Below are 57,671 nucleotides of genomic sequence, written 5' to 3' on the forward strand. Positions count from 1 at the left end.
CACGGACAAGGCGGGTAACACCTCGGCGGCGCAGTCGGTGTCGTTCACCGTGGTGCAGCCGCCGGCGCCGGACACCACCCCGCCCACCACGTCGGCCGCCGTGTCGGGCCAGCGCGACGACACCGGGGCTTACGTGGGGTCGGCGACGGTCACGCTCACCGCCACCGACACCGGCACCGGGGTGGACCGGATCGAGTACTCCCTGGACGGGCAGCCGTACGCGGGCTACTCGGCGCCGGTCACGGTGAACCAGTCGGGCCAGCACACGCTGGCGTACCGGGCCACGGACAAGGCGGGTAACACCTCGGCGGCGCAGTCGGTGTCGTTCACCGTGGTGCAGCCGCCGGCGCCGGACACCACCCCGCCCACCACGTCGGCGGGAGTCACCGGGCAGCGCGACAACAACGGCGCGTATGTGGGTTCGGCGACGGTGACCGTGTCGGCCACCGACACCGGTAGCGGGGTGGACCGGATCGAGTACTCCCTCGACGGTGGTGCCTACGCCCGCTACTCCGCGCCGGTCACCGTGAGCCAGCCGGGCCAGCACACGGTCAGCTACCGGGCCACGGACAAGGCGGGCAACACCTCGGCCGTGCAGTCGGTGTCGTTCACCGTGGTCGAGCCGCCCGCGCCGGACACCACCCCGCCGACCGCGAACGCGGCGGTGACCGGCCAGCGGGACAGCAACGGCGCGTATGTGGGGTCGGCGACGGTGACGCTGTCGGCCACCGACAGCGGTTCGGGCGTCGACCGGATCGAGTACTCGCTGGACGGGCAGCCGTACGCCGGCTACTCGGCGCCGGTCACCGTCAACCAGCCGGGCCAGCACACGCTGGCGTACCGGGCCACCGACAAGGCCGGGAACACCTCGGCGGCACAGTCGGTGTCGTTCACCGTGGTCGACCCGCCGGCGCCGGACACCACCCCACCCACCGCGACGGCGGCCGTCTCCGGTCAGCAGGACGAGAGCGGCGCCTACCTCGGCAGCGCCACCGTGATCCTCTCCGCGGCGGACGCGGGCTCCGGCGTCGACCGCATCGAGTACTCCCTCGACGCACAGCCGTACGCCCGGTACTCCATGCCGGTCACCGTCAACCAGCCGGGCCAGCACACGCTGGCGTACCGGGCCACCGACAAGGCCGGCAACACCTCGGGCACCGCGTCCGTCACCTTCACCGTGGTCGCCAGCGGCCCCACCGCCTGCCCCGTGCCGGACACCCGGCCGACGGTGTGGCTCGGCACCGTGGACAGCGGCGTGCCCAACCGGGTCGTCCAGGACGGCTGCACGATCAACAACGCCATCCAGGACGAGAAGGCGTGGCCCAATCACGGCCAGTTCGTCACGCACGTCACGGAGGTCGCGGAGCACCTGCACCACCTGGGTGTGATCGACCACAAGGAGCACGGTCGGCTGGTCAGCGCGGCCGGCCGTTCGGGCGTCGGCAAGCCGGACGAGAAGAACGGCTACCAGCCCCTGCTCGACGCCTCGCCCGCGTCGTTCAACCGGTGGGAGCACGTCGGGGCGGGTGGCTTCGCCCGCAACACCGACGGGTCCGTCACCAGCCGTCCCGTCGCCGGCCTCGGCATGCTCTGGTTCCCCGCGGCGACGTACGGCGACTTCTCGCTCAAGCTCCAGTGGCGCGACGACGCCCCCGGCACCGGCCGCGCCAACAGCGGGGTCTTCGTCCGCTTCCCCGATGTGCACCACCACGCGACGGAGTCCCGTCCGGAGTGGGTGGCCATCAAGTACGGCCACGAGCTGCAGATCTACGACCGGCCGGACGGCGACCAGTACAAGAGCGGATCGGTGTACGGGTTCGACCGGGTGGACCTGGCCGGCGCGCACGTCGCCCCGAAGGGCAGCTGGAACGACTACGAGATCCGGGTGGTGGGGCAGCACTACTCGGTGTTCCGCAACGGCGAGCTGATCAACGAGTACGTGAACACCCCGGACGCCGTGTTCAGCCCACCCCGCGCGGACGACCCGGGCGGCGCGGGCCGGCAGAGCGCCCGTGGATACATCGGCCTGCAGAACCACGGCACCGCCGACGTCATCAGCTTCCGCAACGTGCGGATCGCGCCGCTGAGCCCGTGCTGCCCGAACGGGACGCCGTCCGCCTCGACCACCTGCTGCTGACCGAACGAAAGGACGACAACCATGGCGAAGAACAGGATCGACCGTCGGGCGCTGTTACGCGGGCTCGCCGGATCCACGGTCGCGGTCGGTGCGGCCAGCCTCGCCGGCGGGCTGCCGGCCTCGGCGGCGGGCGACTCCAGGGGCCGTCTGATCCCGCCCGGGCACATGGGCATCCAGCTCTACAGCGTCCGCGACAAGATCACCCAGATCGGTTTCGCGGCGGTCTTCGAGGAGCTGTCCCGGATCGGCTACCGGGAGGTGGAGTTCGCCGGCTACACGCAGGGCAGCGTCGGCGCGATCACCCCGGCCCAGATCCGGCAGCTGCTCGACGACAACGGGCTGAAGGCCGCGGGCAGCCACCGCGGACTGGGTGACTTCCGCACCAACCTGGAATGGGAGTTGGACGTCGCCGAGACCCTCGGCATGCCGGCCGTCGGCACCGCTTCGGCGCCGACCGGCAACCGCACCATCGACGGGTACCAGGCGGCTGCGGCGGAGTTCAACGCCTGGGGCGCCGCCGCGGCCGCCCGGGGGATCAAGCTCTACCAGCACAACCACACCATCGAGTTCAGCTTCGCGCTCGACCGGCCGGACGTGCGGCTCTACGACCTGTTCCTGGAGCTCACCGACCCCCGGTACGTGTACCTGGAGATGGACATCCTCTGGGCGTACGGCGGGGCGCGGAAGTACCCGGGCTTCCGGCCGGTCGACTACGTCAAGGCCCAACCGCACCGCTTCCCGCTGTTCCACGTCAAGGACGGCGTTCCGCTGCCCGACCCTCAGCAGGGCAACTCCTACCTGGACGTCGAATTCGGCGCCGGCGTCATCCCGTTCGCCGACTTCTTCACCGAATTGAACGGCGGCGGACGGTTCACCTACCTGTGGGAGCAGGACACCGGGCCCAACGCCCAACCCAACCCGCCGGGGTCCCTCGGCGCCGCCGAGCGCAGCTACCAGCGCATGGTCGACCTGCGGGGTGCCCGGTGAGCGCGTCGGCCTGGCGGCTGTCGCAGGACGACACGGCGGCGGAGCCGCCTCGCCACGGATCGAGCACCCGCCGGATGCTGGTGGTGGCGGCGACCGTGGTGCTGACCCTGCTCGGCGCCGGTGGCCTGGCGGTCGCGGGCAGCGGCGTGTTCTCGGCCGAACGGCCGGAGGGCTGCACCAAACCGGACCGCAGCATCCAGCTCTACGCCGTGGAGCTGCCGAAGGACGGGACGCAGATCCGGCTCGGCTACGGTCTCACGCCGCAGACCGCCTCCTATCCGGGCCCGACCATGGAGATGATGGAGGGGGAGTGCCTCGCCATCACCCTGCACAACCAGGTGCCGGTGGCGACCCTCGAACAGCTGCGTACCGACCCCGCCCACCCGCTCGGCGTCTCGCTGCACGTGCACGGGGTCAAGTACACCCAGCTCTCCGACGGCACCGTGCAGAGCGGGTCCTTCGTCCCACCCGGCCAGTCGCGCACGTACACCTGGTTCGCCCAGCAGCGGAACAACAGAACCGGATCGCCGGGTACGGCCGGCTACTGGTGGTACCACGACCACGTGGTCGGCGGGCCGCACGGGACGCAGGGCCTCGGCGCGGGCCTCTTCGGGGGGCTCGTGGTGCGGCGGCCCGGTGACCCGAAGCCCGACCGCACCTACACCGTGGTCTTCGGCGACCGGCAGAGCATCAACCTGCGCCGCGGTGCTGCCACGGACACCTGCGACGCGCAGAACCCGCAGCCGGGCCCGACCTGCCTGGTCGCCCGCAAGGGGGAGAAGGTCGAGTTCATCGTCGTCGGCATCGGCAACGACATGCACACCTTCCACCTGCACGGGCACTCCTGGGCGGACACCCGCACCGGGGTGGTCGGCAACGGACAACCCTTCGCCGACTCCGTCCCGATCATCGACAACAAGCCACTCGGTCCCGGCGACTCGTTCGGTTTCCAGGTCGCGGCCGGCGACTCGGTCGGGCCGGGGCACTGGATGCTCCACTGCCACATGCAGTTCCACTCCGACGGCGGCATGTCGACGATGCTGCACGTCCTCGACGAGTCCGGGGCGATGCCCCCGGGCCACGACCAGCACTCCCACCCGGCTACCGCCGCGGCCGGCACCGGAGCCGGCGGCGCGGGGGAACACCAGCACAACTGACCGCCCGGCGGCCACCGTGCCGAGGGCTGGTGGCTGCCGGTCCGACCGGAGCTGAACGGACCGGCAGCCACCGCCGGGGACGCGCGGTCTCGCGGCCCCTGCCATCCACCACCCACCGACACCGCGTACCGACCAACCGATCGGACAACGCTCACCGCCACACCCCACCTGTGAAGGAGTCGAGATGGCTCAGCAACGCCGTTCCCGGTTATCCCGATGGGTCGGACGTCTCCGCGCCGACCTCACGGCCTCCCCACCATCCCCCGTCCGCCGCCGGACCGTGCGACGCACCGGCGCTCTCGCGTCGAGCGCCGCGCTGGTGCTCGGCCTGCTGGCCCTGCCCGCCCAGGCCGCGAGCCCGGCGCCCCTGCAGGCGACCGCCGCCGAGGCCGCGGCGGCGGTGAAGGTGCTGGTGTTCCACGGCCCGGTGGACCAGCAGGACGACCCCGTCGCCCGGGCGGTCGCCGGAATCAAGAACCTGGGTGCGGAGCACGGCTTCTCCGTCGACGACTCCGCCGATCCGGGCGTCTTCACCTTCGGGAACCTGGTCCGCTACCGCGGCGTGGTGTTCCTCTCCGCCAACGGGGTGACGCTCAACGACGCCCAGGAGGCCGCTTTCCAGGCGTACATCAAGGGCGGCGGCGGGTTCGTCGGCGTGCACGACGCGGCCCGCGCCCAGTCCAGCTCCGCCTGGTTCACCGGTCTGATCGGTACCCGCCCGGCCGCCAGCCTGCCCAACGCCGAGAAGCCGGCCCAGGCCACCGCGAGCGCCGAGAACCCGCCGAACGAGACCGCCGCGAAGGCGATCGACGGGTCGACGGGCACCAAGTGGCTCGCGTTCTCCCCGACCGGCTGGCTCACCGCGAAGCTGCAGAAGCCGGTGGTGGTCTCCCGCTACGCGCTGACCTCCGCCAACGACTTCCCCGGCCGGGACCCGAAGGACTGGACCCTGCAGGGTTCCGCGGACGGCACCAGCTGGACCACCCTGGACACCCGCTCCGGGGAGAGCTTCCCTCAGCGGTTCCAGACCAAGCAGTACAGCTTTACCAACACCCAGGCCTACCAGTACTACCGGCTGAACGTCACCGCGAACAGCGGGGAGCCGCTGATCCAGCTCGCCGAGCTGTGGCTGATCGGCCCCGACGCCGGACCCGCCCCGGACACCACGGTGCAGCAGGCCGTCGTCGACCTCACCGACCGCCAGCACCCGGCCAACAAGGGGCTGCCGCTGACCTGGACCCGGTCCGATCAGTGGATCAACTGGGACCCGAGCCCGACCGGCCGGGTGCACACCATCGCCCAGGTCGAGGAGCGCAGCTACAACGCGGGCCTGAGCGGCAACGGGGCGTTCCACCCGATCTCCTGGTGCCAGGACTACGACGGCGGCCGGTCGTTCTACACCGGCATGGGCCGCACCGAGGCCAGCTGGACCACGGACACCCGGTTCCAGGGCCACCTCCTGGGGGCCATCAAGTGGACCACCGGCATGGTGCGCGGTGACTGCCAGGCCACGATCGCGTCGAACTACCGGATCGAGCGGCTCACCGCCACCAACCAGACGGGCCAGCTCGACCAGATCGGCGAGCCGCACGGCCTGACCATCGGGCCGGACGGCAAGGTCTTCTACATCGGCAAGGCAGCCTGCCCGTCCGGGCCGATCGTCAGTTGGGACGACCCCAAGGTCGGCCTCGGCTGCGGCACCATCCACCAGTGGGACCCGAAGACCAAGCAGGTCAAGCTGCTCACCACGCTGCCCGTGATGGGCAACCGGGGCAGCGGCAGCGAGCTGGTCAAGAACGAGGAGGGCCTGGTCGGCATCACCCTCGACCCGAAGTTCGCGCAGAACGGCTGGGTCTACGCCTACTGGATGCCGCACGAGTCGATCGACCGGGACCGGCGCATCGGCCAGCGGACCGTCTCGCGGTTCACCTACGACGCCGCGAAGCAGTCGATCGACCAGGGCACCCGCAAGGACCTGCTGCACTGGGACACCCAGATCCACAGCTGCTGCCACGCGGGCGGCGGCATGACCTTCGACGAGTCCGGCAACCTCTACATCGGCTCCGGTGACAGCAACTCCTCCGGCGGCTCGAACGGCTACTCCGGGAACAACTGGACCCAGGACTACAAGGGCGTCTCGTTCCAGGACGCCCGCCGGACCTCCGGCAACACCAACGACCTCAACGGCAAGATCCTCCGCATCCACCCTGAGGCGGACGGCACCTACACGATCCCCCAGGGCAACCTGTTCACCGGCAAGGAGGAGGGCGGCGGCAAGACCCGTCCGGAGATCTACGTGATGGGCGTACGCAACATCGCCCGGATCGCCTGGGACCCGGTCAACCACTGGCTGACCGCCGCGTGGGTCGGCCCGGACGCCGGCGGCCCGAGCCCGGACCTCGGCCCCGCCAAGTACGAGACGGCCACCATCATCACCTCCGCCGGCAACCAGGGCTGGCCCTACTGCATGGGCAACCGGCAGCCCTACCGCGACCGCAGCACCACCGACGCGAACGTGCTCACCGGCTGGTACGACTGCGACAACCTGAAGAACGAGTCGCCGCGCAACACCGGCCTGGTGAACATCCCACCCGCACGGGACAACATGATCTGGTACTCGCCGCAGGGTGGCGGTCCGGTCTTCCCGAAGCGCACCGACGGCAGCGGCCTGCCGACGTACCAGGTCGGCGACGAGACGTTCACCCAGCCGTACCTCAAGGGCGGCGGCCAGGCCATCATGAACGGGCCGACCTACCAGCGGGAGAACGTCGACACCAACAGCGGTGTGGCGTGGCCGGCGTACTGGGACGACAAGTGGTTCATCGGTGACGAGTCCAACGCCAACAACCGGATCGCGGTGACCGTCGACCCGGCCAAGGTCGACAGCCACGGGCCGCCGGCCTTTGCCGAGGACCTGCGCAGCATCATCCGCTCCGGCAGCGGCGCCACCCAGCTGCAGTCCTGGATGGACGCCAAGTTCGGCCCGGACGGCGCGCTGTACATGCTCGACTACGCCGGCGGCTTCTTCAGCCTGCACTCCAACCAGAAGCTGATCCGGGTCGCCTACCAGGGTGGTCCGGCGACGCCGAACCCGAACGACGCCGCGGCGCGTGCGGTGGCGCAGAGCAACCCGAAGACGATCGCCTTCTCCAGCGCCCGGACCGGCGGCGTGGCATGGGAGTGGAACTTCGGTGACGGCAGCGCGCCGTCGCGCGAGGCGAACCCCACCCACACCTACCGGGACTACGGTACGTACCAGGCGACCGTGAAGGTCACCTACGCCGATGGTGAGGTGGCCACCGGAAAGATCGAGGTCGTGGTCGGGTGCGCCGCACCGGACACCCGGAAGACCGTGCGGATGCTCGACACCGACACCGGCGTGGCCAACCGTCAGGCCGGCGGCAACTGCACGATCAACGACCTGATCGACGACGAGCGCAACTGGTCCAACCACGGCCAGTTCGTCAGCCATGTCAACGACGTGGTCAACGAACTCCGCGCGGACGGTGTGATCGACAACCGGGAGGCGTCGACGCTGAGCCGGGCGGCGGCTCAGTCGGAGATCGGCAAGATCGCCGGCTACCAGCCCATCTTCGACGGCACGGCGGAGTCCCTGGCGGATTGGCGCCAGGCGCCCGGCGGGTCGTTCGTCCTGCGGCCGGACGGATCCATCCGCAGCTCCGGTGGGCTGGGCATGCTGTGGTACGCCAAGGAGGAGTTCGCGGACTTCTCCATGCGGATGCAGTTCCGGGACGCCTCCGCCGACGGTGTCTACGCCAACAGCGGCGCCTTCGTCCGGTTCCCGGACCCGAGGACGCCGCTGGCCGACCGGCCGGCCGGCAGTTGCGGGACGGTCGGGTCGGCCCGGAGTTCGGCGGCCTGGGTGGCCATCTACTGCGGCCAGGAGATCCAGATCTACGACGGGCCGACCGGTGAACCGCAGAAGACCGGTTCGATCTACAACTTCGACCCGGTCGGCCTGGACCAGGCCGGAGTGACCCCGAAGGGCCAGTGGAACGACTACGAGGTCCGGGTGGTCGGGCAGCACTACACGATCACCCGTAACGGCGTGGTGATCAACGAGTTCGACAACACGCCGGGCAAGGCGTCGTCCCGTCAGGGCGACCCGCCCACGGACCTGCGGCAGTTCCTCAGCGGGTTCGTTGGTTTGCAGAACCACGGCACCAACGACCTGATGGAGTTCCGTAACGTCAGGGTCCGCGCGCTGTAGTGACGCAGGTGCCGGGTGCGGAGGCGATGCCTCCCACCCGGCACTTCCGTGTCGTCCGGGAACGGACCCCGCGTCGCCCTGCCGCTGAAGGGGGAGCGCGGTCAGGTGTGCGTCGGTGGGCCCGCTTCCCATACCTGGACGAACGCAGTCGGGGTCCAAAAAGGATGCCTGGATGGGCCCGCGCTGGAGTAGCGATCCGCAAGCTCGGCTGTTCGGGGCCGAGTGAGCGAGCTACGCCGGTCGGCGCTGGTGCTCGATGTACTGCCTCACGATGCTCAACGGCGCACCCCACAGGATGCGGCGAAGTACGACGGAGGCCGCCGGCGGCATGAACCACGAAGTGTTCTCGCCCACCATCGGCCGTCGAGGATCCCGACCTGGAGTGTCGGGTAACTGAGCGGAAAGGCGAGTGCGGTCGGTAGCCCGACCGGGTGAACGGCACTCAGGCGTGGACCGACAAGGGTTGGGGCACGGCATGCTGCGATCGGTGACGCCGGCACGGTGCCGAGGAGGCCGGGGACGACCGTGGACCACCGGGCTGCGGGCGACCCAGCCGTCGGGACCCCCGCCAGGGCCCTCCCGACCTCAACGGTGGGCGCCGAGCCGCGAGGCCGCGCACGGGCGACCATCGCGCGGCGGGCCGGTATTCGGGACACACCAGCGCGGAGAGGACTACACATGGTCGACGGGGATGTGCCCGAGCGGATGCAGGCCGCGGTCCTCGACGAGTTCGGCGGTCCAGAGGTGATCACGCTGCGTACCCTGCCGGTGCCGCAGATCGCCGACGACGAGGTCCTGCTCAAGGTGTGGAGCGCTGGCGTGGGGGTGTGGGACGCCTTCGAACGGGAGGGCACGCTGGTGCCCGAGGGCTCCGCGTTCCCGATCGTGCCCGGCGCCGAAGCTGCCGGAACAGTCGCCGTGATCGGCCGGCAGGTGACCAACGTCGCGGTGGGCGACCTGGTCTACGTGTACGGCTACACCCGGCCGAAAGGCGGCTTCTACGCCGAGTACGCAGCGACGAAGGCGCAGTACGTCGCGAAGCTGCCGGCGGGTGTGCCGGTGGGGCACGCGGGCGCCATGCCGACCGACGCGCTGACCGCGTTGTCGGGACTGGACGTCCTCGGCCTGCCGGCCGGGGCGTGGTTGCTGATCTTCGGCGCGAGCGGCGGGCAGGGGCATCTGGCCGTGCAGTTGGCCAAGCGGCAGGGACTCAACGTGATCGCCGTGGCCTCCGGGGCGGAGGGCGTGGCGCTGGTGACCCGGCTCGGCGCCGATGTGGCCCTCGACGGTCACGGCAACGTCGCGGAGGTGCTCGCGCGGGTCCGGGAGGTGGCTCCGGGCGGGGCCGACGGCGTCCTGGCGATGGCGGGTGGCGAGACGCTGGACAGGCTCACCGAGGCGCTGCGCGACGGTGGCGTGCTCGCGTACCCCCACGGTGTGCAGCCGGTACCGCGCGAGCGGCCCGGCGTGACGGTCCGGGCGTACAACGGTGAGACGGGCCCCGGGCAGTTGCGGCGCCTCAACGAGTTCATCGAGGCGGGACCGTTCGAGGTGCACGTCGCCGAGACGTTTCCGCTCGGACGGGCGGCGGAGGCGCATCGTCGCCTGCAGACCTCCTACCCGGGCAGGTTGCTGCTGACGGTGACGTGAGGATGTCCAAGCAACTCAGCGTCATGAGCCGGGACGTCAGGGCCCACGTCCACCCCGACATCTCCATCGAGGTCGACGACGTCGACACCGTTCACGAGCGGGCTGTCGCGGCCGGGGCTGAGATCGTCTACCCGCTCACCGACGAGGACTGGGGGCTCCGACGGTTCTTCGTGCGAGATCCGAACGGTGCCGTCATCAACGTGACGCAGCACGGGTGAGGCGTCTCTCCGCGTGGCACGAACGCGCCCTCATGCCGCGAGTCGACGTTCGGCAGGCGGCAAGGCCGTCGGTGTGGTCCGGATCAGATCTGGTCTTCGACGCGATGCCGTCGGTACTCGTCCCGATGGCTGCGATGCGAATCGCACGCCGAGCAGGTCGATCAAATCGGTCAGGCATCGCTCGTACATCCGTGGAGCTTGGCTTCCGTCCGGCTGTGGAACCGTTGTCGGCACGTCCTCGGCGTCCATGGACGTCACCCTGTCCGGGCGGCCGACGGACGCATCGCGCTGCAGTTGGCAGCTCAGCGAGCGCGGCACGTCCCACACTGCCGAGTGGAGTAGGTTCTGCTGAAGATCAAGGCGCCCAAGGCGGTATGTTCACTCGGTGTATTCGACGCAGGTTTCTCAGCATGTGAGTGCTTCTCGTCCAGCCGTCTATCGGGCGCTTCTGGATGCGGACGCGATCGCGGCATGGCGGGTGCCGGTCGGCATGAGCAGCTACGTGCATGAATTCGATGCCCGCGAAGGTGGCTCGTTTCGCGTCTCGCTCACCTACGACGTGCCGGATGGCACCGGCAAGTCGGCGCCACACACCGATACGTACCACGGCCACTTCCTGAAGCTCGTGCCGAACGAACAGGTGGTCGAAGTGTTCGAATTTGAGACCGCAGATCCGGCGTTCAACGGCACGATGACGATGACGACCACGCTCACCGACGCAGACGGTGGCACCGATGTCCTCGTCGTGCACGAAGGTGTTCCCGACGGTGTTTCCGCCGCCGACAACGAGACGGGTACGCGCATGGCACTGGCAAACCTTGCCCGGCTGGTTGAGGCGGATGAGCGCTCCGCCGAGAGGCGGGCCGGCCGCGGTCGCTACCCAGCTCGTGCCCTCGAATCTCCCGCTTGCGACGAGGAGATGGTCGGTGTGGACGAGGTATTTCAGGTACGCGCCGGATGCGGCGGTGAAGGCGATGCTCGCCGTACCGGAGATGACCGAGACGACCAGCAGTTGGCCGTAGGACAGCAGGCCGAGGAGGTACGCGATCGGAACGCTCGCCATGGCGAGGAAGCGAAGTAGGTCCATCGCGATCATCACGGGGCGCTCGGTCCCGTGCTCGACCCACGGCCCGAGTGGGACCGCGACGATCGCGGCAACGGCGAGGCTGGCTGCTCCCAGGAGCGAGACGGCGAATGCCGGCGAGTGCAGCACCCGGACCGCGATGAGCGGGAAAGCCCCGAAAGCGATCCACGTGCCGTATGTGCTGACGGCGTAGGCCGACCACAGCCACACGCACATGGCTCCCCGCAACAACCGACGGTTTGGATGCCTGAATCACATCAGCCGTGTTGGAGCGCGATCAAACAACCGACTCCTCGGCGAGCCACAACGATCAGTTGTGCCCGTCTAAGATGAACCAGTGGACACCGAGGCATTGCGATCGTTCGTCCGGGCGGCCGAGCTCGGCCAGTTGCAACATGCGGCCGACGAGCTGGGCGTGACGCAGCAGGCAGTCTCCAAGCGGATCGCCACCCTGGAGCGCGAGCTGGAAGTCCGTTTGTTCACCCGTACCGCCCGAGGGGTCGAGCTGACGCTCGACGGCCAGGCGTTTCTCCCGCACGCGCGGGGCATCGTCACGGGTGTCGAGCGCGCCATCACCGCGGTCAGGCCGGGCTCCCGGGCCCTTCGGATCGACGTTCTCGGCCTGCGAAGCGCGCAGGCCGTTGTTCTGCACGACTATTGGCGGTCGCATCCCGAAACCAACCTCGACGTGGTGACCCTCAGGGTCAACGACCCACGCGTGGCGGTCGCCGCCGTCGAAGCAGGCGATATCGACGCCTCGTTCCGTACCGTCACTGACCCGGCCGCGCTGCCACGCGACGTGCAAATGATCCACGCGTTCGACTCCCCGCTGGAATTTCTCGTCGGCCCGAGACATCCGCTCGCCTCCGCACGAACACTGACACCACCCCAGCTGCGCCAGCATCGGATCTGGGTGCCGGGCATCGCACCCCGAAGCGAATGGGCAGAGTTCTATGATCAGCTCGCCACCGACTTCGACCTACGCATCGACGCGGCAGGCCCGCACTTCGGCGACGAAGTACTCCTGGACACCCTCGCGGACTCCGCCGACGTGGCCACCCTCGTCGGCGCGCGCGACCGGTACATCTGGCCGACGCACTACGACCTACGCCGCATCCCGATCGTGAACCCGACACTCGCATACCCACTCTCGCTCATCCTCCCCAGGACGAATCCACACCCAGGACTCCGCGCAATCATCACCCACCTCGGAAGCCTGCCAAGGCTCCCTGAGACGGTCTGGCTCCCGTCCTGGGCAACGACGCCACGGCGCGGCGACGGCGACATCGCGAATGCTCGCAGGTCCCACCAGCCCCGACAAAGGTGACTCGACCGACTGCTGATAAGCAGCCTCCAGCAGCGCCTGGTTGTGATGTCTCATCCAGTTACCGGTTCGCCAGAAAGGGGTCGTGGCATGTCCAGTGACCGTCTCATGCGCATCCACAGCGCCGAGTTCCAGGCCATGGCCGAGAGGGTCCTGCGGGTCACCGAACTCACCTCCCGTCTGAACGTCCTGCCCTTCGAGGACGAAGCGGGCAAGGCGGAACTGTTCGAACAGATCCTCGGCCAGCCACTGCCGGTGAGGGTCACGATCTATCCGCCCTTCTACACGGACCACGGCCTTCGCCTGGACCTCGCGGAGCGCGTGTTCATCAACCAGAACTGCACCTTCCTGGACTACGCCGGCATCCGGCTTGGCGAGCGCGTGATGGTCGGCCCAAAGGCCACGTTCATCACCGTCGGTCACCCGGTCGATCCTGAGGAGCGACGGGGGTGGCTCAGCGGCGCACCCATCGACGTGGCGGAGAACGTATGGATCGGTGCCGGTGCCACGATCCTGCCCGGCGTCAGCATCGGCCGTGATGCCGTGGTCGCCGCCGGTGCGGTCGTGGCCGATGACGTTCCGCCGGCAAGCCTGGTGACCGGCCGTAAGGCAACCGTGCACCGGCTGTGGTGACTACCTCTGTGGGGCCACCCCGACTTCGCCCTACCGCGCCACGGTGCTCCCTCAACGGTGGTGTCGCCGCGACCGAACGCTTGCCCGGCACGTCCGGAGTGCGGCAACCGCCTGTAGCGGGAGCACGCCGTTGCCGAGTGCTGTGGTCTGTTGGTTCGCGGTGAGGCCGTGCACCGGGTCCGTGACCCAGCCGGTCGGGAGTCCCTTCCGTCGGGCTCGATCCCTGCGGCTCCAACCAGGTCAGCTGCTCGGCGACGTGGTCCACGTCGAAGAGCCGGCAGACCAGGTCGGGAGGTCAGCCCTCAGCGGCGATTCGCCTCGAGCGCCAGCAGGCCCTGCGCCTGAACGACGGTGACCGACAGAGTCTTGTAGCCGACATCGTCGAAGAGCACGGTCATCCGGTCCTTCTCGTACCCGAGGACCATGCCTGATCCCCATTTGGCGTGCCGCACGGTGCTGTGCAGTGGGTACGGCCCGTCGTCCGGAAGCACCTCCGAGGTGCCACCGTGGCAGTTGTCGCAGTGCCCACAAGGACGACTCAACTGCTCTCCGAAGTAGCCCAGCAGCGACTGCATACGGCAGCCCCGGCTCTCGGCGAAGCGGCGCATCATGTCGGTGCGAGAACGCTGCCCGGCCTGATAGCGGGCGTACTCGGCCAGCGCCTCTCGAGCCGCCTGATCGGGCAGCGGCGCATACGGAGCGACCCTGAGCTCGCCCCTGGGCCCCGTCGCCACCGCACCGACCTGCTCAAGCAGACCGATGTGACTGGCGACCTTGCGCTGACCCAGGCCGGTGACCTTTGCCAGCGTGGTGCGCGTCGACGGGCCGCTGTGCAGCACGGCTGCGACCGTTCGCAGCTCTTCCAGTTCAGGCGCGCCGCCGTTGAAGAAGCGTTGCAGGGCAACGTCCTCGGCTCGGTAGAGCAGCAATGCCCGGGCCGGCTCACCGTCGCGCCCTGCCCGCCCAATCTCCTGGAGGTAGCTGTCCGGTGAGTCCGGCAGCGCCACATGTGCCACCCAGCGGATGTTCTGCTTGTCGATGCCCATACCGAACGCCGACGTGGCGACCATGATCGGTACCCGGTCGGCGAGGAACTCTTCGTGGCGGCGGTGACGCACCCCGGCCGCCATGCCGCCGTGGTAGGCCTGCGCGGGAAATCCCGCGCCGGACAGCCGTTCGGCGAGTTCCTCGGCGGCACGCCGGGTCGGCACATACACGATGCCGGGCCGGTCGGCCTCCTTGAGCAGGGCGAGCAACCTGCGCCAGCGGTAGTCCTCACTGGGGCAGTGCGTCGCTGCCACCAGAAGGTTCGGACGGTCCAATCCGGACAGAACCAGCCGCGGCTTGCGCATGCCGAGCCGCACTGTGATGTCATCGCGCACCGGCGGCGATGCCGTGGCGGTCAGCGCCACGACCGGCGGACGGCCCAGGCCGCGAATGAGGTGGCCGAGAGTGAGGTAGTCAGGGCGAAAGTCGTGGCCCCACGACGAGATGCAATGCGCCTCGTCCACCGCCACCAGCGCCGGACGCAGCGCGCGGATCTCGGCCAGCCGCTCCGGCGAACTGAGCTGCTCCGGCGTGATGAACAGGAACTTCGCGGCACCCGACCGCAGCTCCGCCAGCGCGGCCGCCCGCTTGCTCGGGCTCTCCGCGGAGCTGATCCGAACCGCCCGCAGCGCCGGATCATCCCGCTCGTTGAGGTTGCCGATCTGGTCCTGCTGCAATGCCAGCAGCGGTGAGATCACCACCGTGGGGCCGCGTAGCAGCGTGGCGGGTACCTGGTACACAGCAGACTTCCCGCCCCCGGTGGGCAGCACCACCAGTGCGTCACGGCCCGCCAGCAGCGCGCGCATCGCGCGCATCTGCGTAGGGCGCAGCTTCTGCCAGCCGAAGTGTCTACGGGCGGCGCGGCGTAGCCGCAGAGAGCGAAAGATAGTCATCATCGCCGGGCATGCTAACCACCCGCACAGACGGAACTGGACAGCAAGGCCCTTCGTACGCCTCGTTCTCCGCCACGCCGTCAGGCCAGACGGGTGGCCGGCGGCGGCACGCACAGACGATCATGCCGTGGCTGCTTCACATTCACCCCGCTCACCAGCGACATCTCCAACGGCGGCTGCTGTGTTGACCCGTCGCCCTCATGAGGTCACGTCCAGCAGCAACAGTGGGGCCGTGCTGGACTCGCGGCTACCGTAGCTGCTCGACGAGGCGCCGGCTGAGGTCAGACCCACGGTGAACGTGCCGTTCCCGCTGACCAGGGGCGTGATGTCGAGGGTGACCCAGGTGCCACTTGTCGTCCGCCCGGTGGCGGCGATCGACGCGCTGCCGATGCTGGGCGCGTTGCTCCAGTCTGTGGATGTTTCCGACCAGGATGAGTCCGCGACGGGGCGCACCACGAAGCCGGTGGATGAGCCGGCCGCAACCCAGATCCTCAGGCGCGCTCGCAGCACCACGTCGGTCTGCCCGGACACCGTGAACTTCAGATAGGCGTTGGTAACTGGATCTCCGTCGACCCTCAGGACGGTGGCGGTACCATACCTGCTCGTGGGACTGGACTCCCTGACGTAGGTGTCCGCCACCGCCAGGATCGGCGTGGCTGCCGGCGTGGTGGCCGGGGCCGGCGCGCTCGGGCCCGAGGAGTTCCCAGCCGCGTCGAAGGCGGAGACCGTGTACGTATAGGAAGTCTCTGACAGGGCGGTGGTGTCGGCGAAGGTGGTGCCCGCCGTGGTTCCGAGTGCCGTGCCGTTGCGGTACACGGTGTACCCGGCCACGGCGACGTCGTCCGTCGCCGGCCCCCATGACAGCTCGACCTGGTTGGGTTCGGTCGCTGAAGCCTGCAGGTTGGTGGGCACGGTGGGTGGGCTGGAGTCAGCCGTGGTGACAGTCACCGGGTTACTTGACTCGGAGATGTTCCCCGCGAAGTCGACAGCCGTAACCAGGTACGTGTGTGACGTGCCGGTGCTGCCGACCCCGTAGTCGACGAACGTTTCGCCCGACGAGGTCTCCGCCAGGAGGCTTCCGTCACGGAGCACCCGGTACTGCACGACACCGACGTTGTCGGTGGACGCGTCCCAGGCCAGGCCGACCGCGCCGGGCGCCACACTGGTGACCCTCAGGTTCAGCGGGGCCGACGGTGGCAGCGTGTCGCGGACGGCGCTGACCACGTCAGATTCGGCGCTGGCGTTCGAGGCCGCGTCGAACGCGCGCACGGACCAGGTGTGCGACTCGTTCGCCGGCACGGCGCTGTCGGCGTACGTTGTTGCCGTCACGGTCGCCACCACCACATGGTCGCGAAGCACTGCGTATTCCGTGACGCCGACGTTGTCCGTCGCCGGCGACCAGGTGAGCGTCACCGCATCCGGGGCGCCGGTCGCGACGAGCCCGCCCGGAGCGGCAGGGGGAGTGGTGTCCGGGCCGAGGGTCGTCACGGTCACCGGTGGGGCTTTGGCGGATCGGTTTCCGGCCGCGTCAACGGCATCGACCGTGTATTCGTACCGGGTCGCACCGGCGACGGAGGTGTCCGTCCAGGAGGCCGCGGTCGCGGCCAGGTCGGCCACAGCGGTGCCGTCGCGGTAGACGCGGTAGCCGGTCACGCCATAGTTGTCGGTCGCACCGGTCCAATCAAGACCCACGGACGAGGTCGCGTTCATGGTCGCGGCCAGGTCGGCGGGCGGGGTCGGGGCGAGTCCGTCCGCTCCCTTGCAGGAAATGGTCGACGAGTCGACCAGGGTCGTGCCGGTGGCGCTGGCCGCGTGATACTGCACATTGGCGCGGTTGCCGAAGAGCTCCATGCGCGCCGCGCCGTAGCTCTTGTTCGTCTTGACCACCCGGGGATCAGAGCCGGCGAAGCCCTGACTGGAGTGGCCACCGTTTCCCGCCACGACCTCGACTATGCCGTCGCTGGCGAGCGCGCCGCCAGCGCCCATGGGCGCCCAGCGCTGGTAGTTGTGGTCGTGTCCGGCGACGAGCAGGGTGACCTGGTGGGAGGCCATGAGGTCCCACATGGCCTGCATCCGGGGCGCGGGGTCCTCGGACCCGACGGTGAAGAGCGGGTGGTGCCAGAACACGAGAGTGCATGGGCTGCGGTTGGCGGCGAGGTCCGCGGCGAGCCATTCGTACTGTGGCGTGCCCGGCGCTACCTTGTTGTAGTTGCTGGTCGAGTCGATGGCGATGAAATGCCAGCCGTTGGCGTCATAGCTGTAGTAGTGCGGGATGTTGTCCCAGAAGTGGAAATAGCCCTCAGCCGTATTGCCGTCGTACTCGTGGTTGCCGATGATCGGAGTGGTGACGCCGCGCAGCCGACCATAGAATGCCGTCGGACCGCCGTACCAGTTTTGGAACTCCGTCAGCGTGCCCTCTTCGTACACGTCGCCAAGGTAGAGGAACAGGTCCGGGTTCCATCCGACGAGTGCGTTGGTGACATTGGCTGCATTGGTTTCGCCGCCGGCGCCGTCACCGACGGCGGCGACTACGAAGGGTTCCTGCGGACCACGGGCGTGGATGGACGGAACGGACCATTGCCGAGTGTTCGGCGGGGCGGTGGGGTTGCCGTTGGCGAAGTCGGCGGTGATGACTGTCGCCGGGGTGAGGTACCCGTCCCGCATCCTCGCCGAGACGCCGATGGCGTGTTCACCGTCGGCGAAGTCGGCGGTGGAAATCGTGAATTGGTGCGGCGACTGGTAGTCCGTGAGCAGGTGCCGGCCGTCCAGCGTCCACTCCGTCTTGGCGACGCCGGGACTCGTGCCGACCGTCACGTTGACCGTCGCCGTGACGAGGGCATCGCCCACGAGCGTGCTGCCGCTCGATGGCTGGGTGATACAGAGCAGCACCGTGTAGAGCCCGCCCGGCGGGTTCGACGTGTGGCACGTGGGGGAGGCACTCTCCGCGCGGCCGCTGTCAACCAGGGACAGTCCGGCGGCGATGAACACAGCGACGACTGCGAACGCGGTCCTGGAGCTGGTCGCTCTGCCTAGGTTCATCGGGAGTCCTCTCCTGATGGGTGTACGACTTTTCTGTCACTCAGATCCTCGGCACCCTGAGCTCAACCGTTCGCCGAAGATGGCCAGGACCGAGAAACTCCAGCCGCGCCAAGCACCAGCAGCTGAGCTGCGCACGATGTCAAGCCTTTGGGTCGGCTCCCGGCGTCGCCAGTATCCGAAGGTACGGTGATGTCTGACTGGGTGATCAGAATGCCGGCTGGAACGTTGCAGGCGTCGCGCCATACCGGTGACCGGGTCCGCCGACGCGCGAGATGCCGGAGAGTCGGAGGGCTCGGTCGGTCTTGCGTTCAAGGGGTCGAGGGACCCTGATCAAGAAATATGTGCCGGATGCTGACCGGCAGGCCAGGAATACCATCGGATGATCGGTCTGACCTGGCACCCGTCCATCAGACGCCAGCAGCCGCTCCGGTGGGTGGGACCGAACAATGCGGCGAGCCCAGATCTGTCCGCCGCCACGTCATCCGGCGCATTTGTGCGACCGCGTCGGTGGAGCGCCTCAGCGCTTTCGGAGGCGGAGGATCGGCCGGACGGTCGATCCTTCCCGGTGCGACCACATCCGTGTCCATCGCTCTCGGTAAGTCTCTCACTTCCCGTGCCGGCAGATCATCAAGAACTGCCCGCCCATCTGACCAGCGCATAGTCGACTGAGCGCATTCAGTGCTCGCGCGGATGCTTTCCTGATCCATCACGGCCGGTGACTGTTCAGGCCACGTCTCTGTTGGCGCTCCAGCACGGTCCAGGGAAACCGCAAGGATTTTCTTCCATGGTTCATGTCGTGTTCACGACCAGTTAGGCGTTAGACACCTTCTGCGCGGGCTCGTAACCTCTGACGAACCTGCTGCTGCCTGGCCAATTCCGATCGTGGATCGCGGTCAGACTTAGTGGCGCGCTGATTGTCGGTCCCATGCGCAATTCAAGTCGGAAGGGGCTTCTCTCGCTGTCTGTGAGCCGGATAACCGGCGGCTGGACGCTGCCCAGAAGTGCAATTGATGGAGAATCGGATGACCGAAGTTGCACCAGCACCCTGGAGTATTGCCGACAACGAGGAGCCCGGGCTGCCGGGCGCGGAAGCCCGCCAGCGCCTCGATCGGGGCGACTCGCCACTCACACCGTGCGATCTGCACCGGCCGGGAGCGGAGGCGATGGTCCGGCTCAGCGTCATCGTGCCGACCCGTAACGAGGCGGAGAACATTCCCGCACTCCTGTCCAGGCTGGGTCCGGCCGTCGCGCCGCTCGGCGCCGAGATCATCGTCGTTGACGACAGCGACGACGGCACCCCTGCGGTTCTGGCCCGGCACGCAGCGACTGCGCCGGTGGCCGTACGCCTGCTGCACCGCCCGCCGACCGCGCGGGCCGGCGGTCTCAGCGGCGCCGTGGTACTCGCCGCGCGGCACGCCCGCGGCGAGTGGGTCCTGGTCATGGACGCGGACCTTCAGCATCCTCCGGAATCCGCCGCAATGCTGGCGGGCATCGCGATGCGGCACGACGTGGATCTGGTGATCGGCACCCGTTACGCCGGTGACGGGTCCAACGAGGGGCTCGGAGGCACCACGCGGGAGGCCACGTCGTCGTGGGCGACCCGCCTGGCGAAGAGCCTGTTTCCGCGCCGCCTGACGACCGTCACCGACCCGATGAGCGGGCTGTTCGCGTTCCGCCGCACCGCTGTCGATCTGGCCCGGGTGAACCCGATCGGCTTCAAGGTCCTGCTGGAGCTGCTCGTCCGGCACCCCGGCGCCCGGGTCGCCGAGGTTGCCTACGAGATGGCTCCCCGGCACGCGGGTCATTCCAAGGCCTCGCTGCGTGAGGGTGTGAACTTCCTGCGGCACCTCGTGCGGCTGCGCTGTCAACGGCTGGTCGGTCAGATGCGCGACCGTCCGCCAGCGGCCCGGGACCGGATGCACGAGCTCGGCAGGCTGATCGCCTTCGGCCTGGTCGGGTTGTCCGGGATGGTCGTCAACACCGCGGCCCTGTGGTTCTTCTACCAGCCGGCCAACCTGCATCACCTGCTGGGCGTCGCGCTGGCGACCCAGATCTCCACGTCGTGGAACTTCCTGCTCATCGACGCTCTCATCTATCGACGCCACCGACATGGCTCGCTGGCAGGGCGGGCCGGCCGCTTCTTCCTGCTGAACAACCTGCTGCTGCTGTTGCGCCTGCCGGCGCTGCAGGCACTGGTATGGGCCGGCGTCGGAGTCCTGATGTCGAACGCGCTCACGCTGGTCGCGCTGTTCCTCGTCCGTTTCCTGATCAACGACCGGGTCATCTACAGCTCCGACACCGGCCGGCGCGATCCGGTACGCATGCTCGTCAACCTCGAGGCGCCCGAAGCCGCGGCGGCACCCTCCCGCAAGCGGTACCAGTACCTGAAGTACCGGTACGACGTCGCCGGAGTGGTCAAGATCGGCTCTCAGATCATGCTGCCGGAACTCGAGTTCTTCCGCGCCCAGTGGGTGGCCGATTCGGACGTCGACATCGCGGTGCGGGTCAGTGACGTGGGCGGCCGGGGGCCCCGGCGGAGAGCCGCCATGACGGAGTACGCCAATCAGTCGGTCCTGAGGTACGAGGAGCACCTCGGCCGGTTGGGCGCCAACTTCCGGATCCAGCTCGGCTCGCCGATCGACATCCAGGTCGGACCGCTGCTCGCACGTTCGCCGCACGTGGTGTACACCAACATCATCGAAGCGCTGCTGCGGTTCGTGATCGTGTCACGGGGGCACATGCTCCTCCACTCGGCGTGTGTCAGCCTGAACGGCGTCGGAGTGATGCTCTCCGCGCTCACCGACACCGGCAAGACTGCGACGGTACTGCGCCTGCTGCGCGACCACGGCGGGCTTTTCCTCTCCGACGACATGACCCTGATCAGCCCCGACGGCGTGGCGATGTGCTTCCCCAAACCGCTGACCATCAGCGCCCACACCCTGCGCGCCGTGCAAGCCCAGGACCTCACCCCACGCGAGTGGCGCAGGCTGCAGTTCCAGAGCCGCCTGCACTCCAAGGGGGGCCGTTCGCTGGCCTTGACCCTCAGCCGCTTCAACGTGCCGATCATGGGCATCAACGCCATCACCCAACGGCTCGTCCCGCCGCCCAAGTACAGCGTCGACCGGCTGGTTCCCTGCCGCATCGGTACCAGCGCCCGGATCGAGGAGTTGTTCATCATCGAGCGCGGGGCGCCGCGGATCAGCGACCTCGACCCCGGCGAAACACTGGAGCGGATGATCCAGAACACCGACGACGCGTACGGATTCCCGCCCTTCCGCTACCTGGCGCCCGGCATCACCATCGGCGATCAGGGCTACGTGCAGTTGCGCCAGCGGGAGCGCGAGATCCTCACCGGCTTCCTGTCCAACATCCGCAGCAGGGTCGTGGCCTCGGACAGGTTTGGTTGGGCCGACGAGATCCCGCGCCTGCTGAGGGAGGAACGCGGGGACCTTCCGACCATTGCCGAGCCGCACACCGTTCTGCCGACCTGGCCGCGGTGGAGTGGCACGTTGGCCCCGGCCGGAGCGCATTCGTGAGCTTGACCGAATCGTCGATGGAGGTGGAGCACGACCGTAGCGGAGCTACGGTGGTGCTCCACCGGGTCGATCAGGCGACCCCGATGGTCCGGCCGTCACGACCGCGCGCGGCCGCCGAGCAGGGTGCGGGCAGGTGGGCCTGGGCGGTCCCCGGCGCCCTCATCGCCGTCGCGGCACTGGCTCTGTCCGTACGGCTGTGGCGGCTGGATGCCGTCGGGTTCAACAGCGACGAGGCTGTCTACGCCGGGCAGGCCGCCTCGCTGGCCGGCAACCCGAACTACTCCGAGCTGTTTCCGGTGTTCCGCGCCCATCCGATGCTCTTCCAAGCGGTGCTGTCGCCGTTCTTCCGCTCCGGTGAGGTCGATGTGGCGGGGCGCGTGGTGGTGGCGGTGTTCGGCGTGGCGACCGTTCTCGCCGTCTATCTGCTGGGCGCCCGGCTCTACAGCCGTCCCGTCGGTGTGGTGGCGGCGTTGTTCCTCGCGGTCATGCCCTACCACGTCATCGTGACTCGACAGGTCCTCCTCGACGGACCCATGGTCCTGTTCGCCACGCTCACCCTCTACTGCCTGGTGCGTTTCGTCCAAGGGCAGCAACTGCTCTGGTATGTCGCGGCCGGTGGCATGTTGGGCGCCACGATGCTCACGAAGGAGACGAGCATCGTCCTCGCCGGTGGTGTCTACGCCTTCCTGGCGCTCACGCCGACGGTGAAGCGGCCGGTGCGAATCTCGGTGCTGGCGCTGGCCGCGATGGCGGTGGTCTTCGCGACGCATCCGATCTCGCAGGCGCTCGCCGGGCGCAGCGCGACGGGCCGCAGCTATCTCGTCTGGCAGTTGTTCCGGCGGCCCAACCACTCGATGAGCTTCTACCTCGAGACCGTGCCGGGCGCCATGGGACTTCTCCTGGTGGCAGCGGCCGCTTGCGGCCTGTGGTGGCTGCGCCGGCAACGCTCCTGGCGCGAGACCCTGCTGGTGTCGTGGGTCGCGGCGCCGGTTGTCTTCTTCCAGCTGTGGCCCGTCAAGGGATTCCAGTACCTGCTACCCGTCGCCGGGCCCGTCGCGGTGCTCGCCGCGCGGGCGCTGGTCGGTCTGCCGCTGCCGGCACGCCTGCGCCGGTACCGCCTGCCCTGGGCCGGCCGACTGGAGAACGCGGAGCCGTTTCATGTCGCTCGATCCGTACGGGCGCTGCGGATCGCGGCGATCGCGGCGGTCACGCTGAGTCTGCTCGTGCCCAGCTGGAAGGCGGTCAACCAAGCGGACAACGCGACCTTCCTGGCCGGCTCGGGCGGCGTGCCGGGTGGCCGCGAGGCCGGCCGATGGTTGGCAGCCAACACGCCGGAGGGCTCGGTGGTGCTCACTCTGGGCCCCTCGATGGCCAACATCATGCAGTACTACGGTCATCGCCGCAGCTACGGGCTCTCTGTCAGCCCGAACCCGTTGCACCGCAACCCGTCGTACGACCCGCTGCCCAACCCGGACTGGTGGCTGCGCCACAACGACCTGCAGTACGTCGTGTGGGACTCCTTCTCCGCCCAACGCTCGAAGTTCTTCGCGGAGCGATTGATGGTTCTCGTCCGTCGCTATCACGGCCGCGTCGTACATACCGAATACGTCGAGCGGACCAGCTCCTCGGGCACCCGGGTTCCAGTGCCCGTGATCATCATCTACGAGGTGCGTCCATGACCGACACGACTCGCCCAGGCATGCGCCGTGCCAGCTGCCTGCTGGCCCGTGCATTGCTGCTCGCCTGCCTGCTGGCAATGGTGATCCCCGCCCCGGCCGCACACGCCGCGCCTCGCCGGTCAGCACCGGCTGCGGGCGCCACCACGCCGATCGACCATTTCGTCTTCCTGATGCAGGAGAACCACACGTTCGACAACTACTTCGGCACCCGTCCCGGGGTCGACGGCATCCCTGCGGGCACCTGCATGCCGGTGCGTCGAGGGCAGGCGGAGCCGTGCGTCAAGCCCTTCCACCTGGGCGAGCTGGGCAGCCTCGATCTCGACCACAGCGCCGAGGCGTTCCGGGTGCAGTACAACAAAGGCCGAATGGACGGCTTCGTGGAGGGGGTGAGCACGCAGGGCAAGGACGGCAAGCTGGCGATGGCCTATTACGACGACCGCGATCTTCCGTACTACTGGAACATCGCGGACGAATACGTCCTCTTCGATCGCTTCTTCAGTTCGTCGAACTCGGGCAGCATCCGAAACCACATGTTCCGGGTGACCGGCGGACCGGGCGCGACCGGGGCGTCGGAGTCGATCCCGAAGGAGGGCTGGGGCGACATCCCGACCATCTTCGACCGGCTGGAGGCCGCCGGCATCAGCTGGAAGTTCTACGTCGAGAACTACGACCCGAGCATCACGTTCCGGTCCCGGGCGAGTGAAGAGGACGTCGACCGGGGGGCGCAGGTGATCTGGGTGCCCCTGCTCGCGTACGCGCGCTACGTCGACGATCCCCGGTTGTTCGGCAGGATCGTGGACCTTGACGAGTACTACGAGGACGCAGCCAAGGGCGATCTGCCGGCCGTCTCCTTCATCGCCCCGGCTGGCGACAGCGAGCATCCGCCTGGCAGCATCCGCGCCGGCCAGACCCTGGTCCGCACCTTGCTGACCCAGCTGATGCGCTCGCCGAACTGGGACTCCTCGGCCTTCCTGTGGTCCTACGACGACTGGGGCGGATGGTACGACCACGTGGCGCCACCGCAGGTCGACGCCTACGGATATGGCTTCCGGGTGCCGGGCCTGCTCGTCAGCCCGTACGCCAGACGCGGGTACGTCGACTCCACCACCCTGGACTTCACCTCCGTGCTGAAGTTCATCGAGGTGAACTGGCGACTGAAACCGTTGGCGGAGCGGGACCGCAAGGCAGCGACGTTCCTGGGGGCCTTCGATTTCGACCGGCCGCCACGGCCGGCGGCCTTCCTCAGCACCGAACGCACTCCAGCGGTGGTCGAGCGGCCCGACCCGGTCCCGGTGTACGCGTCGTACGCCGTCACGGGAACCCTCGTCGCGGCCCTGGTCGGTGTCGCGGCGGTTCGGAGGCGGCGATGGGCTTGACCCGGCGTGCCGCGCGGGCCGTCCTGCTGTCGTTGTTCGCGGCCACGCTGACGGTGATCGCGATCCCCACTGCCGCCTCCGCGCAGCGGCTCACGTCGGCGCTGCCGGGAACTCTGCACCTGCAGACGGTGCCGGTGCTGCGCGGCGTGATGGTGAAGGTGGACGGGAACACCGCCAGATCCGATGCCAAGGGACGGATCGAGCTCCCCGTGCGCAACTTCATCGACCTGGAAAGGCGCCTCGTCGTCCCGGAGACCCAGATCAGCGGCGATCGCAAGGTGATCTTCGACCGCTTCCGCGGCGATGTCGACAGTGGCGTGCACGGCAAGGTCGTCGAACTGGGCCTGCGTACCACCAGGCTGGTCTCCTGGAGCTTCCTCGACCGCTTCGGCGCCACGGTCCCCGCAGACCGGGTCGCCTCCATGCGGCTGCGCAGCAACACCGGTGAGATCGTCGAGCTGGACGGCCCCGAACTGGCTCAGCCGCGCTGGGTCGCGGAGAGCCGCACCCAGCAGGGCCCGCAGGGGCTGGCCTCCAAGCAGCTCTATTACGTGGTCGACACCGTCATGGTGGACGGCACCTCGGTCGTCAACCGGGCGGGGCAGAAGTTCGTGCCGTGGGAGCAGCAGGCGTGGGTGGTGCAGCTGCTGTTCTTCCGGGTCTCGTTCACAGCCACCGACATGTTCTTCACCCAGCAGGTCGGTGACGGCATCCAGCTCACCCGCGCCGACGGCGCCGTCCAGCGACTGCCGTTCGGCCCGGACGGGACGGCGATGGTGCCCGACCTGCCGAGGGGGACGTACACGGTGACCGTCATGGGCGGCGGGGTGTCGCTCGGACGTCCCGTCAGTATCAGCAAGGACCAGACCGTGACGCTCACCGTGATCAGTGTCGTCGACCTGACTCTCGTGGCAGTCGCGGTACTGGGCGTGGCGGTGGGCCTGGTGCTGCTCGGCCGGCCCCATCTGCTCGTACGGCTGCACCGGGGTGGTCGAGCCGTGCTCGGCCGGGTCGGTGGGCGGCAGCGCCGCGGGCCGCGGCAACGAAAGCGGTTCACGGCAGCGCGGGCGGAAACCCCGTGCGACAACGAGGCCGCGCCTTCCGGCGACGACCGGACCCCGGTGTCGGCCGGTGGTGCGCTCACCCTGGTGATGCTGCTGCTCGCCGCACTCGTGGTGACGCTGCTGCCGGCCCGGACCGCCTACGCCGACGTCGGACCCCGAGATGGCAGCCCGCATCCCTTGGCGGCTCCCGTGCCGGTTCTCGCCTATTACTACATCTGGTTCAACCCGACGTCCTGGAACCGGGCGAAAATCGACTACCCGATGATCGGGCGTTACTCGAGCGATGACGTCGAGGTCATGCGACGGCACGTGCGGATGGCGAAGACCGCCGGCATCAACGGGTTCCTGGTGTCGTGGAAACATACGCCCCAACTCGACGAGCGGTTGACGAAGCTGGTCGAAGTGGCGAGGGAGGAAGACTTCCGCCTGGGCATCGTGTACCAGGGGCTCGATTTCTCCCGCACCCCACTGGCGTTCGACACCGTTCGCGCGGACCTGTCGATCTTCGCCGCACGCTACGCCAACGAGCCAGTTTTCGACATCTTCGGCAAACCGTTGGTGGTCTGGACTGGAAGCGATCGCTTCACCGCCGGACAGATCCAGGGCACGGTCGAGCACGTGCGCAACAGACTGCTGATCCTCGGCAACGCCAAGAACGTCGAGGATGTGGAGTCGAGCCAGGGCGTCCTCGACGGTCAGGCCTACTACTGGTCCTCGGTCGACCCGGCGAACGGTGCGAGCGGGCCGAAGTTGGCGGAGATGTCCCGTGCCGTACACCTGCGCGGTGGACTGTGGATCGCGCCCGTGACGCCGGGCTTCGACGCACGCCTCGTGGGCGGAAAGCGTGAAGTGCCCAGACGCGACGGAGCGACCCTGCGCGCTTCTTTCGCGGCCGCCAGGCTCTCCCAGCCCGACGGCATCGGAGTGATCAGCTGGAACGAGTTCAGCGAGAACACCCACATCGAGCCGAGCGAGCGCTTCGGCGCGGTCGATATCAACGTGTTGGCCGACATGCTCGGTGTGGGCGTTGACGTCGAGGTGCCCACGGACAGCAGCGACCCGGGCGATCGACGCCACTGGGGGCTGACGGCCTGGGGCGCGCTTCTGTTCGCCGGGGCCGCGGTGGTCCTGTTGCCGCTCGGGGTCGCCTTCCGCCGGCGTCGGTTCCCGGCGACCGGTGCTCGCCGCGGTCGGCTATCCGGATCCGACACGGAGGACCCGTCAGCCGATCTCCGATGAGTGAGCCTTCGCCCGGCACCGGGCAGGACTGCCGTGACGCTCATATTTCCGTCAAGTGGGTCGGTCCAGACGTTTGCCGGCGGGTTTGCGGTGGGGGTGGTCGATCTCCGGTCGGCGTGGACGTCGACGGTGTCGTTGGTGAGACAGCTGAGGCCGACGCTGATGAATGACCGCTGTCTCGTCGGGTACGCGGGCTGCGATACGCGAAGGATCAAGCTGGGAGACGCCCCGCGCCTGTGCCCACGCCGGGCCACCCGAACCCGTTGTCGGGTGCGGAATCGCCATGGCTGATCTGACCTACCCAAAAGGGAGGCTTGCGATGAAGGACAGAATCCTGAAGGGGTTGAAGAGGAAGGCGAGCTCGATCGTGGTGCGCCGCAGGCGCAAGGATTCCGTGATCAACAAGCCGACCGGCGCCAGAAGGCCCGGCAGGGTTTTCCAATGAGAGCGCGACCCGCCGGGGGCTGAATGCCGCCCTGCGGGCATGGCGACGACGCCCCGCCGACGCTCGACCGGGGCGTCGGGCGCGGCCGGGTACGGCTCACCGGCTGAGCAGCTTCTCCAACCGGATCGGCAGGTCCCGTACCCGGACGCCCGTCGCGTGGTGCACGGCGTTGGCGATGGCGGCGGCGCTGCCGACGATGCCGATCTCGCCGAGTCCCTTCACTCCGGCCGGGTTGAGTTCGGCGTCCTCCTCGGCCACCCAGTACGCCTCGATCCGCTCGACGTCCGCGCAGCCGGTGATGTGATAGGTCGCCAGGTCGTGGTTCACCCAGTCGCCGTACCGCTCGTCGAGCACGCCCTCCTCGTGCAGCGCCATCGACAGCCCCATCGTCATGCCGCCGATCAGCTGACTGCGGGCGGTGGTCGGGTTCACGATCCGACCGGCGGCGAAGACCCCGAGCATGCGGCCCACCCGTACCTCTCCGGTGTCGGCGTCCACCCGGACCTCGGCGAAGTGCGCGCCGTAGGCGTATCGGGCGAGCGGTCGTTGCGCCCGGACCTCGTCGGCGGTGCTCACCTCGGCGGTCAGCCCGTCCGGGGGCACCGTCGTGCCGGGGGCGTCGCGGAGCCGCTCGCGCAGGGTCTCGCAGGCCCGGGTCACCGCCCAGCTCCACGAGGCGGTGCCCATCGAGCCGCCGGCGACGGGGGCCGCCGGCAGGTCGGTGTCGCCGACCCGGATCCGGACCCGTTCCGGCGGCACCGCCAGTGCGTCGGCGGCCACCTGCCAGAGCGCGGTACGGGCGCCGGTGCCGATGTCGGTGGCGTTGATCCGGACCTCGAAGCTGCCGTCCGGCACGGCGGTCGCCGCGGCGGCCGCGGCCCGGGCCCGCGCCGGGTAGCTGGCGCCGGCCATTCCGGTGCCGATCAGCCATCGCCCGTCGCGTCGGGCCCGCGGCGTCGGGTCGCGTCCGGCCCAGCCGAACCGGCGTGCGCCCTCCCGCAGGCAGGCGACCAGGTTTCGGCTGCTGAACGGTTGCCCGCTGTCAGGATCGACGGCCGGGTCGTTACGGATGCGCAGCTCGACCGGGTCGATGCCGCACGCGCTCGCCAGCTCGTCCATCGCGGACTCCAGCGCGTACGCGCCGGGGCACTCGCCCGGTGCCCGCATCCAGAACGGCGTGGGCACGTCCAGCCGGACCAGCCGGTGGGTGGTGCGCCGGTGTGGCGCGACGTACATGCTGCGGGTGTAGACGGCGGTCTGTTCGGCGAACTCGGTCAGCGTCGAGGTCTGGCTGATCGCGTCGTGGCAGACTGCGGCGATCCGGCCCTCGTCGTCGGCGCCGAGCCGGACCCGCTGGATGGTGGGCGTGCGGTAGCCGATCGGGCCGAACAGTTGCTGCCGGGTCAGGGCGAGCCGGACCGGCCGGTCCACCTGTCGGGCCGCCAGCGCGGCGAGCACCACGGCGGCTTTCGGGTATCCCTTGCTGCCGAATCCGCCGCCGACGTGTTCGGTCACCACCCGGACCGCGTCCCGCGGCAGTCCGAAGAGCTGGGCGAGGGTCGCCTGCACCGGCGAGGAGCCCTGGTTGGAGTCCTGGACCAGCAGGCGGCCGTCCTGCCATCGGGCAGTGGTGGCGTGCGGTTCCATGGGGTTGTTGTGGTACGCCGGGGTGCGGTAGGTGGCGTCCAGCTGGACCTCGGCGGCGGCGTATCCGGCGTCGAAGTCACCGCTGGCGGTGTCCGTCGGGTAGCTCGGATTGACCTTGTCCGGCCGGTACAGCCCGGGGTGGTGCTGGGAGAGCACGGTGCTGTGCGCCACGGTGTCGTAGTCGATCAGGACCAGCCGGGCCCCCTCCCGCGCGGCCTCGATGCTGTCCGCGACCACGACCGCGACGAACTGGCCGCGGTAGTGCACGGTCGGCTCCTGCAGCAGGAACAGCTCCGGGTCCACGTCGGGGGTGAGCCGGGGTGCGTTGCCGTGGTGCAGCACGTCGAGCACCCCGGGGACCGCCAGCGCGGGGGCGGGGTCGATCCGGCTGATCCGGCCGCGGGTCGCGGCGGCGGGCACCACCCATCCGTAGGTCACCGCCTCCGCCGGGTACTCGACCGCGTAGCGGGCGGCGCCGGTCACCTTGTCCCGGCCCTCCAACCGTGGGTGTTCGCGGCCCACCGCGCCGGTTCCGATGGCGTTCATCGGCCCACCGCGGCGGCCAGGTCGGTGAGGGCGCGGACCGTGAGGTTGCGGATCAGCGGGATCTTGAACGCGTTGTGGCGCAGCGGTCGGGCTGCGGCGAGTTCCACGTCCGCGGCGTGCGCGGCCAGTTCGGCGGTGAACCGGCGGCCGCGCAGCGCTCCCTCCGCGCGGTACGCCCGCCAGGGCCGGTGCGCGACCGCCCCGTACGCCAGCCGGACGTCGCGGACGGTGTCTCCTTCCAGGTCCAGTGCCGCGGCCACCGAGCCGACCGCGAACGCGAACGACGCCCGGTCCCGGACCTTCAGGTACGTCGACCGGGTCGCGAACGGCAGCGGTGGTACCCGGACGGCGGTGATCAGCGCCCCCGGGGCGAGGGTGGTCTCCCGCTCGGGATGCGCGCCGGGGGAGCGGTGCAGTTCGATGAGCGGGACGTCGCGGTGGCCGTCCGGCTCGTACGCCTCGACGACCGCGTCCAGCGCGACCAGGGCGACCGCCAGGTCGGACGGGTGGGTGGCCACGCACGCCTCGGACCAGTCGAGGATCGCCAGGTCCCGGTTCTGCCCGTGCCGGGCGGCGCACCCGGTGCCCGGCTCCCGCTTGTTGCACGCCCGGCCGGTGTCCTGGAAGTAGACGCAGCGGGTGCGTTGCAGCAGGTTGCCCGCGGTGGTGGCCATGTTGCGCAGCTGTCCGGAGGCCCCGGCGAGCAGTGCGCGGCTGAGCAGCGGATGGTGCTGCCGGACCAGCGGGTGGGCGGCGAGGTCGCTGTTGCGGACGGTGGCGCCGATGCGCAGTCCGCCGTCCGGCAGCGGGTCCACCGTGTCCAACGCCAGCCGGTTGACGTCCACCAGCAGGTCCGGCCGCTGTACGCCGAGCTTCATCAGGTCCACCAGGTTGGTCCCGCCGGCCAGGTACGCCGCGTTCGGGGCCGCCTCGACCAGGGCGACCGCCTCGGCGACGCCGGCCGGACGGTGGTAGCGGAACGGTCTCATGCCGACGTCGCCGCCTCGCGCACCGCGGTGACGATGTTGGGGTAGGCCGCGCAGCGGCAGAGGTTGCCGCTCATCCGTTCCCGGATCTCGGCGTCGGTCAGCTCCACCGGTCCGGTCAGGTCCCCGGTGACCGCGCTGGGCCAGCCGGCCGCGACCTCGTCGAGCACGGCCCGGGCGGAGCAGAGCTGCCCCGGGGTGCAGTATCCGCACTGGAACGCGTCGTGCGCGATGAACGCCGCCTGGAGTGGGGAGAGGTCCCCGTTGCCGGCCAGCCCCTCCACGGTCACCACGTCCCGGCCGTCCAGGGTCACCGCCAGGAGCAGGCAGCTCTTCACCCGACGGCTGTCGAGCAGCACCGTGCAGGAACCGCACTGGCCGTGGTCGCAGCCCTTCTTGGACCCGGTCAGCCCCAGCCGTTCCCGCAGCGCGTCCAGCAGGGTGGTGCGGTTGTCGAGCGTCACCTCGTGGATGGTGCCGTTGATGGTGAGGGTGACTGGGGACGAGCACCCGCCGTCGGTCGAGTCTGCGTCCGCGCGCCCGTTCTGCACCGGATCATCGTACCGACAACCGTAGGATAAGCCAGCAAATCGGGGCAGATACGCCCTCGGTGGAGGGGGTGACCGGCGTATGCGTGATCTGCTCGCCTCGCTCTGCGACTGGCACCGGCGTGGCATCCCGTTCGGGCTGGCGACCGTGGTGTCCAGCACCGCCGGCCTGCCGGCGCCGGGTGACCTGATGGCCGTCGACCCGGCCGGGGAGGTGCGTGGCGGCATCCCGGCCGGCTGCGTCGAGTCGGCGGTGCTCGACGCGGCGGCGGAGGTGCTGCGCACCGGCCGCCCCCGGCTGGCCCGCTACGCCGTGGGCGCGGACGGTCCGTGGCCGTCCCGGCCCGGCTGCGACGGGACACTGTCGGTGCTGGTGCGGCGGGTGGCTCCGGGTGACGCGGCGGGTCGGGTGCTGTGCGCCCTTGCCGGCGGCGGCCCGGTCGCCGTGGCCACGGTCACCGGCGGGCCGGCGCCGTTCGCCGCCCAGTTGGTGATCCGGCCCGACCGTCTCGACGGCACGCTGGGTGACCCCGTGCTGGACCACTGGGCGGGGGAGGCCGGGGAGGCCGCCGACCTGTTCGGTGCGGGCGGGACGGTCCTGTTGCGGCGGGCCGGGCGCCCGCCGGTACGGGTGCTGCTCCAGGTCGTCCCGGCGGCGCCGGGGATGCTGCTCGTCGGCGGCACGGCGGTGGCCGCGGCGCTCAGTCGGATCGGCGTGGACCTCGGCTACCGGGTCACGGTCTGCGATCCGCGTCCGGCCTTCGTCAGCGCCGGACGTTTCCCGTACGCCCACGAGGTCCACCGCGCCTGGCCACACCGATGGCTCCCCACCGTCCCGGTCGACACCAGCACGGTGCTCTGCCTGCTCGGCCACGACCCCCGCCACGAACTCGCCCTGCTGCGCGCGGCGCTGGACACCCCGGCCGGCTACATCGGCGTGCTGGGCAGCCGCGCCGCCCACGCCGCGCGGGTCGAGCGGCTGCGCGGGGAGGGGGTGCCCGAGGCGCAGCTGAACCGGCTGGCCGCCCCGGCCGGGCTGGACCTCAACGGTCGTACCCCCGCCGAGATCGCGCTGGCCATCGCGGCGGAGCTGGTGGCCGTCCGGCGTGGGGGCAGCGGGCGGCCGCTGGCCGGGCTGACCGGGCCGATCCGCCGGACCGGGCTGCCCGGCCCGCCGAGGCGGGCGGCGGGAAGGCGATGATGGTCGCCGGGCTGGTGCTCGCGGCGGGAGCCGGTAGCCGGCTCGGGCGGCCCAAGGCGCTGGTCGAGGTCGACGGGGAGCCGCTGGTGCGGCGGGCGGTCCGGCTGCTGCGGGCCGGGGGGTGCGCGCCGGTGCACGTCGTGGTCGGCGCGGGTGCCGAGGAGCTGCCGGCGTTGCCCGGGGCGGTGCCGGTGCTGAACCGAGGCTGGCGTGCGGGGCTGGGGGCCTCGCTGCGCTGCGGTCTGGCGTCGCTGCCCGCGTACGTCTGCGCGGTGGTGGTGGTGCTCGTGGACCAGCCGTCGCTCGACCCGGCGGCGGTCCGCCGGGTCCGGGCGGCGTACGCGGCCGGAGCGTCGGTGGCGGTGGCCAGCTACGCCGGGCGGGCCGGTCACCCGGTGCTGCTGGCCCGGGTGACCTGGCCGGCGGTCGCCCGCTACGCGGTGGGCGACCGGGGCGCCCGGGACTTCCTGCGCGCCCGCGCCGACCTGGTCGTCCCGGTACCGTGCGACGGTGCCGGGTCGCCTGCCGACGTGGACACCCCGGCCGACCTGGCGGCGCTCTCGCCCGCCCGACCGGGTCAGCGGTAGATGTGCACCGGCGTCCCGACGCCGATGATCGACCACAATCGGTTCATGGCCGGTACGGTGATCCGGACGCAGCCGTGACTGGCGGGGTAGGTCGGGACGGACTTGGCGCCGTGCACCGCGTAGCCGTAGTAGAAGTAGTTCGGCCGCCACAGCAGGCCGAGTGAGCTCTGCCGCCAGCCATCGATACGGCGCTGGATCTTGTAGTTGCCGGTCGGCGTCGGGGTGCTGGCCTTGCCGCTGGAGGCATCCAGGATGCGCACCACGGACCCCTGACGCGCCAGGAACACGACCTGCTTGGTCAGGTTCGCCTCAACGGAGTACCCCGAGTGCGTGTACTTCGGCTTTGGGATCACCGGTCGGGCGAGGGCTGCCCAGGTCTGTCGGCCCACGATCCCGTCCCGGGCCAGGTTGTTCACCTTCTGGAAGGCGACGACCCCGTGGTACGTCGAGGACCCGAAGATCCCGTCGATGGTGCCCACGTCGTAGTGCAGCGCGGCGAGCCGGCGCTGAAGGTTGGTCACCGCCGTGCCACGCGAACCCTGCCGCAGAACAGGCTGAGTGGTTGTCGCGGCGAAGGCGGCAGCGACAGGGGTCGTCCTGACCTCTGTGGTCGTGCCGACGCCAGCCGACACCGAACCGGCGGGGATCATCAGGCTGCCGGTGGCCACGAGGATCGTCACCCCGAGAGCGGTGGGGGAACGGCCGTGGCGCTGGCGAGTGGTGCGTCTTGAGAAGGAAATCATTGTCCCTCCTTTCCGAACTGGAAGGATTTGACGGTAGTCCGTGAAGGCACGGGACCGCTGCCCCGTACGTCCTCGAACCCGGACCAACGAGCCTCTGAAGGAATTTTTCATGCATGGTGATTAGCAAGAAGGCTATTGACATCAGCCGTTGTCCGGGGTGAGGGTGTGCGTGCAGTGACCCCCTCCCACCTGGAGGTTCCATGCACCTCACCGCCGTGCCGCGCGGACGCGTCCTGCTGGCCGCTGCCGCTGCGGCAGCCACCGCCATGCTCACCACCGGACCGGTCGCCGCCGACCCGCTCCCCGCGGGGACCAGCACATCCGTCGACCGGCAGCAGCAGTACGCCGCAGCCGCCGCCGAGTACGGCGTGCCGGAGAGCGTCCTGCTCGCCGTGTCGTACCTGGAGTCCCGTTGGGACACCCATCCCGGGCAGCCGAGCACCAGCGGCGGCTACGGGCCGATGCACCTGACCGACGCCGCGCAGCTCGCGTCGACCCCCGCCGGCGCCCACGTCGACGAGGGCGAGGATCCCCGGGGCGACGACTCCCGTCCGCTGACCGTCGACCTCGGGGTGCGGGCCGAGTCGAGCGGGGACAGCCTGCCGCAGGCGTCCCTGCAGACGCTCGACGCGGCGGCCGCGCTCACCGGTGTACCCGAGGAGACGCTGCGCACCGACGCCGCCGCCAACATCCGCGGTGGGGCGGCGCTGCTGGCGTCGTACCAGAAGGACCTTGGCGCGCCGGACGGCGCGGGCAGCGACCCGGCGGCCTGGTACGGCGCGGTGGCCCGGTACTCCGGCGCGGACACCGAGGACGCGGCGGCGGCCTTCGCCGACGAGGTGTACGACCAGCTCGGCCAGGGCGCCAGCCGGACCACCGACGACGGCCAGCGGGTGACCCTCGCCGCCGCCGCGGTGACGCCGGACGAGTCCGGGCTGCACCGGCTCGGCCTGCGCCGCGCCGAGCGGCCGGACGGCCTGGAGTGCCCGGTCCGCCTCGCCTGCGAATGGGTCCCCGCGCCGTACGGGGAGTACACGATCCCCAAGACGAACATCGTGGACTACGGCAACCACGACATCGGCAACCGGCCGGCCCAGCAGAAGATCGAATACATCATCATCCACGACACCGAGGGCTACTTCGGCCCGAGCGTGCGGCTGGTCCAGGACGTGACCTACCTGGGCTGGCACTACACGCTGCGGTCGGTGGACGGCTACGTTGCCCAGCACATCAAGGCCAAGGACGTCGGCTGGCAGGCCGGCAACTGGTACGTCAACGCCAAGTCCATCGGCATCGAGCACGAGGGCTTCGCCGGCCACGGCACCTGGTACACCGAGGCGATGTACCGGACCTCGGCCAAGCTGGTCCGGCACCTGGCGCTGCGGTTCCAGATCCCGCTGGACCGGCAGCACATCCTCGGCCACGACAACGTCCCCGGCATCACCGCCGAGAAGGTGGCCGACATGCACTGGGACCCGGGCCCGTACTGGGACTGGTCGCACTACTTCGACCTGATGAAGGCCCCGTTCCACTCGACCGGCACCCCGCACACCGGCCTGGTCACCATCGACCCGGACCACGCCACCAACCAGCCGGCCTTCTACGGCTGCAACCAGCAGCCGCCGGGCGTGCCGAAGCCGCCCCCGCCCGCCGTGCCCTGCCCGCTGCGCGGCTCGTCCTCGGTCATCCTGCGCACCGCGCCCAGCCCGGACGCCCCGTTGGTCAACGACCGTGGCCTGCGGCCGAACGGCACGCCGAACACCATGTACATCAAGGATCACGGCGCCCGTGCCTCGGCCGGCCAGACGTACGCCCTCGCGGACGTCCAGGGCGACTGGACCGCGATCTGGTACCTCGGCCAGAAGGCCTGGTTCTACAACCCGTCCTCGGCGCCCACGGCGAAGTGGGCGCAGGGCTCCGTGGTGACCCCCAAGCCGGGCAAGACGAGCATCCCGGTGTACGGGCGGGCCTACCCCGAGCAGGCGGCCTACCCGTCCACCATCCCGTACCAGGGCATCTCGCCCCTGCAGTACACCTTCCCGGCGGGCCAGCGGTATGCGCTCGGCGGGGTCCTGCCGGGCGAGTACTACCGCGCCGTCTCCTTCGACGGCTCGGCGCCGGATGACCGGACGGTGGTCCGGGGCGAGAACCGGTACGTGCAGATCCAGTTCGGCCACCGGGTGATGTACGCGAACCTGGACGACGTCCTCGTCCTGCCCGCCGCGGCGGGCGCGCCACAGTAGCCACCCCCCGGCACGTCGAACCCCCCGGCCCACCGCCCGGGGGGTTCGACGTCACGCGAACGCCCGGCATCACGGCACCGGGCGCCGCCGGCGGATCCCGCTCGTACCGAGCGCCACCGACGTGGTGATGGCGAACGCGCCGAGCAGCGCGAGCGCCCCGGCGGGCGCGAGCGCAGCCCAGGGGGCGCGCTCGACGTACGGCATGGCCTCGCTCAGCACGAGTCCCCACTCCGGGTCGGGTGGCTGGGCGCCGAGCCCGACGAAGCCGAGTGAGGCGACCGCCAGCGCGACCCCGGGTAGCCGCAGGACAGCGTGGCGGGCGACCACTGGCAGCACGCCGGGGAGCACCTGGGTGCGCAGGACGCGCGCCTGACTCGCCCCGAGCATCCGGCTGGCCTGCACGTACCCGGAGGCGAGTTCCTCCCCGACGAGCGCGGCGGTGTGGGCGGCCAGGGGCGCCCAGGCGGTCGCCGCGACGGCGACCGCCGCGCCGGCGGTGCTCGGCCCGAGCATCGCGGCGATCAGCAGCCCGGCGATCACCGGCGGCACGGTGTTCGCCACCTCGACGGCGCCGGTGGAGAGCCGGGGGAGCAGTCCCGCGGCGACCCCGATGACGAGCGCGATCGCGCTGACCGCGGCGGCGGTGCCGAAGGTGTCCGCTGCGCCGTGGCCCAGTCGCGCGAGTACGTCACGCCCGAGCGCGTCGCGGCCGAGTGGGGCCTCGGGCGTCGGCGCGGCCAGCCGGAGACCCAGGTCCACGGTCGTCGGATCGCGGGTCAGCCCGCACAAAATCACCGTGAGGAGCAGGCCCCCCAGCATCGCCGGCAGGAGCCAGGCGTGGCGACCTGCGGGGCGGTCCGGGGGAGGTGGTGGCTGGAGTGCGGCCGCGGCGAGCACCGGCCCCAATGCCAGCCGCCGCGCGGCGGCGGCGAGCCAACCGGCGGTGACGGCGACGGCGAGCAGCATCAGCACGGCGCCCTGCACCAGCGGCAGGTCCTGCGCGGTGGCGGCGCCGAGCGCGACGCGGCCCAGTCCGGGGACCGCGAACAGCACCTCCACCGTGACGGCCCCACCCGTCAGACCCACGATCACGAGGGCCACCTGTGGAAGCAGCGGTGGCAGGCAGCGGCGCAGCACCCCGTGCGCGAGGGTCGGCCACGGCAGGCCGCCGGCCCGCCAGGTACGTACCCATGCCTCCCGGTACGCCCCGGGCAGCGCGTCGTCGGCGAGGCGACCGAGGAGGCCACCGGCGGGGATGCCGAGCGCGAGAGCGGGCAGCACCACGTGGGCGGGTCCTGACCAGCCGAACGGCGGCGCCCAACGCAGCCAGACCGCCCCGGCGAGCAGCAGCAGCGTGCCGAGCAGAAACTCCGGTACGGCCGCCAGCGCCGCACCGGTCCCGCCGGCGCGCGGTCGCGTGCGGCCCCGGACGAGGCCGCGGGCGGCGAGCAGGGCGCCGACCGTGACCGCCACGGTGAACGCGGCGCCCATGAGCGTCAGCGACACTCCCAGCGCCCGCCACACCGTCGGCGCGACCGGATGGCCGGACACCCACGACGTGCCGAGGTCGCCCCGGGCGAGGCCGGCAAGCCACCGGCCGAACAGCGCCAGGGGGCCGTCGTCGAGGCGCAGCCGCTCCCGGACCGCGGCGAGCGCCGCGGTGTCGGGTTCCCGTTCGCCGTACTGGGCCCGCAGGATGCTGCGCGCCGGGTCCCGGCCGGACCACCACGGGAGCAGGCCGACCAGCGCCACCAGCGCGGACGCCGCCGCGAGCCGGAACAGGGCGGTGAGTGCGCGGTCGCGGGTGCGGTCCGTCCTCATCCCGCGACGCGGGTGTCCAGCCCGACCAGGAGCCGCTCCCGAGAGTCGAAAACCGCGTCGACGACGCCGGGCCGGTTGCCCTGGATCACGCGCTCGTGCAGGAGCGGCACCGCGGCGTCGGTCTCCAGGACGGCCCTCTCGGCGGCGAGGACCAGGGTGCGTCTGGCCGTGAGATCGCCCTCCGCCGCGGCGGAGGCGACGGCCCCGTCCACCGCCGGGTCGCAGAGTTGGGCGATGTTGAACCCGCCGTCGCAGGTGAAATCGCTGGTGAGGTACGCGACCGGGTCACCGGAGTCGAGCAGGGTCGCCCGGGAGAGGATGAACGCGTCGAACCGGCCGGCGAGGGCGTCGGCCTCGATGTGGGCGTACTCGCGTACCACCTGCTCGACCTCGAAGCCGGCGGCCCGCAGGTGCTGGGCCAGGGTCGTGGCGACCTCGGGCAGTTCGGGGCGGTCGCTGAAGGTCGCCAGCACGACCCTCCGGCCAGCGGCTCGGCCGGCCGGTCGCTCGGTGCGCGCGGGCCGGTCCGCCGCCCATGGCACCGCCGGCCCGAGCAGCCCGACCGCAGTGTCGGCGCGGGTCTCGTACACCCCGTTGACCAGCGCGTCGCGGCGTACGGCGGCCCGGGCGGCGGCGCGCACGGCCGGGTCGGCGAACGGCCCCCGCCGGGTGTTGAGGTACAGCGTGTTCGTGCGTGGCATCGCCACCTCGCGGTAGGTGCCGGGGGCGAGCAGCGTGGCCTGCGCGGCCGGCACCGCCTCCACGATGTCCGCGGCGCCGGTACGCAGCGCGGCCGTCCTGGCGGTGCCGTCCGGGACGAACGACACGTCGATGCCTGGCGCGGCGGCCCGGCCGCCCCAGTAGCCGGTGAACCGATCCAACGTCGCACCCTGGGTGCCGTCGAGGCGGGTCAGCGTGAACGGCCCGCTGCCGGCGCCGACCGGGTCGACTCCGGTGCCGGTGTACGCCCTGGCCGCCAGGATGGACAGCTGCGGGCTGGACAGGCGTTGCGGCAGCAGCGGATCCGGCTTCGCGGTGTGCACCAGGAGCGTGGACGGGCCTTCGGGTCGCGCCGTCAACTCGACCCCGTCCAGGATGCGGGGCTGCGGGCGCGCCGCCGTCGCCCGCGTGATCGAGTCGGCCGCGCGCGTGGCGTCCAACACCGTACCGTCGTGGAAGCGCACGCCCTCGCGGAGCACGAACCGCCAGGTCCGGTCGTCCTGGAGGGACCAGGACACCGCCAGGGCCGGCTGCGGTGCGCCGCCGGCGTCGAGCGTGGTGAGGGACTCGGCGATGCCCAGCCGGGAGAGCTTGAACGCGTCGTCGCTCAGCGGGGACAGCGCGGCGCGCGGGGGCAGCAGCATCACCACCCGCAGGCGTGTCCTGTCACTGTCGGCCCGGCGGGAGTCGCTGAAGCAGCCGGCGGAGGTGAGCGCGGCGAGCATGGAGACGATCAACCCGGTACGCCGGATCGCAAGCGGTGCCACCATGGAACCTTTCTGGGGATGGGGTAGTCGACCGCAGCATAGGTGATATCGGTTTTCATATTCACATCGTGACGATTGCATGAAAGCCGCAGGCCGGTGTCACGATCCCATGTCCTAAGTGGTCAGTGCTCAGTAGTTCGGGGGGCGCGTAACTCCGCCCTTCGCCGACCAACCCGTGCAAGGGTTCAGCGGCATCCTGCGCAACTCTGACGGAACCTTCGACGCGTTGTCGGACAACGGTTACGGCAACAAAGCCAACAGCGCCGACTTCGTGTTGCGCATCCACCGCATCGCGCCCGACTTCGGCACCGGTCAGGTCGACGTGCTCGGCGGGATCAACCTCACCGACCCGAACGGCTTCGTGCCGTTCCCGCTGACCCGCGCCGACCGGGTGCTGACCGGTTCGGACTTCGACATCGAATCGATCGTACGGGTGGCCGACGGGTCCTACTGGATCGGCGACGAGTTCGGCCCGTACCTGCTGCACGCCGACCGCGCCGGCCGGCTGCTGCGGGCGCCGATCCCACTGCCGGGCGTACGCGCTCCGGAGAACCCCGCCGGGTCGCCCAACCTCGGCCGCAGCAAGGGCTTCGAGGGGATGGCCCTGCAGCCGGACGGTCGGATGCTGTTTCCGCTGCTGGAGGGGACAGTGGCTGGAGACCCGGCCGGCACGCTGCGTCTCTACGAGTTCGACCTGGCCGCCGGCGCCTACACCGGCCAGCGGTGGAGCTACCAGCTCGACGCGGCCAACCACGCGATCGGCGACGCGATCAGTGTCGACGGCGATCGCCTGCTCATCATCGAGCGGGACGGCGCACAGGGCGACGCGGCCCAGGTGAAGAAGATCTACCTGGTCGACAAGCGCGACCGCGACCGCGACGGCGTGCTGGACAAGGCGCTGGTCGCCGACCTCCTCGACCTCGCCAACCCGCGTCGACTGGGCGGCTTCGGCACCACGTTTCGGTTCCCGTTCGAGACCATCGAAGACGTCGTCATCCTCGACGACCGCACTCTCGGGGTACTCAACGACAACAACTTTCCGTTCTCGTCGGGGCGCGCTGCCGGCCGGCCCGACAACAACGAATTCATCACCATCCGCCTGAGCAACCCGCTGCACGCCGACGAGAGGGTGCTCCGGCGCTAGCGGCAAGCTCGACGTCGAAGGGTTGGATGGCAGTGCTGCCCGACCCTTCGACGTTTCCAACCCTGTCGTTTCTGCGTCGGCCGCGCGCAGGCTGTACGACCGTCGAGCGCCAGCACCGCAGCGGCATACGGCGACCCGGTACCCATGATGCGGCACCATTCGGTCGAAACAGCCCAAGGCAATCGAAGAGGATCGGGCAAGGGCTACCCACTCTTTTGGCGAGATTACGGCATTCGGCTATCCAGGCTGATTCGATTGTCATTCGGGACGCGATGACTGCGGGAGGAACACGGAGACTCGGGATGGGTGGCAGAACTGCAGCTCATTGCGGCGGCGCACTCGCGTTGTTCATTCGCTCGCCAATACTGACAACCCATCCCTTTACCTTGTCGTCGTAGCGTCGCCGGCGCGTCCGCGGTCGCGGGCACTCCGTAGGAGGAAGCACGATGCAGATCTTTTCAAAGCGCCGGCTGTCGGTCGTCGCCCTCGCCGGGGCGGCTGCCGTGGCCGTCGGGGGAGCCGCCTCGGCGGCTCCCGGCACCGCAGCCGGCCCGAGCAGCAGCGACGTCCCGTATCTCGTTCGCCACACGCCGGGCGTCACGCTGACGTCTCTGCTCACCACGGGCGACTCGGTCGGCGGCTACCGCATGGCCGGCATCCCCGACGGTCTCGGTGCCTATGACAACGGTGATGGCACCTTCACCGTCCTGATGAACCACGAACTGGCGAACACCGCGGGCGTCACCCGGGCGCACGGCGGCAAGGGCGCCTTCATCTCCAAGTGGGTGATCGACAAGAAGACCCTGCGGGTTCTCTCGGGCAGCGACCTGATCCGCAAGGTCTTCCTGTCCAGCAACGGGCAGTACGTCGACACGCCGGGTGCCCTGTTCAACCGGCTCTGCTCGGCCGACCTCGCCGATCGGACCGCGTACTTCAACCCCACCAGCGGCAAGGGCTACGACGGTCGGATCTTCACCAACGGCGAGGAGTCGACCGGTGGCCGGGCCTTCGGTCACGTCGTCGAGACCGGCGAGTCCTACGAGCTGCCCGCCTTCGGCACCGCGAGCTGGGAGAACGTCGTCGCCAGCCCGGCCAGCGGCGACAAGACCGTGGTGATCGGCACCAGCGACGGCGGCGCCGGCACGGTCACGGTCTACGTCGGTGACAAGAAGACCGCCGGGAACCCGGTGGAGAAGGCCGGCCTCACCGGCGGCCAGAGCTACACGATCTCTGTGCCGGGCATGGCGGCGGAGGACAGCACCACGGCGTGGACCAAGGGCTCGGTGCCCTTCACGCTGTCGTCCACCGGCGGCACCGGGTTCGACCGGCCGGAGGATGGCGCCTGGGATCCGAACAACCCCAACGACTTCTACTTCGTCACCACGGCCAGCATGAGCAAGCACAGCCGGCTGTGGCGGCTGAGCTTCAACGACGTGACCGACCCGACCAAGGGCGGAACGGTCACGGCGGTGCTGGAGGGCCCGGCGGACCAGGCCAGCGGCCCGAAGATGATGGACAACATCACCATCAACGACCGCGGCCAGGTACTCATGCAGGAGGACCCGGGCAACCAGGTGTACCTGGCGGGCATCTACCAGTACGACATCGCCTCGGGCGCGGTGCGCCGGATCGCCGACCACGACCCGCAGCGCTTCCTGGCCGGCGGCGAGTACTTCGACACCAACGACGAGGAGTCGTCGGGCATCATCCCGGCGCCGTTCCTCGGCGCCGACAAGTACCTGCTGGATGCGCAGAACCACACGAAGGTCTCGGACCCGGAGCTGGTCGAGAAGGGCCAGCTTCTCGTCCTGACCGTGCCCCCGGGCCAGCCGGTGCGGTAGTCACGGCGCAGGGGACCCGGGCGTAGGACGGGGGCGGCGAGCCGCTCGTGTCATCGCCCGGGTCCTCGGTGTGAAGTTCTACCTGATCACGTGCGGTGCCAACGAGGTCCGGGCGCGGAGCGTGGCCAGATCGCCGTGGTCGTCTCCAGTTCCATCGCGCTCGGCCTGTTGTTCGCTGGCCGGAGTGGTGCCCTGGTCAGTCAGGCCGGTGCCACTGCCACGCTGTTCGCCACGCTGGCCGGGAACCACCGCAACCCCGAGTTGCCCCGCATCGTCGACGCCGCCGTGGCGCGTCGATCGGCTTCCTTGGCCGTGGCATTGCTCCTGCCCTCGACCCATTGCGGGCCGTCGACCGCGCTGCCAAGCCGGTCATTGCTGCGCGCTGGTGCCGGTACGGGCCAACCCAGCGACACGTGGCGGGCCGGCGGGCCGCACTGGCCCCGCAGGTCCGCCCCGGTTTGCCGGAGTGGACCTCGCGTGTTCACGGCTGCCTCCCATGTAGACAATCGTCAATGCTATTGGTTACTGTCCCCGTTACCTGGATTGCAACGATGCATTTCCATGTTTCGGAGGTGTCTATGTCCAAGGGTCATGGCCGGGGCCGGGCCTGCGCTGCGGCGCTGGCCGCGGCGTTCGTGCTCGCCGTCCCCGCCACCGCCGTCGCGGCGCCGGCCGGGGGCGCCACCCCGGCGCCCCCGGCCGGCAATGTCACGGCGGCGGTGACCGCCAAGCTTCTCGACCAGGCGGCCAGCGCCTCCGACGCGGGGCTGCGGACCGCCAGAACGGACGACACCCGCGTCACGGTCACCCGACGCGACGGTCAGACGTGGGCGTTCGGCACCGCCGTCATCGTCGCCCCGCACAAGGAGGGCGCATACCCGGCGGGCTGGGTGTTCGTCGCCCACCGCGAACGCGCCGGCTGGCGGGTCGCCTTCGACGGTGAGTCCGGCTTCGCCGGGCTCGCCCAGGATGCTCCGCCCACCGTCGTCTCGCCCCAGGAGCGGGACCTGTTCACCGCGCCCCGTCCGACGTACGCCGGTGGGGACTACCGCACCGGCATGCGGTTGCCGTACGGCGTCGGCCAGTCGTGGTGGTTCACCGGCGGCCCGCACGGCTGGGCGGGCAGTGACTCGCCGTGGAGCGCGGTGGACCTCGCCGGCGGCGACCAGCGCGTGCTCGCCGCGCGCGGCGGCGCCGCCTACACCATGTGCCGGGGCTGGATCCGGGTCATCCACGACCGCGGCTACGCCACCGACTACTACCACCTGTGGAACAACATCAGCGTCAACGGGGCCGGCGTGGGTGAGGGGGCCTACCTCGGCGACACCGGCACCGACGTCACCTGCGGCGGCGCCGCCAGCGGCCGCCACGTGCACTTCGCCCTGCGCCAGAACAACGCGTACGTGCCGGTTGCCGGGCACAACCTCGGCAAGTGGGTGGTCATGAACGGGGGCGGGACCTACCAGGGGTACGCCCTGCACGGCTCGGCGCAGGTCAACGTCGGCGGGTCGCTGTACAACTACGGCTCGCTCGGCCTGAACCAGGGCGTCATCGACGCCAACGGCGGCGGCACGGTCAACCGGCGCACCGGCCCCGGGACGGGGTACGCGATCGCCGGCTCGATCGCCGACGGCTCGACCGTGACGGTCTCCTGCTCGGCCAACGGCACCACGCACAGTGGTCGGTGGGGCACCACGTCGCTGTGGAACAGGCTGACCGACGGCACCTGGGTCACCGACGCCTACATGTGGACCGGCATGGCGGGCCCGATCAACGGTTGGTGCTGAGCGCGCCACGCCCGTCGGCCGTTCCTCGGCCGGCTCCGCGACCGGCCGGTGCGGCCATCACCCGCACCGGCCGGTCGGCATGTCGGCTTCCTTCACGCGGAGACCCGGGTGCGGGGCGGCGTGGCGGCGGCCGCCGACGTGGGTGCGTTGGCCGGCAAGGGGCGGGCCTCAGGTCTGGTCGGGTGGTCGTGGCATCCATATCGCCCGGGCTATGACCTGGAGGATAGGGCCAACTAATCGATTGATCTCGATATAATGGCCCGAGTCAGGTGCGCTCACGACGCGTGCCGGTCCTGATGCGGAGGAACACATGCTTCGTTGGCGCACCCTCACCGGCCTGCTGGCCGCCGCGTTGGCCGCGGTGACCGCGGGCAGCCTCACCCTCGCGGCACCCGCCGCTGCGGCCGCCCCCACGCCGACCCCGTACATCGTCGGCGGCACGCGCGCCGCGCAGGGCGAGTTCCCGTTCATGGTGCGGCTCTCGATGGGCTGCGGCGGGGCCCTGTACAGCCCGCAGCTGGTGCTCACCGCCGCGCACTGCGTGGGCGGCACGGGCACCAACACCAGCATCACCGCGACGCTCGGCGTGGTCGACCTCCAGTCGTCCAGCCGGATCACCGTCCGGTCGAACTACGTCTACCGCGCCCCGGGCTACAACGGCAACGGCAAGGACTGGGCGCTGATCCGGCTGGCCACCCCGGTCACCGGGCTGAGCACCCTGCCGATCGCCAAGACGACCGCCTACGACAACGGCACGTTCACCATCGCCGGCTGGGGCGCGGCGACCGAGGGCGGCGGGCAGCAGCGGTACCTGCTCAAGGCGACCGTGCCGTTCGTGAGTGACGCTACCTGCAACGCCAACTACGGCGGCCAGATCATCGTCGCCGAGGAGATCTGTGCCGGGTACGCCAGCGGCGGCACGGACACCTGCCAGGGTGACTCGGGTGGCCCGATGTTCCGTCGCGACGCCAACAACGCCTGGATCCAGGTCGGCATCACCAGCTGGGGCAACGGCTGCGCCCGGCCCAACTACCCGGGTGTCTACACCCAGGTGAGCTACTTCTCGTCCTCCATCGCCTCGGCCGCCGCGAGCCTTGGCGGCTGACCGTACGACCGATCGGGCGGCCCGGCTCACGACCAGCCGGGCCGCCCGCGCGTCGTCACCGGCGCCGTCGGCGGGACCGACGATCCGGCCACCGTGATGCTGTCCCCGGCACTCTCCTTCACGGCGATCGGGCCGGCGTCAGTGAGTTGACTCGGACCTGTCATGGGATGTCGACGAGCTCGCGCCCGAGGGGCCAGAACGCTGCCGGGACGAGCTTGAAGTTGGCGATGCCGAACGGGATGCCGATGATCGTGACGCAGAGGGCGATGCCGGCGAGGATGTGGGACAGGGCCAGCCACCAGCCCGCCAACACCACCCACAGGACGTTGGCCAGGCCGGAGGCGACGCCCGCGCCGGGCTTGGGCACGAGGGTGCGCCCGAAGGGCCACAGCGAGTAGACGGCCAGCCGCAGCGATGCGACGCCGAACGGGATCGTGACGACCAGAACGAAGCAGATCAGCGCGGCGATGCCGTAGCCGATCGCGAGGACGAGCCCACCGCCGAAGATGAGCCACAGCACGTTGAGCAGGAAGCGAATCACCTCTCCAGCATGACCGCCGTGCGCCACCGACCTGCTCCGGGCCTGGTTCGCCGGGGTCCGTGGAGCACGGCCTGCCAATCCCCTGGAGTCATCTGTTCATGAGGTCGCCCAGCAGCGCGGCTACGACGCTCTCCTCGTGCACCACCCGCGCGTGCCGCCGCATCGCGGCGGCAAGTGCCGGGTCCCACGGCGTGTCGAGGTTCGGTCCGCTGAGTTCCCGCAGCGGCGTGCCGCGCAGCCGGGCCTCAGCTATCGCTGCCTCGTAGTCGGTGGACCGGAACCGCCAGGGAAGGGCGCCGGTCCGCCGCATGACACGCTCGGCGATGCCGATACCCGGCCAGTCGAAGTCGCCGTGGTAGGTCAGCCGTACCCGGTCCTGCGCGGCCAGCGCGTCGAGCAGCGCGAGCGTGACGGTGGTGGGATTGCCGGAGGTGCAGACGAGGGCGGCGGGCGCGGCGGCGTCGACGGCGGCTTCGAGCACGCGGGGGTTCTCGCAGACGTACACCGTGTCCTGGGCGATGAGCAGGTGGCCGAGTCGCCGGACGTCACGCAGGGTCAGGTGGGTCTCGGCGTGTTGGTCGGCTCGTTGACGGAGGGAGCGGGCAAGCCAGTCATCGGCGAGGGGACGCAGCCCGTAGGTGAGGACGGTGGTGGCGACCGTGTCGCCGGCGACACCGGCCGACTCCCACAGTGCTCGCCGGGCGGCGGCGTCGGGCGGCGGCTCGGCGGAGCCGGTCAGGGCCAGGGCGATGCCGCGCAGAACGAGCCGGGCCAGCAGGGTGTCGTCGTCCAGGCCGTGCGCGGTGCCGGTGACCCGTTCCGCCAGCTCGGTGCGGGACCACGGCGTGGACCGTCGGCTGAGGGTGAGGCCCAGCGCCGTGGTGGCCGCGGTGATCAGCCGGCGGGCCTCGGCGGAGGTGAGCCGGGCCAGCACGCCGCTGCGCCACAGGCTGTCCAGCCACCTGGCCGCCCAGTCCCGGTCGGCGATTCCGGCGGCTTCCACGGCGACGCGTCCGTGCTCGCGGAGCTGATCTCGCCGGGTGACCTCGGCTGCGGCGTCGGCCGGTCGATCGGGTACCGGACCGGTGAGCGCCTCGACCACCTCGATCAGGCCGGCAGCGGCGGCGCTGCTGGCGAGCGCCCGGTCGAGTTCGGCCAGGTCGAGGGTGACCTGTGCGGCGACGGGCCGGCCGATCAGTAGTCCGACCGCCTCCCGCTGTCTGTCGTCGAGGGCACGCAGCGACAGTCGTCCGCGGGCCGCGCGCCCGTTGCGGATCAGTCGCAGGCGCACCGCGGACCACAGGGGACCGAGTTCGGGTGAGCCGAGCCAGGCCAGCGGGGTGTTCACCGCGTCACCAGGTTGCGTCGGGAGCCGTCCCAGCGGAAGTGCAGGGTCGCCACCCCCGGCTGGGTGGGGTCGCGCAGGCATTCGTAGATGCCGAGCGACGGCACTTCCGGAAAGCAGCCCCACAACCGTTCGCTGGTGAGCACCGCGTCGAGGTCCAGGTCGACGAGCAGGCCGAGGAGGCGGCCGTGGGTGGGCTCGTCGACCTTCGCGAACGCATCGTCGAGCAGGATCAGCCGTGGGGCGGGCGGGTGCGCCGCGCCGACAGAGGAGAAGTGAGCGGCGGCCGCGGCGAACAGCACGAGGTACGACACGACCCGCTGCTCGCCCTGGCTCATCGCGGTACGCGAGGACAGTGTCCGTTCCCGGTCCGGGTTGGCCTGGTCGGTCACCTTCACCGCGAAGGTGAACCATTGCCGGTAGTCCAGTGCGGTGCGCAGGTGGGCGCCGTACCCGGCGGAGGAGTCGGCTCGTCGGGCGTCCTCCACTCGTCGGGCCAGCACCTCCCGGAGCCGGTCGTTCTGCTCTCTGGTCCGCATCGCCAGTGGCGTGCGCAGCAGGTCCACCGCGGCCCTGGTGTCCGCGTCGGAGTCCGCCCGCAGCGTCCACACCAGCCGGGCGCCCAACCCGTGCGAGGTGCGGACCCCGTCCAGGGTGTCGTTCATGGCGGCGACGAGGTGGTGGGCGGCGAGGATCTGCCGGGACAGGGCGTCGCCCAGCTCTCCGAGCAGGAAACGTTCGAACGCCTGCCGTTCGCGGTCGGCGACCGCGGAGCGCTTGTCGTCCAGTTCCGTGCTCAACCTGGCCGCTGCCAGCGCCACCGGGTGCTGCCCGATGTCGTCGGCGATCTCGATCACCTTGACCCCGTCGCGGTCCTCCCAGATCAGGTCGTATCCGCCGGCGAGCCGGCCGCGTACGTCGTTGTACCGGTTGTGCAGGGCGTTTTCTCCGGCGTCCTGCGTCTGCGCGCCCATCGTGGAGTGCAGGCGTCTGGCCAGTTCGTCGAGGTGCTGGATCCGTTCGCGGGCCGATTCGCCAGCCGGCCCGGCGTCGGTGAACGGGGGCAGGCCGAGTGCGGGGGAGACGCCGGGGAGGGTGAGGACCCGGGGCAGGGCTGTCCCGGCGGCGAGGGTGGCGTTCTCCTGTTCGGTGAGCCGCTGTCGGGCCTCGTCCCGAAGGTTTTCGGTGCGTATGCGGTGGTCCCGGGCCTGCTGGTAACGGTGCCGGGCAGCCGGCAGGCTGTCCTGGGCCGCGCGGAGCCGTCGGTCGGCGTCGGCTTCGCGGGCGAGGACGTCGGCGGGGTCGGCTCCGAGGGACTCCTGGAGTACGGCCAGCGCCTGCGCGGCATCGGCATGACGCCCCGCAGCGGCGCTGGCCTCCTCGTCGGCGGTCTCGCCGCGCTCCACGGCGAGCGCGTGGTCGGTGATCTTCTGCCGGTAGCCGGCAAGCTGCTCGGGCAGGGTTTCGGTGCTCCGCCGCTGGCGGGGCAGGTCCTCGCCGAGCATTCTGAGCCGGACCTCGACGCGGCTCAGGTCGTCGGGATCCGCGGGCAGCAGGTGGGCCTCGGCGGCGGACGTCGCCTCCCGGTGCCGGGCGGTGGCCTCGGTGCGCCGGTCCCGGGCGGTGCGGCGGGCGCGTCCGACGTCGCTGGTGAGCCGTGCCAGCGCCGATGCCGCCTCGTCGCGGCGCGCCCAGGCGGCCTGCAGCGGCCCGCCGTCGGGCAGGTCACGCAGAGTACGGGTCAGCTCGTCGCGGGTCTCGTCGGCGATGGTCAGGTCGCCGTCGAGGGAGTCCTTCTCCCGCTGCGCCTGTTCGATCTGGGTGGCCAGCTCGGCCAGGCGGCGGGCGCGTAGCGCCGCCCGGTTCGCCGCGCCGACGTACTCGGCGGTCGGTTTGTGCCAGGTGCCGTGGGCGACGCCGAGCCGCCAGCTTCCGTCGTAGCCGACCCAGCTGGCTGCTTCGGCGGGCCCGAGGGCGATACCAGCCAGCAGCGGGGTCACCCGCTCCGCCCCGGGCACGGGCTGCAGCGCCTCGCCGAGGCCGGCTCCGCCAACCGGCGGCCCGGGGCGCAGCAGGACCTCTCCGCTGCCGGCCACCACGGACCCGTCGGCGGTCACCCGGCCGTCGAGCAGGCCACTGGCCTCCAGTGCCGCCTCCAGCCCGGCCCGCTGCTCGGCGGTGACGTGCCCGGCGAAGTCGACGAGCCGGTACAGCGCGTCCTCCGCCGGCATGATGCTGCGGAAACGCGATGCTGGGGGCTGCGGATCGGTTTGTTCGGTCCACCGTCGGTGCGCTGCCCGCAGGTCGGTCATGGTCGCCTTGACCCGGTCGAGGGCGCGCAGCAGGTCGTCGCGGCGGGCGTCGGCGGCGCGGCGTACCGGTTCGAGCGCGGCCTCGGCTGCGGACCGCACCGCCGCCGGTGTGTCGGCGGGCAGCGCCGCGTCGTCGTCGGCGGTCACGGCGCCCCGCAGCGCGGCGACGTCCGCGCCGACGACGGCCGGTCGGGCCAGCCACGCCAGAACCTGACCGGCGTACGCGGTGCTGGCCGCGAGGAGTTCCTCGGCCCGCGCCTCCAGCGTGTTCTGCGCCGTCTCCTGCTGGGCGTCCAGCAGCTCGGCGTCGGCCTCGGCCCGGGCCGCGATCCCGGCCGCCGAGGTGGCGCGGTCCAGTAGCCCGCGAAGGTCGGCGGCAGCCTGGCGGCGACCGGTGACGGCGTGCGTGGCCGCCCGCAACTGCTGCGCGCACCGCCCGATGTCGGCTCCGACGGCGGCGACATCGATGGTGGAAAGCCGGCCGTCGGCGGCTGCCGGAGTGAAGCGCAGCGTGAGCGGCTCGCCGAGATGGGCCACGTCGACCCCGGCCGCGGTCGCCGTATCGGCCAGTCGCCGGTGACCCTCGCGCAGCTCCGCCGCCGTCCGGCCGAGTCGTTCGGTTTCCTCCACGAGCCGGGCCGCGGCGTCCGCTGCGGCGCGCCGCTCCGCCGCGGCGGCCCGTTCGGCGGACCGGGCGGCTGCCTGCAACGCCTCGACCGCCTGCCGCCGCTGCCCGAGGTCGCGGACCGCCCGGTACTCGGCGCTGTCCCGCAGCGCGGCGAGTTCCGTTGTCGTGTCCCGCACCTGGGCTTCCCACCGGCGCGCCGTAGCGTCGGTCGTGGTCTCCGCATCCAGCGCGGCGGCCACGTCGCGTTCCCGCTCGCCGGCCTGCCGGCGGCGGGTCCGCAACTCGACCAGCGCGGTCTGCACGGTGGTGACCCTGCGGCGCAACTCGCCGCGCAGGTATCCCCGGTAGGCGGTCATCAGGTCGGTGAGGGCGGCGGAGGTGCGTTCCAGCCGGCCGAGGTCCTCGCGTACGGCTTCCAGGTCGTCGAGGTTGTGCGCCACCGTGTCGAGCACGTCGTCGTCCAGCGGCGGCAGCGCCTCGCTCAACTCCACGGTCAACTGGCCCGCCTCGATCCGGTCGCCGACGGTGGGTCGCCGCAGCCGGTAGAGGAGGTGGACCAGGTTGCGGTAGCGGCCGGCGTCGGTGATGCCGAAAAGCTCCCGGGCCACCCGCGCCCGGTAGTCCCGGGCGCTGGAATACACCGCGTCCTCACCGAGCCGGTCCCGCAGCCGGTCGATCGGCAGCGGCTGCCGATCGACCACGAGGGTGACGTCGGGGCCGACGCGCAGCGGGGTCACGAAGTACAGCAGCCGCGCCTCCCCGGTGGTCGACGACCACCGCACCACGGCGCCCAGGGTGAGGAAGCTGTCGGCACCGTCGCCGCTCTGGCGGCGCAGCTCGGCCCAGAGGAAGCCCTGCCGGTTCACCCCGGTGGACCCCTCGCTCATCAGCCAGCGGAAGGTGGTCCGTCCCGCTCCGGTGGCATCGAGCCGTTTGGCGTCGCCATCGAGGAGGAATGGCAGCAGCAGCTCCAGCGCCTTGGACTTGCCGGCGCCGTTCTTGCCGCGCAGCAGCAGCCTGCCGTCCTCGAACTGGAAGATCTGCTCGTCGTACTGCCACACGTTGCAGATCCCGGCCCGGTGCAGGCGGAACCGGTCGGTGTTCCCGGGCCGCGCCGTCGCGGTGGTCACGTCTCACACATTCCTTTCGAGTACGGCGTAGCGCGCGGCCGCCGCCAGCAGGACGTAACCGCCCGGCGGGGTGCAGCCGCGCCCCTGCCGGGCGTCCACCGCCCGCGCCGCGGCCACCGCATCGTCGTCCTCCGCGTCCGCGACCGTGGGTCCGGCGGGGGCCATCAGGCGCATCTGGACGAGTAGCCCCGTCACCGCCTCGCGGAGCAGGACCGCGTCGTCGACGTAGGCGCCGGCCCAGTGCCGACGGTGCCGCTCGACCAGGCCGGCGAGCAGATCGTCCAACAGGCCCTCCGGTACCGGCACCCCGATCACCGGCGTCGCACCCGGCCGGGCTGTCGGGGCGTCCGGGCGCAGTGCCGCCACCAGCGCCTCGACGCAGAGCAGGGCGGCCTGGGCCACCGTGCCGGTGCCGGGAAACCCGATGTCGGACAGGTCGTCGTCGGGGTCCACCAGTGCCGCGCCCTCGGCCCGCAGTTCCGCCTGCACACCGACGTACTCGGCGAAGGACCGCTCGTCCCGGCGCTGCTCGCGGCGCAGCCAGGCCCGCTCGGCGGCGGTCAGGTCGTCCACGTACACCACCGGAGTCTCGACCAGCCGCCGGCGGACGGCGTGCCGGGCGCCACCCGGACCTGCCGCCGAGGCGGACCGGAGGAAGCCCTCCGGCGTGTCCGCCCTGCTCAGTGGCGTCGCCAGCAGGTGGGCGGCGATGTCCCGGTCCACGGTCAGCAACGCCTCGGCTCGACCGTCGTCGGCGTACCCGGCGACGCTGCCCTGCTCCTCCACCAGCACCCGCCAGGCGACCAGTTGCCGCAGCGCCGCCCCCAGCGCCCGCCGCTGCGCGGGTCGGTCCACGTCGCCGAGGTCGATGCCGGCCTCGACGGCAGCCGCCCGGATGTCCGCGACGAGCTGGGAGAGCAGGATCTGCTCGGCGGAGGTCAACAGGACGGCGACGGCCAGCGTCAGATACGAGTACATCCGGGGGGTGAACGGCGCTCCCGTCGACCGGGTCAGGCCCCGTCCCGCCCCCGGGCCGAGTCCGGCCTTGAACAGTCGGGCGAACCCGGCCTCCACCACCAGCCGGTAGCCGAGGAAGGTGGCAAACCATGTCTTCAACCAGTCGGCATGTCGCCTGACCAGTGGGAACTCGTCGTGCCCCGGAAGCAGCAGAGGCACTGCCAACAGAGCGCGTACGGCCCGCCGACGCTCGGCGGCCAGGGCGATGTCATGCTCATCAGCCATCGCCGGTCGCCTCCACCGGCGCGAGCCTGATGGACAGCCCGTCAGCGGTGAAGTCACCGCTGGCCGATCGCAGGACCAGCGTCGCCCCCGGCTTCCCGACCACCTCACACCGCAGCCCGAGATCCATCGAGAGCGTCACCGCGGACCCGAACGCCGGATCACCCGCACCCAACGCCCGCGCCAGCAACTCCAGAAGCAGGCTCATCGCCGACGCGGACAGGCGGACGGCGGACAGGTCAGCCGCGGCGGAGAGCAGTTCACCGGCGGCGGTGACGCGCGCGCGCTGGGTCGCGGCCGCCTCCGCGAGCAACATCGCCTGCTGCTCGCTGCGGTCCACCACGCCGGTCGGCCGGCCGCGGGGCGCCCGGTTGCCCCGTTCCCGCAACGACACCGGCACCGTCACCGCGGGTGCCGGCCACCAGCTCTCCGTCGCCGGAACCACCGCCTCTGGATCTCCCGCGATCCCGACATGGCGCGCCCCGTACAGCCCGAAGGCCGCGGTGAAAAGATCCGCGGCGGTGTCGGCGTCGGCGCCGTCGAGCCACCCCGCCAGCCGCAGCAGGTCGCGGCGTCGCGACACCCCGTGCCCGGAGGAGCGGATCATCCGCTTCGCGTTGGCCAGCAGAGACTGCAACGCCCGCAGTGTCGCGTCGCGGAGCTGACCGACCTCGCTGCGCCGGCCGTCGGTGTCCCGGAACCAGGCGCGCAGCGCCTCCCAGTCGGCCACCTCACGGCCGCGGGTCCGCTGCACCGTGACACCCACCGCCTCAGCGGCTGAGACGAGGCCGTCACCGTCGGCGTCGATCCGGGCGAGCAGTGCGGGCAGCTGCGGCCAGATCCGGTCGAGGTCGCGCTCGATGCGTGGCGCCAGCAGCACGACCTCCTCGGTGATGGACTCGACGTAGTCGAGCAGGAGGTTCTTGAAGCCCGCGTATTCCCCGGCGTCGAGGTCGTAGCGGGCGAGCACCTGACCCAGGTAGGCGTAGAAGTCCCGCACCGAATCGCGGAACTGCCAGAACTGGGCGAAGGCGGTGACCACGACGTCCCGGGTCTGGGCGGGGTCCGGGCCGCCCGGCCGTTCGACCTGCTCCGCGACGCGGGCCAGGCCCGCCGCCACCAGTCCGAGCAGCTCCCGGCTGATCTCGCGCGCCGAGTCGGCGCTCGCCAACATCTCGTCCACCTGCCGCTGGATCCGTTCGCCCAGAGGTGAGAGCTGGTACCGCGAGCGCGCCCGGTGGTATTCGGCGATGCTCTTCACCCGTACGGCATGCGAACTCGGCAGCAGATTGCCCCAGCTCACCAGCCGTCCCAGGCGGTCGGCGGCGGTATCGACGGTCAACTGCTCACCGTTGCCGTTCAGCGCGTCCGCGACCTCTTGCGCCGACAGGTCGGTCATCAGCGAGCCGGCGAACAGGCGCATGATCGCCAGATAGGTGGGCCGTTCCGGAACGGTCAGGTAGGTGTACCCGTCGAGCCGGTCCAGCTCCTCGATGCGCGCGCCCACCTATGAAGGGTAGGCGGGATCCCCAGGCCCGCGTACCAGGGCCCCCTGTGAGCAGGCAGGCCTCGAGTTCGAGAAGTTCCGCTTGTCCCCAGGTTCCGATCGACGCCAACCGCGCGGCGACGGGTGTCAACGGACTGTCACAGGAACCGCACAGATTCTGGTGCGCGGTGACGCCGGGGTGACGCCGATTGCGCAGACTTCCAGCTGAGGCGAGCGATCCTCGGGCAGCTCAAGCCCCGTTTCACCGGTTCAGCCGGCGGTCGGTGGGCTCCAGCAGGGTGGCTCTTGCCGCCCACGGTCCCGGTGCAGGGAGTTCGATCGTGACGGGTGAGAAGAGCACGCGGTTGTCCACGACAGGCGGCACGCCAGCACAGCCGGGGTCCGACGCCGAGCCGGCGGTTCGTCTCCTGCTGCTCGGCGGCTTCCGGCTGCTGCACGGCAGGCGGCCCGTGGCGGTGCCGCGCGGGCTGCAACGCAGCATCGCCCTGATCGGCCTGCGCCCGGGTGCCACCCGTGCTCAGCTGGCAGGCCTGCTGTGGCCGGAGGTGGCGGAGGAGCGCGCCCTGTCCTCGTTGCGGACGGCACTGTGGCGGCTGCGCCGGGACCCGTCCTGCCCGGTGATCACCGTCGGCGACACGGTCCGGCTGCATCCGATGGTCGACGTGGATGTCGACGAGCTGGCCCGGGCCGACGCCCGGGTCAGCCAGGGCGGCGATCCGCGGCCGGCGACGGCGGTCCTCGCCGCCGGGCGCCACGACCTGTTGCCCGGCTGGTACGACGACTGGGTCCTGCTGGAGCGGGAACGGTTCAGTCAGTTGCGGCTGCACCTGCTCGACGAGATGGCGCGGGCCCACCTGCGTGCCGGCGAGCACGGCGAGGCGTTGCAGGCCGCGCTCGAGGCGATGGCGGCCGAACCGTTGCGGGAGACGCCGCACCGGCTGGTGGTCGAGACGCACCTGGCGGAGGGCAACGCGTACGAGGCTCTGCATGCCTTCTTCGTGTATCGCGATCTACTGCGGCGCGAGTTGCAGCTAGAACCGTCCGCGGCGATGTCCGCGCTGATCAATGACGTGCTCGCGCCGAACGAGGTGCCTGCGCGGCGGGGCCCGGCCCCGGCGGGGCCCGGTCCGTCGCGGATCGTCCCCGGCCCGGCCGCAGCGGCCGGCGGCTGCGCCACCGTGGGTGCTCGCCGGGGGACGGCCGTCCTGCTTCGGGCGGTGGCGGCGGTCGACGCGGCGTCGCGGACTCCACTGTGCCGGGGGCCCGTCCCCGCCGCGTCAACGCGCGCGGACTCGACACCGGCCGCCGGTGACGGCGGGGTGACGCGACGCCCGGCACGGTCGCAGGACGACGTCGTCGCGGTCCGGGTGCCACTGGCCGGGACCTTCTACCCGGCATCGCAGCCGGGAGCGCCACCGATCGTCGCGGTGGGCGACCGGTCGCGAAGGGACGGGCGTTGGCCACCGTCGTTCAACAGCTCCACCGTCTCGCGCAGGCCGTCAAAGGAGACCTCATGATCAGGACGATGTTCCGGATACGCGCGCGCCCGGGATGCGAACACGCCGTGGAATCCGCGTGGCGAGCGGTCGCCGGGCAGATCAGCGGACTGGCCGGCAACCTCCTGCGGGACCTGCTTCTCGACGCCAACGACCCGCGCTCGTTCGTGGTCGTCACCGAGTGGGCCGACGAGTCCGCGCTGCGCGACTACGAGAACGGGCCGGTCGCCGCGCGCTTCGCCGATGCCGTACAGGCGCTGTGCGAGACGCCCGGGGCGGAGAGCTACCGGGTGATGCGCGACGCCGACGGCAACGGCTCGAAGGTCTTCGTGGATGTGGAGATCACCGTGCCGGCCGCCAGGCTCACGGAGTTCGAGCGCGGGTACGTCGAGGTCGCCGCGAGGGTGGCCGGGGTGCCCGGGTACCTCCGCGAGGAGTTGCTGCGTGAGCCCGACTCGGACGTCCACCACATCTTCGCCGAATGGCGCAGCGAAGCGGAGTTCTACCGCTGGATCGGCAACCCGGCACACGCGCAGGAGGAGGCCGGGCCGATCGCACCGTTCCTCCTCAAGGACTTCCGGCGTCGCCTGTTCCACAGCGCGGCGCGTCCCGACAGCAGACGAGAACCGAGTACGGGCAAGGAGATCGACGTGCACACGACAACGGACGTACTCATCGTCGGAGCGGGGCCCACCGGGCTGACCGCCGCCGTCGAGCTGGCCCGGCGCGGCATCGGGTGCCGGGTGGTCGAGAAGCTGGCCACCCCGCCGGGGCAGGCCGACAAGGCGATCGGCGTGCACTGCCGCACGATGGAGATCTGGGAGAGCCAGGGCATCGTGCGGGACGCGATGGACGCCGGGATCTGGCTGACCGGGAACATGGTGTTCGTCAACGGCGTGCAGACCCATCAGATGAGCTGGGAGCTGCCCGAGCTGCCCTACGCGCACCTCGGCCTTCCCCAGTACGAGACCGAGCGCATCCTCACCGAACGGCTGGCCACGCTCGGCGTGCGCCCGCAGCGCGGCGCCGAGCTGGTCGCGTTCACCCAGGACGACGACGGCGTGCTGGCCACGCTCGCGACCGCCGCCGGCGAGGAGACGGTACGCGCGAAGTACCTGGTCGGCTGCGACGGCGCGCACAGCAAGGTCCGGGAGCTGCTCGGGTTGACGTTCTCCGGTGGGCTGGGCCGGTTCCCGCAGCTGTTCATGCTCTGCGACGTGGACGTGGACTGGGACATGCCGGAGGGGCACCTGCTCCGGTTCATGCACGAGACCGACGGCCGGATGGACGGGATGCTGGTCTGCGTTCCGCTGCGCGGCGAGTCCCGGTACCGGATCGCGACGCTGGCGCCGGGCCGGTTCTTCGCGCAGACCGGCGGGCAGGACGCCCCGCCGGGGTTCAGCGAGGAGCTCGCCGAACCGACCCTCGCCGACATTCAGGCCGCGCTCGACCAGCTGGCGCCGCCCGGCACGCGCGCGTCGAACCTGCGCTGGTCGTCGGTGTTCCGGATCAGCCACGGGATCGTGGACCGGTACGGCGACGGCCGGGTGTTCGTGGCCGGCGACGCGGCGCACCTGCACCCGCCCGCGGGCGGCCAGGGCATGAACACCGGGATCCAGGACGCCTGGAACCTGGCGTGGAAGCTGGCGCTGGCGGTGCGGGGGATCGCCGCACCCGGGCTGTTGGACAGCTACGAGACCGAACGGCGCCCGGAGGGCGAGGAGATCGTCGGGCGCGCGGTGCGGCTGGCCTTCACCGACGAGCTGGACCGCGAGGACCTGAAGCGGCAGTTCCTGCAGGAGATGTCCATGCTGCTCAGCTACTCGGACAGTCCGCTGGTCGGCGAGTCCCTGTCCGCACCCGATGCCCTGCGCGACGGTCCCGGGCCCGGCGACCGCGCTCCCGACGTCGGTGGCCTGAGCCGGCGGGGCGTCGGGCACCCGCTGCGGCTGCATGACCTGACCCGCGGCACCCGGCACACGTTGCTGCTCTACGCCGACGGCTCGACCGACGAGGGGACCGTGACGGCCGTGGGGAAACTGTGCGCC

General features: G+C 70.9%; 34 protein-coding genes and 3 pseudogenes (1 of these 37 only partly in view). 23 read left to right on the forward strand and 14 right to left on the reverse strand.

Features of this window, described 5'->3' with window-relative positions; genetic code table 11:
- From AB0I41_RS22215 to AB0I41_RS22245, 7 genes and pseudogenes are all read left to right on the forward strand, one after another.
- Positions 1-2,137, forward strand: a 2,137-nt coding sequence (locus AB0I41_RS22215; RefSeq protein WP_357110596.1) for a family 16 glycoside hydrolase, incomplete at its 5' end; no start/stop codon positions are given.
- A 21-nt stretch (positions 2,138-2,158) separates the two neighbouring features.
- Positions 2,159-3,124, forward strand: coding sequence for a sugar phosphate isomerase/epimerase (locus AB0I41_RS22220; RefSeq protein ID WP_357110598.1), 966 nt, complete (start codon positions 2,159-2,161; stop codon positions 3,122-3,124).
- Positions 3,121-4,281 (forward strand): multicopper oxidase domain-containing protein, encoded by a 1,161-nt coding sequence (locus tag AB0I41_RS22225; protein WP_357110601.1) that lies wholly within the window; start codon positions 3,121-3,123, stop codon positions 4,279-4,281. Before AB0I41_RS22220 ends, AB0I41_RS22225 begins: the two co-directional genes overlap by 4 nt.
- A 280-nt stretch (positions 4,282-4,561) precedes the next feature.
- Complete coding sequence (locus tag AB0I41_RS22230; RefSeq protein ID WP_357110604.1) at positions 4,562-8,512, forward strand: ThuA domain-containing protein; 3,951 nt, start codon at positions 4,562-4,564, stop codon at positions 8,510-8,512.
- Positions 8,513-9,190: 678 nt separating this feature from the next.
- Positions 9,191-10,162, forward strand: coding sequence for an NADP-dependent oxidoreductase (locus AB0I41_RS22235; RefSeq protein WP_357110607.1), 972 nt, complete (start codon positions 9,191-9,193; stop codon positions 10,160-10,162).
- A gap of 2 nt (positions 10,163-10,164) precedes the next feature.
- Positions 10,165-10,380 carry a VOC family protein gene (locus AB0I41_RS22240; protein WP_357110609.1) on the forward strand — a complete coding sequence of 72 codons (216 nt, stop codon included), beginning with the start codon at positions 10,165-10,167 and terminating at the stop codon, positions 10,378-10,380.
- A 478-nt stretch (positions 10,381-10,858) separates the two neighbouring features.
- A pseudogene (locus AB0I41_RS22245) lies at positions 10,859-11,155 on the forward strand (SRPBCC domain-containing protein); the annotation flags it as partial.
- Between the two features lie 123 nt (positions 11,156-11,278).
- Here AB0I41_RS22245 and AB0I41_RS22250 read toward each other — a convergent pair.
- A pseudogene (locus AB0I41_RS22250) lies at positions 11,279-11,680 on the reverse strand (MFS transporter); the annotation flags it as partial.
- A gap of 121 nt (positions 11,681-11,801) precedes the next feature.
- Between AB0I41_RS22250 and AB0I41_RS22255 the strand changes: the two are divergent.
- Together AB0I41_RS22255 and AB0I41_RS22260 are read left to right on the forward strand one after the other, a co-directional pair.
- Positions 11,802-12,791 (forward strand): LysR family transcriptional regulator, encoded by a 990-nt coding sequence (locus AB0I41_RS22255; RefSeq protein ID WP_357110612.1) that lies wholly within the window; start codon positions 11,802-11,804, stop codon positions 12,789-12,791.
- An 87-nt stretch (positions 12,792-12,878) separates the two neighbouring features.
- Positions 12,879-13,421, forward strand: coding sequence for a DapH/DapD/GlmU-related protein (locus AB0I41_RS22260; RefSeq protein ID WP_357110615.1), 543 nt, complete (start codon positions 12,879-12,881; stop codon positions 13,419-13,421).
- A gap of 302 nt (positions 13,422-13,723) precedes the next feature.
- Here AB0I41_RS22260 and AB0I41_RS22265 read toward each other — a convergent pair whose 3' ends face one another.
- Together AB0I41_RS22265 and AB0I41_RS22270 are read right to left on the reverse strand one after the other, a co-directional pair.
- Complete coding sequence (locus tag AB0I41_RS22265; protein ID WP_357110618.1) at positions 13,724-15,364, reverse strand: RecQ family ATP-dependent DNA helicase; 1,641 nt, start codon at positions 15,362-15,364, stop codon at positions 13,724-13,726.
- 195 nt (positions 15,365-15,559) lie between these two features.
- Complete coding sequence (locus tag AB0I41_RS22270; RefSeq protein WP_357110621.1) at positions 15,560-18,400, reverse strand: DNRLRE domain-containing protein; 2,841 nt, start codon at positions 18,398-18,400, stop codon at positions 15,560-15,562.
- A gap of 1,163 nt (positions 18,401-19,563) precedes the next feature.
- On the opposite strand from AB0I41_RS22270, the gene AB0I41_RS22275 reads away from it, so the two are divergent.
- From AB0I41_RS22275 to AB0I41_RS22295, 5 genes are all read left to right on the forward strand, one after another.
- Positions 19,564-21,936, forward strand: a complete 2,373-nt coding sequence (locus tag AB0I41_RS22275) for a glycosyltransferase (RefSeq protein ID WP_357110702.1) — start codon at positions 19,564-19,566, stop codon at positions 21,934-21,936.
- The gene (locus AB0I41_RS22280) at positions 21,933-23,615 is read left to right on the forward strand and encodes a glycosyltransferase family 39 protein (RefSeq protein WP_357110622.1); all 1,683 of its coding nucleotides are present in this window, start codon (positions 21,933-21,935) and stop codon (positions 23,613-23,615) included. The genes AB0I41_RS22275 and AB0I41_RS22280 overlap by 4 nt, the downstream gene beginning before the upstream one ends.
- The gene (locus tag AB0I41_RS22285; protein WP_357110625.1) at positions 23,612-24,991 is read left to right on the forward strand and encodes an alkaline phosphatase family protein; all 1,380 of its coding nucleotides are present in this window, start codon (positions 23,612-23,614) and stop codon (positions 24,989-24,991) included. The genes AB0I41_RS22280 and AB0I41_RS22285 overlap by 4 nt, the downstream gene beginning before the upstream one ends.
- Positions 24,992-25,125: 134 nt before the next feature.
- Positions 25,126-27,294 (forward strand): hypothetical protein, encoded by a 2,169-nt coding sequence (locus tag AB0I41_RS22290; protein WP_357110628.1) that lies wholly within the window; start codon positions 25,126-25,128, stop codon positions 27,292-27,294.
- A gap of 283 nt (positions 27,295-27,577) precedes the next feature.
- Complete coding sequence (locus AB0I41_RS22295; RefSeq protein ID WP_357110631.1) at positions 27,578-27,739, forward strand: hypothetical protein; 162 nt, start codon at positions 27,578-27,580, stop codon at positions 27,737-27,739.
- Between the two features lie 96 nt (positions 27,740-27,835).
- On the opposite strand, the gene AB0I41_RS22300 is transcribed toward AB0I41_RS22295, so the two are convergent.
- From AB0I41_RS22300 to AB0I41_RS22310, 3 genes are read right to left on the reverse strand one after another with little or no spacing between them, the layout of a single operon-like run.
- Positions 27,836-29,932, reverse strand: a complete 2,097-nt coding sequence (locus tag AB0I41_RS22300; RefSeq protein ID WP_357110634.1) for a xanthine dehydrogenase family protein molybdopterin-binding subunit — start codon at positions 29,930-29,932, stop codon at positions 27,836-27,838.
- A complete protein-coding gene (locus tag AB0I41_RS22305; RefSeq protein ID WP_357110637.1) occupies positions 29,929-30,921 on the reverse strand; it encodes a xanthine dehydrogenase family protein subunit M in 993 nt (330 codons plus the stop codon). The genes AB0I41_RS22300 and AB0I41_RS22305 overlap by 4 nt, the downstream gene beginning before the upstream one ends.
- On the reverse strand, positions 30,918-31,403 hold the full coding sequence (locus AB0I41_RS22310) for a 2Fe-2S iron-sulfur cluster-binding protein (RefSeq protein WP_357110705.1): 486 nt from the start codon (positions 31,401-31,403) through the stop codon (positions 30,918-30,920). Before AB0I41_RS22310 ends, AB0I41_RS22305 begins: the two co-directional genes overlap by 4 nt.
- 145 nt (positions 31,404-31,548) lie before the next feature.
- Here AB0I41_RS22310 and AB0I41_RS22315 point away from each other — a divergent pair, with 145 nt between their 5' ends.
- The gene (locus AB0I41_RS22315; protein ID WP_357110640.1) at positions 31,549-32,667 is read left to right on the forward strand and encodes an XdhC family protein; all 1,119 of its coding nucleotides are present in this window, start codon (positions 31,549-31,551) and stop codon (positions 32,665-32,667) included.
- Positions 32,667-33,254, forward strand: a complete 588-nt coding sequence (locus AB0I41_RS22320) for a nucleotidyltransferase family protein (protein ID WP_357110643.1) — start codon at positions 32,667-32,669, stop codon at positions 33,252-33,254. Before AB0I41_RS22315 ends, AB0I41_RS22320 begins: the two co-directional genes overlap by 1 nt.
- Here the strand turns inward: AB0I41_RS22320 and AB0I41_RS22325 are convergent.
- Complete coding sequence (locus AB0I41_RS22325; RefSeq protein ID WP_357110645.1) at positions 33,245-33,775, reverse strand: L,D-transpeptidase family protein; 531 nt, start codon at positions 33,773-33,775, stop codon at positions 33,245-33,247. The genes AB0I41_RS22320 and AB0I41_RS22325 overlap by 10 nt on opposite strands.
- Positions 33,776-34,197: 422 nt before the next feature.
- On the opposite strand from AB0I41_RS22325, the gene AB0I41_RS22330 reads away from it, so the two are divergent.
- Entirely contained in the window at positions 34,198-36,240 is a 2,043-nt protein-coding gene (locus AB0I41_RS22330) for a peptidoglycan recognition family protein (protein WP_357110647.1), read from the forward strand.
- Between the two features lie 69 nt (positions 36,241-36,309).
- Here AB0I41_RS22330 and AB0I41_RS22335 read toward each other — a convergent pair whose 3' ends face one another.
- Both AB0I41_RS22335 and AB0I41_RS22340 read right to left on the reverse strand, forming a co-directional pair.
- Complete coding sequence (locus AB0I41_RS22335; protein ID WP_357110650.1) at positions 36,310-38,061, reverse strand: ABC transporter permease subunit; 1,752 nt, start codon at positions 38,059-38,061, stop codon at positions 36,310-36,312.
- Positions 38,058-39,551 (reverse strand): ABC transporter substrate-binding protein, encoded by a 1,494-nt coding sequence (locus tag AB0I41_RS22340; RefSeq protein ID WP_357110653.1) that lies wholly within the window; start codon positions 39,549-39,551, stop codon positions 38,058-38,060. Before AB0I41_RS22340 ends, AB0I41_RS22335 begins: the two co-directional genes overlap by 4 nt.
- 172 nt (positions 39,552-39,723) lie before the next feature.
- On the opposite strand from AB0I41_RS22340, the gene AB0I41_RS22345 reads away from it, so the two are divergent.
- The 4 genes from AB0I41_RS22345 to AB0I41_RS22360 all read left to right on the forward strand — a co-directional run bounded on the left by AB0I41_RS22345 (position 39,724) and on the right by AB0I41_RS22360 (position 45,425).
- Entirely contained in the window at positions 39,724-40,692 is a 969-nt protein-coding gene (locus tag AB0I41_RS22345; protein WP_357110656.1) for an esterase-like activity of phytase family protein, read from the forward strand.
- Positions 40,693-41,138: 446 nt separating this feature from the next.
- Positions 41,139-42,533 carry a hypothetical protein gene (locus AB0I41_RS22350; protein WP_357110659.1) on the forward strand — a complete coding sequence of 465 codons (1,395 nt, stop codon included), beginning with the start codon at positions 41,139-41,141 and terminating at the stop codon, positions 42,531-42,533.
- A gap of 578 nt (positions 42,534-43,111) precedes the next feature.
- Positions 43,112-44,320: a peptidase M23 gene (locus AB0I41_RS22355; protein WP_357110662.1), complete on the forward strand. Its 1,209-nt coding sequence runs from the start codon at positions 43,112-43,114 to the stop codon at positions 44,318-44,320.
- Positions 44,321-44,630: 310 nt separating this feature from the next.
- Complete coding sequence (locus tag AB0I41_RS22360) at positions 44,631-45,425, forward strand: serine protease (RefSeq protein ID WP_357110664.1); 795 nt, start codon at positions 44,631-44,633, stop codon at positions 45,423-45,425.
- Between the two features lie 160 nt (positions 45,426-45,585).
- On the opposite strand, the gene AB0I41_RS22365 is transcribed toward AB0I41_RS22360, so the two are convergent.
- The 5 genes from AB0I41_RS22365 to AB0I41_RS22385 form a co-directional block, all read right to left on the reverse strand.
- Positions 45,586-45,966 carry a YccF domain-containing protein gene (locus AB0I41_RS22365; RefSeq protein ID WP_357110708.1) on the reverse strand — a complete coding sequence of 127 codons (381 nt, stop codon included), beginning with the start codon at positions 45,964-45,966 and terminating at the stop codon, positions 45,586-45,588.
- Positions 45,967-46,054: 88 nt separating this feature from the next.
- A complete protein-coding gene (locus AB0I41_RS22370; RefSeq protein ID WP_357110667.1) occupies positions 46,055-47,314 on the reverse strand; it encodes a TIGR02679 family protein in 1,260 nt (419 codons plus the stop codon).
- Entirely contained in the window at positions 47,311-51,381 is a 4,071-nt protein-coding gene (locus tag AB0I41_RS22375; protein ID WP_357110670.1) for a TIGR02680 family protein, read from the reverse strand. The genes AB0I41_RS22370 and AB0I41_RS22375 overlap by 4 nt, the downstream gene beginning before the upstream one ends.
- Positions 51,382-51,384: 3 nt before the next feature.
- Positions 51,385-52,623, reverse strand: a complete 1,239-nt coding sequence (locus AB0I41_RS22380) for a TIGR02678 family protein (RefSeq protein ID WP_357110673.1) — start codon at positions 52,621-52,623, stop codon at positions 51,385-51,387.
- Positions 52,616-54,127: a TIGR02677 family protein gene (locus tag AB0I41_RS22385; protein ID WP_357110675.1), complete on the reverse strand. Its 1,512-nt coding sequence runs from the start codon at positions 54,125-54,127 to the stop codon at positions 52,616-52,618. The genes AB0I41_RS22380 and AB0I41_RS22385 overlap by 8 nt, the downstream gene beginning before the upstream one ends.
- A 344-nt stretch (positions 54,128-54,471) precedes the next feature.
- On the opposite strand from AB0I41_RS22385, the pseudogene AB0I41_RS22390 reads away from it, so the two are divergent.
- Both AB0I41_RS22390 and AB0I41_RS22395 read left to right on the forward strand, forming a co-directional pair.
- A pseudogene (locus tag AB0I41_RS22390) lies at positions 54,472-55,197 on the forward strand (bacterial transcriptional activator domain-containing protein); the annotation flags it as partial.
- Positions 55,198-55,640: 443 nt separating this feature from the next.
- Positions 55,641-57,671, forward strand: the 5' portion of a protein-coding gene (locus tag AB0I41_RS22395) for an FAD-dependent monooxygenase (RefSeq protein WP_357110678.1). 249 nt of this gene lie beyond the right edge of the window; the window shows 2,031 of its 2,280 coding nt (coding positions 1-2,031); its start codon is at positions 55,641-55,643; its stop codon lies beyond the right edge, outside the window.

The organism is Micromonospora sp. NPDC050200, assembly GCF_040656135.1.
Classification (GTDB): domain Bacteria; phylum Actinomycetota; class Actinomycetes; order Mycobacteriales; family Micromonosporaceae; genus Micromonospora.

What these genes read in the sequence shown, in the direction of transcription:
- AB0I41_RS22330 (WP_357110647.1), top strand. Translation starts at nt 34,198, where the DNA reads ATGCACCTCACCGCCGTGCCGCGCGGACGCGTCCTGCTGGCCGCTGCC.
- AB0I41_RS22360 (WP_357110664.1), top strand. Translation starts at nt 44,631, where the DNA reads ATGCTTCGTTGGCGCACCCTCACCGGCCTGCTGGCCGCCGCGTTGGCC.
- AB0I41_RS22265 (WP_357110618.1), bottom strand. Translation starts at nt 15,364, where the DNA reads ATGATGACTATCTTTCGCTCTCTGCGGCTACGCCGCGCCGCCCGTAGA.
- AB0I41_RS22235 (WP_357110607.1), top strand. Translation starts at nt 9,191, where the DNA reads ATGGTCGACGGGGATGTGCCCGAGCGGATGCAGGCCGCGGTCCTCGAC.
- AB0I41_RS22295 (WP_357110631.1), top strand. Translation starts at nt 27,578, where the DNA reads ATGGCTGATCTGACCTACCCAAAAGGGAGGCTTGCGATGAAGGACAGA.
- AB0I41_RS22220 (WP_357110598.1), top strand. Translation starts at nt 2,159, where the DNA reads ATGGCGAAGAACAGGATCGACCGTCGGGCGCTGTTACGCGGGCTCGCC.
- AB0I41_RS22355 (WP_357110662.1), top strand. Translation starts at nt 43,112, where the DNA reads ATGTCCAAGGGTCATGGCCGGGGCCGGGCCTGCGCTGCGGCGCTGGCC.
- AB0I41_RS22380 (WP_357110673.1), bottom strand. Translation starts at nt 52,623, where the DNA reads ATGGCTGATGAGCATGACATCGCCCTGGCCGCCGAGCGTCGGCGGGCC.
- AB0I41_RS22315 (WP_357110640.1), top strand. Translation starts at nt 31,549, where the DNA reads ATGCGTGATCTGCTCGCCTCGCTCTGCGACTGGCACCGGCGTGGCATC.
- AB0I41_RS22270 (WP_357110621.1), bottom strand. Translation starts at nt 18,400, where the DNA reads ATGAACCTAGGCAGAGCGACCAGCTCCAGGACCGCGTTCGCAGTCGTC.
- AB0I41_RS22275 (WP_357110702.1), top strand. Translation starts at nt 19,564, where the DNA reads ATGGTCCGGCTCAGCGTCATCGTGCCGACCCGTAACGAGGCGGAGAAC.
- AB0I41_RS22285 (WP_357110625.1), top strand. Translation starts at nt 23,612, where the DNA reads ATGACCGACACGACTCGCCCAGGCATGCGCCGTGCCAGCTGCCTGCTG.
- AB0I41_RS22305 (WP_357110637.1), bottom strand. Translation starts at nt 30,921, where the DNA reads ATGAGACCGTTCCGCTACCACCGTCCGGCCGGCGTCGCCGAGGCGGTC.
- AB0I41_RS22335 (WP_357110650.1), bottom strand. Translation starts at nt 38,061, where the DNA reads ATGAGGACGGACCGCACCCGCGACCGCGCACTCACCGCCCTGTTCCGG.
- AB0I41_RS22340 (WP_357110653.1), bottom strand. Translation starts at nt 39,551, where the DNA reads ATGGTGGCACCGCTTGCGATCCGGCGTACCGGGTTGATCGTCTCCATG.
- AB0I41_RS22240 (WP_357110609.1), top strand. Translation starts at nt 10,165, where the DNA reads ATGTCCAAGCAACTCAGCGTCATGAGCCGGGACGTCAGGGCCCACGTC.
- AB0I41_RS22350 (WP_357110659.1), top strand. Translation starts at nt 41,139, where the DNA reads ATGCAGATCTTTTCAAAGCGCCGGCTGTCGGTCGTCGCCCTCGCCGGG.
- AB0I41_RS22260 (WP_357110615.1), top strand. Translation starts at nt 12,879, where the DNA reads ATGTCCAGTGACCGTCTCATGCGCATCCACAGCGCCGAGTTCCAGGCC.
- AB0I41_RS22320 (WP_357110643.1), top strand. Translation starts at nt 32,667, where the DNA reads ATGGTCGCCGGGCTGGTGCTCGCGGCGGGAGCCGGTAGCCGGCTCGGG.
- AB0I41_RS22300 (WP_357110634.1), bottom strand. Translation starts at nt 29,932, where the DNA reads ATGAACGCCATCGGAACCGGCGCGGTGGGCCGCGAACACCCACGGTTG.